Below are 55,192 nucleotides of genomic sequence, written 5' to 3' on the forward strand. Positions count from 1 at the left end.
CGCTGATCGCGATCGCCGATTCCGGCAAGCTGGTCGCCGCAGCCGAACGCGTGCATGTGAGCCAGTCCGCGCTGTCCCATCAGATCCGCGATATCGAGGCGCACTACGAGGTGTCGCTATTCGAGCGCACCCGCCAGGGCCTGCGTTTTACCGCGGCGGGGGAGCGGCTGCTCGTGCTCGGGCGTGAGATGATCGCCGCGCTGAGCGCGGCGGAGCGCGATCTGGTGCGACTGAAAGGCGACACGCGTGGCGAATTGCGCATCGTGCTCGAATGCCATACCTGTTTCGACTGGCTGATGCCGGTGATGGACGAGTTCCGCCGACGTTGGCCCGAAGTCGAGGTCGATCTCGTCGCGGGTTTTCATGCGGACCCGCTGCGTTTGTTGAGTGACGCCAAGGCTGACGTGGTGATCGGTTCGAAGCCGGCCAGGCGGCGCGGCCTGCACATCGCGCCGCTGTTTCGTTTCGAGATTCTGGTGGTGCTGGCCAACGAGCACAGGCTGCGCAACAAGCGCCGCGTGGTCGCGGACGATCTGCGCGACGAGACGCTGATCACCTATCCGGTGCCCGAGGCGCGCATCGATCTCATCCGCGAAGTGCTGGAGCCTGCCGGCATCAAGCCCGAGCGGCGCACGGCCGAGCTGACCATCGCGATCATGCAGCTGGTGGCAAGCCGCCGGGGCATCGCGGCGCTGCCGAACTGGGGCGTGAAGAACTACGTCGATCACGACTACGTGCAGGCCAAACGCGTCGGGCCGCAGGGACTGTGGAGCGAGTTGTGCGCGGTGGCCGCGAAAGGCTTCGCGAGCCGGCCTTACTTTGCCGATTTCGTCACGATCGTGCGCGATACCTGCGCGGCGCAACTGGACGGCATCGAGTTGCTGACGGCGGACGAGGCGCCCTGAGGCGCGCCGCAGCGGGCGCGCTACCACCGAGTTCCCGGCACACCTCAGTGTTCCATCGACGACAACGCCTCGACCGGCACCTTCTTCCCCGTCCCGATGCTGATCGGCGGCACGAACGTCAGCAGCGCAACCACGAAGATCGCGATCACGAAGATCGAGACAAAAGTCAGATGCAGCGACTGATGCAACACCAGCCGGATCATGTCGCTGTCGCCGAGACTCGCGGTCTGATTCTGCAGCAGGGCTTTCAACTGGTCCGACGTGACGACCGCCGCGCCCTTCGAATGACTGAGCCCGAAGTTGAGCACCGCGCCGAACAGCGTCGCGCCGAGCGTGCTGCCGAGATTGCGCGAGAAGAGATTCGACGCGGTGGCGCTGCCGCGTTCGTCGATGTTGACGATCTCCTGGATCAGCACCAGCGAACTGACGCTCGACGTGCCCATGCCGAAGCCCATGATCAGCGAGGCGAACGCGGCGAGCAGCGGCGACCCGCCGGGCGCCAGGAACAGCAGCAGCGCCGCGCCGAGCGGCACGAACGCGCTGCCGCCGAGCAGGATGCGCCGCAAGCCGACGCGGTGGAACGACTTCGCCGCGAGCGTCGCGCCGGTCGGCCAGCCGACCATCATCATCGTCAGCGCCAGTCCGGCCACCACCGGCGAACGATGCAGCACGCCCTGCACGTACATCGGCAGGAACGTGGTGGAGCCCATCAGGATCATGCCGGACAACAAGGTCGAGCCGTTGCACGCGGCAATCGGCCGGCGGCTCCATAGCGCGAACGAGATCATCGGTTCAGCCGCGCGGCGCTCCTGCAGCACGAAGAACAGCACACACAGCAGGAACGCGCCGGCCGCGAGCGATGCTCGCGCGGTCTCGTCGTTGCCGGCATAGGTCAGCGCCATCATCAACGCGGCGATCGCCGCCATGAACAGCGCCGCGCCGCCGAAATCGATCGACGGACGCGCGTGCCGCTCCGACTCGCGCAGGAACGCAATGAAGCCCGCGGCCGATGCGAGGCCGATCGGCACGTTCATCCAGAAGATCCATGCCCACGACAGGTTGTGAATGATGAAGCCGCCGACCATCGGCCCGATCACCGCCGAGATTGCCCACACGCTGGCTAGATAGCCCTGCACCTTGCCGCGTTCACGCGCCGGATAGAGGTCGGCGACGATGGTCAGCGTGACGGGCTGGATCGCGCCCGCGCCGACGCCCTGGATCAGGCGGAACACGATCATGGCCGGCATCGACCACGCGAAGCCGGCGAGCACCGAGCCGAGCAGGAAGATCGCGATGCCGGCGAGGATCACCGGCTTGCGTCCGTACAGATCGGCGAGCTTGCCGAACACCACCGTCATGGCGGTTTGCGTGAGCAGGAACGACGAAAAGACCCAGCTATACAGATGCAGATCGCCGAGTTGCGTGACGATCTGCGGCATGGCGGTGGAGACGATGGTGGCTTCGATGGCCACCATCGCCATGGACGCCATGACAGCGGCAATGACGGGCGCGCGCGATGATTGAGGGCTGCGGGACATGGAGGCGTTAGTATCAGGATGTTGGGCGCGTCTGACGGCCTATGAGGGAGGCAGGGCCGCGACGCATCAGCGCGGCCGCACGTGGCGGCCGATGTGCAGTATGCACCTAACGGAGAATGCGCGCTCGGCGCCGTCCGCCTCGGCCGCAAGGCTCGCGGCGGCATGGCACAGGGCTTGCGCTTTCACAGGTCTCTTTGGACACATGGAGGATCATTATGAGGATCGAATTCACCGGACGCCGTGAAGTGGTGGCTGCGGCACGCGTCGCCTTCGAGGCCAATGTGGATGGGGCGGACGTCTGGTGCAGCGTGTCGCTTGACGCGCTGAACGACCATTTCGGCAACGGCGGTCCATCGGCCCACGATCTGGTGGGCACCTTCGAGGCCAACCGCGCGCGGATTGAAAATGCTACCCGGAAGGTGCTCGAAAAAAACGGCGGACGGTCCGTGGAACTCGAGACCGGGGATTTCAACAAGCTATAAACCGAGGCCCGGACCGGTCTCGGACACTCAGCGGTGAAGGCCCGGCGCGTGCGCGCCGGGCCCGGAGTTGTCTGGATGTCCCGATGTTGTCCTGATGGTGCCTTTGCGCCTTTCGTCCGCTTTTCGTCCTGTTGTTCGCGCACAACTTCGGCTTGTCGCATGGACGCGCCACGACGCGCTCCCCGCATTCAAAAAACCGCGAAACCCCGCGCAAGCGCGCGGCGCATCACGATTGCTGCATCCCCATGACCGATTGTTCCTGATTCCATAAAGGACTGCTCCAGGCCCCACGCATTCGCTTTCGAGGTCCGCGTTTTTATACTCCGCGTCGCTGTTCAAAACCCCATTCCAGCTACGCAGGAGCTTTACGTGAAAAAGATTTCCGCCGCATTCGCGGCGTTTGCAGGGCTTGCCGCCGCCACAGCGGCACAGGCGCAGAGTTCGGTCACGCTATATGGCCTCATCGATGCCGGCGTGATGTACACCAACAACGTCAAAAAGGGCGGCTCGCAGGGCGCGCTGGTGCAGGCGACGAGCGGCAACATCAACGGCAGCCGCTTCGGCTTGCGCGGCGGCGAAGATCTCGGCGGCGGCCTGCAGGCGATCTTCGTGCTCGAAAACGGCTACAACGTGCAGAACGGCAAGCTCGGGCAGAACAACCGGCTGTTCGGCCGCCAGGCGTTCGCGGGACTGAGCAGCAAGCAGTTCGGCACGCTCACACTGGGCCGCCAGTACGATTCGCTGGTGGACTTCGTCGCGCCGCTGTCGGGCACCGCGGGCACCTTCGGCGATACGGGCTTCGCGCACCCGTTCGACAACGACAATCTGAATCACTCGGTGCGGATGAGCAACGCGCTCAAGTACACCAGCGCCAACTATGCGGGCCTGAAATTCGGCGGCCTGTACGCGTTCTCGAACAATACGGACTTCGCGGTCAATCGCGCGTACAGCGTGGGTGTGAGCTATGGCAACGGGCCCTTCAAGGCGGCCGCGGGCTATCTGCAGATCAACGGTTCCAACTCCATCACGAACACGGCTGGCGCGGTCGATGTCGCCGAGTCGGCGGCGAACGGCACCGGTGGCTTCCAGCTCGGCGCCGACGTGCAGCGCACCGCCGGCGCCGCGCTCAGCTATGGTTTCGGCCCGCTGACGGCCGGCTTCGTCTACACGCATAGCCAGTTCCAGAACAGCGCGTCGTTCGGCGCGACGCATGGCTCGATGCGCTTCGACAACTACGAAGTCAACGGCAAGTACGCGGTGACGCCCGCGTTGAGTCTCGGTGCGGCGTATACGTACACGAACGCGCACGTGAGCGGCACGTCGAGCTTCGGCTCCGATCCGAAATGGAATCAGGTGAATCTGCAGGCGGTCTACGCGCTGTCGCTGCGCACGGACGTTTACGCCGAGGCGATGTATCAGCATGTCAGCGGCAAGGGCTATACGGCGTTTATCAACACGGCGGGCGGCGCGTCGTCGACGGGCAATCAGGTGGTCGGCACCGTGGGTCTGCGCACGCGCTTCTGAGCATCGTCATCGAGGGGCCGTGCGCTGCCGATGTCGCTGCCGGCATGGACGTTGCGCAGCGCGCGGTCCGGCGATTTCTCCAGATCCCTCAACAATCCCTTCGACGCGCGGCCATTATTCTCCGGGGAAGCGGCGCCTATATTAAGTCCAGCGGTCGCGCAGAGCAACACTCGACGCCCCGCTGACCCTCAATTACTGGAGCTTGTTTTCATCATGAAGTCCCTGATCAAGACTGTTGTTGTCGTCGCTTCGCTGGCTGCTTCGGCCACGGTTTTCGCTCAATCGAATTCCCCCATCACGCGCGAGCAGGTGCGCGCGGAACTGGTTCAGCTCGCACGGGCCGGCTACCACGTCGGCGACGGCGACCAGGCCCATTACCCGGAAGCGATTCAGGCCGCGGAAGCCCGCATCGCCGCGCAGAACAACAGCGCCAGCGCTTATGGCGGCAGCGTTACGGGATCGTCGCAAAGCGGCCGCCCGGCGGTGTCCGCAGCCGACTGGAACGCGATGTACAGCCGTTGATGCGGGAGCTTGCACGCCACGAGGCGCGATGAGATGCGGGCAGGCGTGAAGCGGTTCGATGTGTCTGGTTGTGTTGCGCTTATGCGTGTTATGCGTGATTGGCGTGTGCGCTGGCGGGTTCGTGTGCATGCTCGCGTGTGATTCCGCGCATTAGCGCAACGCATTTAGATTCGAACCGCGCTGGAAAGGACTCTTCCAGCTTGACGCATAGATCCGCCGCGGCGACGCCGGTACAGTAGTCATGCCCGCACGGTTTCCGGTGTGCGAGCGAGAGAGTTGGCCCCGGCTGGCAACAGCCGGGGTTTTTTTTCGAGGCGAAGTTTCTCCCGATGGACTTGGCTGAATTCGTCGAGCGAGTCGATACAGACACGGCACGTCAACCCATTCGGCGTGCCGCGCGGCTACGGTATAGTCACTCCCACCGACGGCACGCATGCCCCGCATCAGGCGCGCATGCGCTGCGAACGTAGTCCTCGATTGTCTGGAGAACATCGTGCAGGAAATCATCGAAGGTTTCATCCGCTTTCAAACTGAAGTTTTTCCGCAGCAGATTTCGTTGTTCAAGCGTTTGTCGACGGCGCAAAGTCCGAGCACGCTTTTCGTGACCTGTTCGGATAGCCGCGTGGTCCCCGAACTGCTCACACAGGTGGAGCCGGGTGCGCTGTTCGTGATCCGCAACGCCGGCAACATCGTGCCTTCTTACGGCCCGGAGCCGGGCGGGGTCTCGGCCACCGTCGAGTACGCGGTGTCGGTGCTGGGCGTGCGCGATATCGTGATATGCGGTCACTCCAACTGCGGCGCGATGACGGCGATCTCGACCTGCATGAATCTCGAGCATCTGCCGGCGGTGGCAAGCTGGCTGCGTCACGCGGATGCGGCGAAGGCGATCAACGCGTCGCGCAGCTACCACTCGGACACCGAACGCCTCGACGCGCTGGTCAAGGACAACGTCATCGCGCAACTGAGCAATATTCGCACGCATCCTTCGGTGGCCGTGGGGCTCGTCAATAAAACGCTGCAACTGCATGGCTGGATCTTCGATATCGAAACCGGCGTGATGCTGGCACTCGACGGGCGCACCGGAAAGTTTTTGCCGCTCGCGGAGAACCCGGAAATTTATGCCGTCTAACGCGACGGTGCGCGACAGCGGGCACGAATAGACCGCTTCGGCGTTGCGGGGCGCCGCCTATACTGCGAGAGCATCTGAGGGCGAGCACGCCGCTTCACGGCGTGTCATCACGCTATCGACTTTGCTCGCGAGGTGGCTATGAATATCCTGGTGGTACTCACGTCGCACGATCAGCTCGGCGACACCGGCAAGAAGACGGGCTTCTGGCTCGAAGAGTTGGCCGCCCCTTACTACGTATTCAAAGACGCCGGCGTCGCGCTGACGCTCGCTTCGCCCAAAGGCGGCCGGCCGCCGCTGGACCCGAAGAGCGACGCCACCGACGCGACCCGGCGCTTCGGGAACGACCCGCAGGCGCAAGCCGCGCTCGCGAACACGGCGCGCCTCGCGACGCTCGCGGCGGCGGACTACGACGCACTGTTCTACCCCGGTGGCCACGGGCCGCTGTGGGACCTGGCCGACGATACGCATTCGATCGGCCTCATCGAAGCCTTCCACGCGTCCGGCAAACCGGTCGGCGCGGTCTGTCACGCGCCCGCCGCGCTGCGTCATGCGAAGACGCCGGATGGCGTGCCGCTCGTGCGCGACAAGCCGGTCACGGGGTTTTCGAATTCGGAAGAGGCGGCCGTCGGTCTCACTGAGGTCGTGCCGTTTCTCGTCGAAGAGATGTTGAAGAAAAACGGCGGCCGCTATTCGAAGGGGCCGGACTGGCAGTCGCATGTCGTTGTCGCCGGGACGCTGATTACCGGGCAGAATCCGGCCTCGTCGGAAGCGGCGGCGCGGGCATTGCTGACGAAGCTCGGCGTGACGTGAGGTGACGCAATGCCTCGGGGTTTGAGAGGTGGAGCAGGGGCGCTTTCGACGACTATGAACCGCCGCCCCCGTTGACGCGTAGTGGCGAGCGGCCCCGCCTCACTCGGCGAAGCAGCGAAACGCAAGACTGATACGTGGCCCGCACGCACCGGCGAGCTTCGGAATGCCGTGTTCGTGCGTGAATTGCGACGCGTAGCTCATCACCAGACAACTGCCCGGCTCCAGTTCGACATGAATGCTGCGGCCCCCGCCGGTCTTCGGCCGGATCGACATGCGACGGCTCGCGCCGAGCGAGACGATCGCGATCAGCTGTGCGGGCACTAGCCTCTCGGTCTTGTCGCCGTGAAGCGCGACGCTGTCGTTGCCGTCGCGATACAGGTTGAGCCCGACCCGATTGAACGGCGCGCCGACGAGCGCGCGCACGGCTTCGAATGCTTCGCCCAACGGTGCGGGGAGGTCGGCGGATTCGCGCGAGAAGGTGGCGAGCAAACGGGGAACGGCGACCTCGCGGTCGTACATCATGCGTTGCTGACTGAGCCAGCCGACGTTCCGAAACGCGTGCTCGAACCATTGCTGCGCGACACCGGCCGGGATCGACTCGGGCAGGTAGCGGATGCCGCCTTCTTTATCGCGCAGAAGGGATACGGGTTCGGGAGCGAAGAGGGCTGGCTGGGAGACCATGGTTGAGGCGGCGCTGGGGTGCGCATGGTTGAGCGCCGGGGCTGCTCACAGAATGGTTGCGGTCCGGTCATTATACTGTGTTTTTATACAGTACTTGCGGTTCTTCCCCACATGAAAGAACGCGGCGCATCCAAGCCGGATGCGCCGCGTCACTCGGCTAGCAGTCCAGACTCGACCGCCAGCCGCTTTCATAAACCATCCCTCAGCTCGAAGTCACCAGCGAATCGGACGGCACGATCCGCAGCACCCCCGGATTGTCAGCCGCCGGATTCGACCACAGCAGATGCATGCTGGCCGGCCCCGTGCCGTGCACATACTCGACCTTGATCGACGCGCGCTGCTTCGCGGCGAGCCAGACCTTGCCAACCACGGTCGATTGCGTCGCGCTCTTCTTGTCGATCACCTTCACGCCGTTGATCCACAGCCGCGCCACGTTGTCGCTGCCGATCGAGAACGTGTAGGTCCCGTCCTGGGTCGCCTGGATCGCGCCGGTCCAGCGCACGCCGTAGCCGGTCGCGTTGACGCCCGCGGATGCGTCAGGCGAATCGGTGCCGCGCTCGGTGTTCAGGTCGAAGTCGATCATCGGCGTGATCGAGGTTTTTTCACCGGCGCGCTGTTGAAAGTCGGATCGTTGTAGTAGCCGACCTGCAGCACCGGCAGTTTCACGTTGAAGCCGCCCGTCAGCGCCTGGGTCTCCGAGGTCTGCCACGGATGGCCGTCCGGATAGATCGTCCCCTGGAACGGAATCGCCGGTTCGACCGTGGCGGGCGCGTCCGGCACCTGGCCCCAGTGAAAGCGCGTGTTGGTGCGGCCGATCATCAGCTCCCACACGATGAAGCCCGTCGTCCCGCCGTAGTTCGCGACAATCCCCGGCATGGTTTGACCCGCCGTGCCCGTGAACCCGCGTTGCAGCGTCTCGGAGTTCAGCGCGCTGAGATTGCTGCCGTTCACCGGCCCGGTGTACGGGTTGCCATACGGATGGAACGCGTAGAAGTCCGAGAAGTACGTGCCTTCGTCCTCCTGCACTTGGGGCGCGTTGATCGGCTGCGTCGCGCCCGCGTTCAGGATCGCGATGCGCGCGTCGTTCATCAGCGCCGCGCGGGTGTTCTGCAACGAGCCGTTGCCGCTGCAGCCGGGCTCGTTCATCGTCTCCCAGAAGATGACGCGCGGGTCGTTGCGATGCGGCGCGACGAAGTCGGTGATGTAGCTCGCGAGACTCGCCTTGTACGTGACGGCCGCATTGGACGCGCTCGGCTGGAAATATGCCTGTTCGACCGGCGTTCCGGGCGACTGCACCCACCGGCTGTTATGCACGCCCCAGACCGGCGCGGGCTGCGGGCCGTATTGCGGCGTCGGATTCCAGCAGTCGTCGTAGAAGATCGGCGAGACCTTGATGCCGTGGCGCGCGGCGATCTTCAGCAGGTTCTCGAACTTGCTCAGGAATGCCACACGATCGTTGGCCCACACGAGGTAATGCAGGTACACGGCGATGGTGTTCATGCCGTAGGTTTGCGCGTACGTCAGCTCGCGATTGACGATCTCCGGGTCGTAGTTCTGCCAGAAGTCGATCGCGTTCACCGCGTTGGACGGTGTGTAGACCGCGCCGACCACCTTGGAGAAGTCGTAGCTCGGCGACGTCACGGTCGGATACGTATGGATCGTGATGTTGCTGAACGTCGCGCCGACGCCGAAGCGCCGCAGCCCGAAGCTGCCTGACTGGAACACGGCGGGCAGCGCGTTGGTCGCGTCGTTGACGCTGATCACGCGTTGCTGGTCGAGGTCGACGGTAATCGCGGTGCCGCTCGTCGTCACTTTCAGATGGTGCGTGCTGCCGCCGACGATCGTGCTGACCGGGTACGAGATGAAGTTCGTCCAGTTGTTGTTCTGGCGTCCCACCTGGACCGAATGCGTGCCCGTGTCCAGGCCGATGTAGTAGCCGGTGAGGCTGTCGGGGCCGCCGGCCGTCGGGTTCGTCGTGCGCACGATGAAGCCCGCGTTCGCCGCGCCGCTGCCGACCGGCGCGCTGACCGTCACGTCGGCTTCATACGAGGCGGTCGCGTAGGTGCTGGCGAGCGCGACGGTTTTGTCGCCCGCGCCGCTGCCGTTGGTCGGGGGCGCGGGAATCGTGATGGTCGAATTGTTGGCGCCGAGGCGCCAGCCATCGGTCGAGCCGGGCGCGAGGTAGTTCGTGAAGTCGCCGAACGAGAGGGTGGTCGTGGAAACCGCTTTGGGGGCCGCGGGCGGCGTGTAGGGCGGCAGGTTGAGGGTGGGATCGGCGATCACGAGCGGCGGGGTGGTCGTTTTCATTCCGAGCGGAATGGTCTTGGCGGCCTTGAATTCGCTTTGGACATTGGCCGCATCGGCTTGCGACGCGGCTAAGGCCGCGCCAGCCGCCGACGCCGAGGAATCGACTGCGTTGACCTGCTTGTTCGCCGCCGCGGACGCGTTCGGCGAACTATCGTTGCCACCACCGCAAGCGCCCAGCATGGCGAGTGTCGCCAGCACGAAGTAATTGCGCACCTTTTATCTCCTGAGGTCCCCGCTTCATTGATGGTCATAATTATTATTAAATTTGCATACAACCGAAGACCGTTGAATCGGGCTGTACCGGTGAGGAAATAGGTATGAATAATATTATTAGTTGAGCGGAGCTGTATCGGTAGATACCCGTAATTGTCGGATAAAGGCCAGCGGTGGGCTTTGCGGGCGTGCTTTTCGTGGTGCGCCCGGACGGCTCGCATTCGAGTTGGCTCGGTCCTGCGCTACTGATTTCGAGCGCGTTGTTCGGCGGACTGTCGCTCATTCAGATCAAGCGCATTCGCGCCACCGACGATTCGGGCACCACCGTGCTGTATTTCACGGCGATCGGCACGCTGGTCACGGGGGCTTCGCTGTTCTTTGCGTGGCGCACGCCATCGTTCAACGCGTTTGCGGTGATGGCGCTGCTCGGCGCATTCGCGACGGCCGGCCAGTTGCTGATGACGATGGCGTTCCGCCAGGCCGACGCCGATACGCTCGCGCCGTACAACTCCAGGAGCATCGTGTGGGCCGCGCTGTTCGGCTACCTGTTTTGGGGCGAGACGATTGGCGCGATGTCGCTGTTCGGCGTGGTGCTGATCGTCGGCAGTTCGATTGCCGTCGCAGTGCGCAGGAAGGCCGGAAGAGGGTCCGGTCGTATAGGTCCGCCTATTGTGTGGCCCGCTCTGGTCGGCTCGCGCAGCGCAGGAGGATTGCGTTTGTTTCGGAGTTCCAACGATCAATCGTCGGAAGATAAAATCTTCCCATTTTTGAGCGGCTGGCTCTTTCGGACACATGGCCGCCAGAATCCGACGATTCGCCGTTTGCGGAGCATAAACATGGATTCAGGTGCATCCAGTTCGCGCACACTTTCGTCCGTGAGTTGACCGGCCGGAAATCGCGGTCGCCATGGCGGCATCCAGCGTATCGATCGCCACCAACCCTCTGATGAATCCGGGTGCGTCTGCTCCACGCAGACGCGCGCGTCCACGCTGGGAAGGGGGACAGGTCATGTATAGCGAACCCAGGAAGATGATCTTCACAGGTCTGGTTGTCGGCGCGCTTGCGGTTGGCGGCTATGCGTATGTGTCGCAGTCGGAAGACGATTCCTTGTCGACCGACGAACTCGGCCTGACGCATGGCGGCGACTCGACGAGTTCGTCGCGCGGCGACATCATCAGCGGAAGGATCGCGCGCGGCCCGGTCCTGGCTGGCCGCGATTCGGCCGCGAGCGTGGCCGCCCGTGTACAGGCGGCGCGCAATAGTCTGCTGCGCGACGATGTTGCCGCCGCACGGGCGCAACTCAATGCGGTACGGCCGGCGCACAAGCGCGAAGAGCAGGTGATCGACCTGCAAAAGCACATCCAGGCGCAGGCGGATCGGGACCAGCGCGCGTTGGCGGCGGCGCGGGTCAGTGAGGCGCCGCGAGTGTCGCCGTCTTCGTCCGCGCCTGTGAAAAGCGGCCATGCACATGGTAGCCGCAGTGCGGCGCACGAGCGTTCGAATCACGCATCGAGGTATGCAAGGAGCGGGCGCCCGGCGGAACCGGTGAACATGCTCGCTCGCCATGATGGCGTGTCGAGCGGGAGTTTATCGGTTGCGGACGTGCCGGCTGTCGCAGCTCAGCCTGTCTATGCGCGACCGGCAATGAAGGCCGGAGAAAGTGTGGTCAATGCGGCGAGTGCTTTCAATGCGTCCGATGCCCTCAACGCGCCCAACACGTCACAGCCGATGCCGCAAACGACACAAACTGCGCCATCCAATCCGCCCGCCGAACTGACCGCGCAAACCGCTTTGTCGCCGCGCGTCGTGCAACCCGCGCCATCCACCGACCCACTCCCGAAATTGGACAGCGGTCCGAAAACGCGCTCACAGGTCCGCGCGGAGATCGCCCGCGCGCGTGAGGACGGCAGCCTTCCGGCGTTCGGCAATCCTGATCCCGCCGGGCCGGCCGGCGCACCACGCGTGATGGGGGCGGCGCGTCCTTGATCGATGCGGCGGCTTCGCATTGAGCTGGGCGCAGGCAACTTGTGCAATGCCGCGAGCCCTTCGCGGGCGGCAGCCGAAGCGTCCGGGGCGATCGCGTCAGTCGCGACGAACGACGCGCCGCTCAAATCTTCCAATCCAACGCGTTTAGCGCAGCGACGCAGCGAGCCGTGCGAAAGTCGGTTCGTCGGTGCGATCGAAAGCCAGCGGCGTGACCGACACGCGGCCCGAGGCCACCACGGCCGTTTCGCTATCGGGGTCGTTCGCGCGCGCGCCGCGCTGAAAGCGCAGCCAGTGATAAGCCATGCCGCGCGGATCGACCTGCGGCAGCACGTCGATGTCTTCGACAAGTCCCACACCTTGCCGGGTCGGCGTGAGAGGACCGGCGGCCGCCGCATCGACATCGGGGAAATTGATGTTCAGGCAGGTCGGCGCCGCGTGCTCGATGGCGAGTAACTGGCGAATCACGCCTGGCGCGAGCGTGCGCGCGGTGTCCCAGCGCACGTTGTTGCGCGCGCTGAAAGTCTGGCTCAGCGCGAACGACGGCAGCCCGAGCAGCAGACCCGTCATCGCCGCGCCGACCGTGCCCGAAAACATCGTCTCGACGCCGAGGTTGCCGCCGCGATTGATGCCGGAAAGGATCAGCGTGGGCGGCGCGTCACGCATCAGATGGCGCACGCCCATCACGACGCAATCGCCGGGCGTGCCTGTCACGCCGAAGCGCCGGTCGCCCTGGCGGCTCACGCGCAACGGCGAGTGCAGGCTGATCGAATGCGACGTGCCGCTCTGATCGTGCTCGGGCGCGACCACCCAGACTTCGTGCGCGAGTTCGGCGGCGACGGCTTCGAGCACGGCGAGGCCGGGCGCGTCGATCCCGTCGTCGTTCGTCAACAGCACTCGCGGCACTTTGGATTCGTAGGTGGACATCGCGACAAGCTCCTCTCGTTGGGTAAGCCGATGGAAGGCTCATTATCCGGCTATCGGCGAGAGCGTGTCATGAGCGGCGTAATCGGCGCAATGAGCGCACATTCCTTCCGAATTTCTACTGGCGGGATAAGCTTTTATTGACTGCTTTTAAAATTGGAAAAAGCTATTTGCTATTAACGCAATAATCGTTGGATTACTTCGCCAACCTTTCATTTCTTTACTATCTGCTAAATGGAATGGATGATTCCACTATTTCCTGTAAGGGAGTTTAGGTTGGAGGTGTGCTCCCTGTTTGCGCAACTCGCGGAAATCGCCGTTAAGTAAGCCATATTCGGTGTCCACGTCAATAAAATGCTCCGAATGAAGCCTTTCTCGTTTTTTGAGCAACGCGCCCGCGAAATAGAAATAATCGGAAATAAAAAATCCGCCTAGGTGGCAAAAACACAACGCCCTAATCAACTAAAAAACAGTCTTCGAATTTGTCCGCTATTCTCCGCCGCTCGATGGCATTCGCCATTCGAATCAGGAGCTCAATCAATGAATAAATTCGTACTCTCGAGCCTCTCGCTCGCTCTCATCGGCGCCGCGGGTGCCGCTCACGCACAAAGCTCGGTCACGCTGTACGGCCTGATCGACACCGGTCTGACCTACACGAACAACGCCGGCGGCCACAGCAACTTCCAGCAGGCCAGCGGGATACTGAACGGCAACCGCTGGGGCCTGCGCGGCTCGGAAGATCTGGGCAACGGCCTGAAGGCGATCTTCGTGCTGGAGAACGGTTTCAATCTGTCGACCGGCAAGCTCGGTCAGAACAGCCGCATGTTCGGCCGCCAGTCGTTCGTCGGTCTGTCGAGCAATCAGTACGGCGCACTGACGCTGGGTCGCCAGTACGACAGCGTGGTCGACTATCTCGGCCCGCTCGCGCTGAACGGCACGCAATACGGCGGCACGCTCGCCTCGCACCCGTACGACAACGACAACCTGAACAACTCGGTGCGTATCAACAACGCGGTCAAGTATCAGAGCGTCAATTACGGCGGCTTCAAGCTCGGCGCGCTGTACGGCTTTTCGAATGCGGCAGGCGCCTTTGCCGACAGCCGCGCGTATAGCGTCGGCGCGTCGTACACGTTCGGCGGCCTGAACGTGGCGGCCGGTTATCTGCAACTGAACGGCGGCGGTTCGACCACCAACTCGGGCGGCGCGGTGGCCGCCGGCGACTCCACGTTCACGGCGGCGCGTCAGCGCACCTATGGCGCGGGCGCCAGCTACGCGTTCGGCGCGGCGAACGTCGGCCTGCTGTTCACGCAGACGCAACTGACTGACGCGAGCGCGATCGGCTCGACGGCCTCGGGCACGACGAGCGGCCTGACGCTCAACGGCGGCAGCGCCCGTTTCACGAACTATGAACTGAACGGGCGTTACGCAATCACCCCGGCGTTGACCGTATCGGGCGCTTACACGTTCACCGACGCGCGTCTGAACGGCGCGAGCCCGAAGTACAACCAGGTCACGTTGCAGACGGACTACGCGTTGTCCAAGCGGACCGATGTGTATGCTGAAGCGGCGTATCAGCATGTCGGCAGCACGGGCAACTCGGGTATCACGGCCGATATCCTCGGCGTGAGCGCTTCGTCGACCGATACGCAGGTGGTCGGCACGGTCGGTATCCGTCACCGCTTCTAAGCGGCCGCTCTGGCGGCACGCTGCAGAAAAGCCCGCGTTTGGCGGGCTTTTCTGCTTGGGCCGCTTTTTTTCTCCGCGCGCAGTAACATGCAGGCTGCTTCGTGCGCAAACGCCGACCAGCCTGCACGCGGCTTTCATCCGCGAATGACTGGATCGGCCGCGCACGCAATCCATCACCTCGTGCCGGATGAGCCGCCATGCAGATAGAACCGTTTGAGATCGCGATTCCCGACCCCGCCATCGACGATCTGCGCCGCCGTATTCGCGCGACGCGCTGGGCGCCGCTCACGCCGTCGCCCGCATGGCAGCAGGGTGCGGACGGCGCGTGGCTGCGCGAACTGGCCGCCTACTGGGCGGATCATTTCGACTGGCGTGCAGCCGAGCGCAAGCTCAATCAGCAGCAGCAATTCATTGTCGACCTCGACGGTCAGCGCGTGCACTTCGTGCATCGGCGCGGCGAAGGTATTGCGCCCTATCCCCTGGTGATCACACATGGCTGGCCCGGCTCGTTCTTCGAGTTCCATGCGCTGCTCGACCAGCTCTGTGACCCGGCCGCGTTCGGTGCCGATTCCGCCGACGCGTTCGATGTCGTCGCTCCATCTTTGCCTGGCTTCGCGTTTTCACCGGCGCCCGCGCGGCCAGGCACGTCCGCGTTTCAGGTGGCGGACCTGTGGGTGTCGCTGTTGCGCGGTCTCGGCTACGAACGCTTCGGTGCCCAGGGCGGCGATCTGGGCGCGGGCGTGTCGATCGCGCTCGCCGCGCGGCATCCGCACGCCGTCGCTGGCATTCATCTCAACTTCCTGCCCGGTACGTATGAGCCCACGATCGGCGCGGTCCAACAGCCGCTCACATCGGCAGAGGAGAAATTCCTGCGCGACAGGAACGACTGGGTCGCACGCGAAGGCGGCTACGCGCACATGCACAGCACCAAGCCGCAGACCGCCGCCGCTTCGCTCAATGATTCGCCGGTGGGGCTCGCGGCCTGGATCGGAGAAAAGTTTCGTGCGTGGAGCGACTGCGACGGCGACATCGAGCGGGTCTTCTCGAAAGACGAACTGCTCACCAACATTTCTCTCTACTGGTACACGCAGAGCATCGGGTCGTCGATGCAGATGTATTGGGAAAACCGCCTGCAGCCGATGCGTTTCGCGGACGGCCAGCGTGTCGCGCCACCGGTCGGCTTCGCACATTTTCCGAAGGAGCTGAGTCATCCGCCGCGCAGTTGGCTCGAAAGAACCTTCGACGTGACGCAATGGACCGACATGCCGAGCGGCGGGCATTTCGCGGCGATGGAGAAGCCAGACTTGCTCGCGGCCGAGATACGCCGGTTCTTCAGGCCACTACGGCAACACGCACAGAACGAGGGCTAGCCGCGCATCGCGTTCACGGCCCGCGTTGTCGATGCATCCACGCCGCGTCGCAATCAGGAATCGATGCACGACAGCCGCCCGCAAGCCGCGCGTATCCGCACCCGAATGCGCGAGCGGCGGCCCCGCGTTCGCGGCGCCGGCCAATATGTATTCGGTCTGGTTACGATTGCGCGGGAGTGACAGCGCCAACCACGTTGGCGCGTTTGGAACTGTTTGCATGAGCGGCCCGGATTTTTTTGCCACATGCCACGAGCAATTCATCGCGGCACAATAGAAGCTGCAATCGTCCCATACGATCGCGCGACACAGTTGCTTCATCCCTGCAAGCTTTCGACGCGAGGCTCACAGCATGACTGCATCCATCACGCTGGTTCTGTTCGATATGGAAGGTGTCCTCTCGCACTACGACCGCGCGGCACGCGTCGATCGTCTGGCGGCGGTCACGGGCCGCACGGCGGAGGCGGTGCGTCATGCGATCTGGGGTTCGGGCCTCGAAGCGCGCGCCGACGCAGGCCTGATCGGCGATGACGAATATCTGCGCGAACTCGGTGCGCTGCTCAGCTATCCCATCAGCCGCGACGACTGGCTCGCGGCGCGTCTTGCATCGATCACGCCCAATGAGTCGGCGCTCGCGCTCGCCGGTCAAGTCGCCGAGCGTCCCCGTATCGCGATACTGACGAACAATTGCCGCTTGCTGACCGATCACATCGACTATCTGAATCCGCCTGTGGCTCGCCTGTTCGGCTCGAACGTTTATTCGTCGGCCGCGTTCGGCGCGGCGAAGCCCGCGGCGCAGACTTATCTTCGCTGTCTCGAACAACTCGGCGCGCCCCCGGCCGAAACGCTTTTCATCGACGATACCGGGAGCAATGTGAGCGGCGCGATCGATGCGGGCCTTCAAGGGTACAAGTTCGTCAGCACGGCAGGTCTGCTAGATGAGTTCCAGCGTCGCGGACTGCTGTAGCCGATCAGTCGCGATGCGCCGTCGCATCAGCATCAGCATCGGCATTCGCAACCGCTCTCGCACGCGCGCCCAGCCATATAGCCTCACAAAAACTTGACGCCGCCCGTCAAGCGCCTATAGTTCACCATATGGTGAAGTCTCCAGTCAGTCAACTCGATCGCACGTTTTCCGCTCTCGTGGACCCCACGCGGCGCGCGATACTCGCGCGTCTCGCGAGTGAGCCCGGCCTTTCCGTGACGGAAATCGCGCGTCCACTGCCGCTCAAGCTGCCGGCGGTCATGAAGCATCTCGACGTGCTGAGCGACGCCGGTCTGATCGCCCGCACCAAGAGCGGCCGAACGGTGTCGGTCGAACTCGTTGCCGGTCCGATGGAAGAGGCGATGACGTGGCTCAGGCGCTATGAGCGTTTCTGGTCCGCGAGCCTCGACCGGCTTGCCGATTTTGTCGAAGGGGAACAGGAATGATCAAAGAGAAGCCCAGCCTGAGCATTGTGCGGCGCCTCAAGGCGCCGCCGTCAAGGGTCTACGCGGCGTGGACGCGTCCCGAGTTGATGGCGCGCTGGTGGGGCCCCGACGCGGGGCCGGTGCTGAGCGCGGAGGCCGATCCGCGCGTGGGGGGGCACTTTCGCGTGGTGTTCCAGACGCTCGACGGCGAAACGCACGACTGCCGCGGCGAGTACCGCGAGGTCGAGGTGGATCGCAAGCTCGTCTTTACGTGGGAGTGGGTCACGATGCCTGAACGGCGCTCTCTCGTGACGATCCGCCTGCGGGCGACCGAAGAGGGCACCGAGATGAATTTCACGCACTCGCAGTTCTTCGACGACGCCGCGCGGGATGGTCATCAGGCCGGCTGGAGCGGGGCGTTCGAGAAGCTGGACGGTTTGATGGCCGAACTGGCGGGCGCGCAGGAGTGAAGCACGTTCCGATCATATCAACGCATACCGAGGCCGAACATGAAGCTGTACTATGCTGAAACGCTGGCGCCCCGAAAGGCTTGCGCGGTGGCGGGTTATTTAGGGTTGCCAATCGACTATATGTTCGTCGATCTGCGCAAGGGCGAGCAGACGAGGCCCGAGTACCTCGCGATCAATCCGAACGGCAAGCTGCCAAGCCTCGTCGACGGTGACAGAAATCTCTGGGAAGCCGATGCGATCATCTGCCATCTTGCGCAGCGCGCGGAATCCGCTCTCTGGCCACGAAGCGCGCCGCAGCAGATCGACGTGGTGCGCTGGATGAGCTGGAACAGCCAGCATTTTTATCGGCATGCCGGATCGCTCTACTTCGAGTATCTGATCAAGCCGTGGGTCGGAATGGGAGAGCCTGATCCGTCGAAGGTCGCCGAAGCGCAGGGCTTTTTCCGCAAGCATGCGGGCGTTCTCGACCAGCACCTGAAGGGGCGCAAGTGGCTGCTCGGCGACGACCTGTCGGTCGCGGACTTTTCAGTCGCGGTGGCGCTGCCCTATGCGAAGAGCGCGGCGATGCCGCTCGACGAATTCCCGCAAGTGCAGCGCTGGCACGATCAGTTGAACGCGTTCGAAGCCTGGCGCAATCCGTTTCCGGCGCGGCCTGCGCAAACTGCGGCGCACGCGTGAAGGTCAGGTCATGTGCTGCGCGATCGTCGCCGTGACGATGACGCTGCTGGCCGGTTGGCGAAGCGTGTCGGGCACACTCGGTGGGCCCGCGGGACGGATGCGGCGGATCGCAATCGTGGTCCTCGCGATCGGCGCCGCCGCCGGTTCTGCGATGGCTGCGGATCAGTTTGCGGCGGTGGGTGAAGGAGCGCCGTCGCTGGTCACGCGGCTGGCCGGTGTGCCGGTCTGTGGGCATTTCATCAGGTAGTGGTTTTTTTCGGGGCGTAGCGTTCGGCGATGTAAGCGCGATGTGTGCATTGCGCACGGTGCACGCGCGTTGCCGGATTGCCGTATCGTACGAGATCACGAGTTTGTTCGCTGATCGAGGGTCGGGGTATGGCACTAGCGTCGAAAGCCGATGGACCGCGCGCCGGCAGACGCCGCTTTTTGCGCACGGCGAGCGGCGCCGCGATCGGCGTGCCGGTTTCGCTTGCGTTGACGCGGGTCACAGCGGCGCAAACGCAAGCTCAAGGTGCAGCGCAAACCCGGGAGCAAACTCAATCCGCCACGGCGGCGCCGCGCATCGCGCGACGCGTCATCCCCTCGACCGGTGAACGCTTGCCGGTGGTCGGCTGCGGCACCTGGCGCACCTTCGATGTCGGCGACGATCCCGCCGCCCGCGCACAACTCGCCGACGTGCTGCGCATCCTGTTCGAAGCGGGCGGTTCGGTGATCGATTCGTCGCCGATGTATGGATCGTCGGAAGCCGTCGCCGGAGCGTTGCTCACGCGGCTCGACGCGCATGCAACAGCCTTCGTCGCCACCAAGGTGTGGACCGAAGGACGTGACGCGGGCATCGCGCAGATGGAAGAATCGCTGCGCCGCTTCCAGCAACCGCGCATCGATCTGATGCAGGTGCACAACCTGCTCGACTGGCGCACGCAACTCGCCACGCTGCGCGACTGGAAGTCGCGCGGCCGGATTCGCTATATCGGCATCACGCATTACACGTCTAGCGCATTTGATGAAGTTGCGTCCGTGATGCGTCGCGAAAAGCCCGACTTCGTGCAGATCAACTACGCCGCCGATGACCGGCCGCCGAAGAGCGCATCCTGCCGCTCGCCGCGGAGTTGGGGATTGGCGTGGTGGTCAATCAACCGTTCGGCGGCGGCGGTTTGCTGGCACGCGTCGGCAAGTCGCCGTTGCCCGGGTGGGCGGCGGAAATCGGCTGCACGAGCTGGGCGCAGATCCTGCTGAAGTTCGTGCTCGCGCATCCGGCGGTGACGGTCGTGATTCCCGGCACGGGCCGGCCGCAATACATGGCCGACAACGTGCGGGCCGGTTCGGGCCCGCTCCCCGATCAGGCGATGCGCGCGCGGATCGTCGCGGCGGTGAATGCTTAGCGAATTGTCCGGCGCTGTGAAAGGTGAGAAAGCAGGCGTTGATCCGGATGACGCGCGCTTGGAAGGGGCTGTCGCAAGACGGCAACGAAACCGGTCAAGGCAAGGGTAGCGGGACGAGGCAGCCAGCACACGCCAGATATGATGGAATCAGGCTCAATCGCGCGTGCTCGTCCAGGTGCAGACGCTGACCCATAACAGGTCTATCCGGTTACACACTTCGGCTGAAAGGCGTTCGGCCAGTGTGGCCAGCCAGAGAGCGGTGGGCCGCCCGCAGTAGCCTGGAGAGGCGCGCGAGCAGACCCTACATGCGATCTTTATGGTTCGCAATCTGCGGCGTGCGGCTCTGCCGTAATCCGCCTGACCTTTACGGGCTTCGGCGCGAGATGGCCAATCGTATGGCGTTTATTCCGCCAAGCAGCCAGTCAAACCAGAAAATAGTGCGCTGAGTGTGTGCAGCCCCCCATAACAACAGGTTACGTTCGGCTATCTTAACGGTGCAAAAATCGCTGGGTTTGATGCTGCATTATCTCTACGCCAAGGCTACCATTCTTAGACTTCGCCACTAACACAGCCGCGATGGATAAACGATGAAATCGAATTCATTACTTGCCGGATTAAGCTTTTCCTCTGGACAACGAATGATGGCAACGCCGTCGACTCAAGCCATTGCGCAATTTGAAGTTGTGACCGACGTGGAGACTTTTGTATCGCTTCAGCAAGAATGGGATGAACTCTGGCGTGCCGCCAAAGGCACCCCGTTTCAGCTATTCCGTTATTGCCTTCATGCGCTTCGCGAGGTTGCCATTCCGACGGGGGCGACGCTGCATTGCATCATCGGAAGGAAGGATGGCCGAATGGTGTTTGGGTGGCCCCTGATCCGAAATCGCGAATGCTTGTGGACGACCCTACGACCCTTGGCGCCGGACACATCGGAACCCTATTTGCTGGTGGCAAATGGCGAGGACCCAGAGTCTCTGGTTTCCGCGGCCTGGCGCGTGTTGCTCTCCTCGTGCGGCAGCGATGTGATCAGCCTTCCCATGGTGCGCACGGATTCGGCCCTTTACCGGGTTGGGCTAGGAGCAAAACGGCTATCGCGTGGCGAGCGGCGCGTAGTTCGGGTGGTGCCGTTGCTGCGTTGCAAAACATGGGCGGAATTTCGCGGCGGGTTGGCGGATTCGGTCAGAAAAGAACAGGATTATCTCCAGCGTCGTCTGGTCAAAGCCGGCAAAGTTTCTATGTTTATCTCCGATCTGGCCGATCCGGTCAGCGCGACCTACGTGCGTACAATGCTCGAATGGAAGCGTCAGTGGGCGGAACGAGTGGGAGTAGAAGGAGATTTCTTTAAAGAGCCCTATCAGAATTTCCTCCGGAAAATATCCACCGATCCGTCCTTCAAACGGGCGCTTCATCTGTTCATTCTCTCCCTGGACGGAAAAGCAATCGCCGTGAATCTCGTAGCTATTTCCGAGCGTTCCGTCATCGGCATGCAGGCCGCATTTGACCCAGCACATGCGAAATATTCACCCGGCTCTTTACTCCTTGAACACGTAATGAAATGGGCGTTCGAGAACCAGCGGGACTTCGACCTCGGGCCGGGCGATAGCAAATACAAGTCGAACTGGGCCGGCGGATCCGGCTATACCTGCACCGATTTGCGGATTGCAGTCAGCCTCTGGGGCCAGACAGATCTCGCCGCACGCGCGTTGCAACGGCAGTGCGAAAAACTTCGCCTTCGAATTGCCGCTGGGCCCGTGGGACACCTCTGGAAAACTCGCCTGGGTAGCAAACCGACGAGCCCCAAGCCGCCTGTGCGCGAGGACAGTAAATGCCCCCCAGCGAAGGACCGCTGACGCCTTCGGGCGCGGATTCACGTTCTTGCAGTTCGCCGAGGGCTTCAGAAACCGAGGCCTACGCCGGCGCCCACACCGCCGCCGAAGCTGCCTCCGCCGACGCCGATCCCTATGGCGGTTCGCGGCGCATAGTACCCGGGCTCGTTGCCGTAGCCATAATTGTATGGCGGAGCGACGACGCAGCCCGACAGAGCGGCCACTAGAGCCAACGTGCCGAGTCTGATCATGACGTTCTCCCCTTCATGAGCGAACAGCAATATTCGGTCCCGGGGGCGGGTCCAACATCGGCTTGGTGAAACAGCGGCGCATCAGTCCGTCGTCAGAGATCGGTGGTCGAAAGTGTTATTCGTTTCCCAGTGGCCGGCAACGATTTCTGCTCAACAGCCTGCGAGAGCCGGCGCTTACCAGGCTAGAAGGCAAGCTTCAAATGTTTCGGGGGGTCTCGTTTGCCGCGCCGAGTGTTTCACAAACCGGCTTACAAAATTCCCTGTGCCTCCTTGGCCAGCCGCTCGCGGCTCCCGCTGTCCACCAGCTTGACCAGCGCTTGACGCCCGTCCGTGCGGGCGGCGTCCTCAACCTGGAAGGTTCTCTCACTGAAGGCGATCAGCTTGAATCCGCTGCCCCTTGCGCGCGGGATGGTGATGCCCCAGTGCCAGCCTCCGGCTTGTTCGAAGACATGCAAAACCGGGGCGGGTGGCGCATTAGCCTGAGACGTCGTCATCGTGCATTCCCCCTCATAGTGCGATTACGGGCGCACGATTGCAGACGCCCTTGTTTTAGTCTACAGCTTTTTGCTGCGCTGCAATATATCGACCGTGGTAAAAATGTCAAATCATGCAGCGTCGCAATTTTGAAAAAGATTCGCCCGTTGTGGACTTGTGCGAACATGAATTGACGAGCTTTTGATCTGACATGATTGACGGGGGCCGCATGGCTAGCCATTCGCTTATCTGGGCAGCAGTGCCGCACAATAGTGACGGCGTCGTCTTCCAGGTTCGTATTGTCCACGGACTTCAACGTTTTCACCTAGCACGCGGCGTGCTCGAGGATGTGTTCGCTCTTGACCCAGCAGCTTCGGACGCGAGGCAACTCGACCACTTCTATCTGTATCTGAATCTCATCCTCGCTCAAGCCCTCACGAAACGGTCGATCGCCGGTTTAGACACGGTTCCGCTTCGGGCAACCGATTTCACTTCGACGAGCAACGAGCAACGCGGGTCAAGTCGGCATGCAATCGCGCGAAGTGCGGCCTAAGCGACGGCGTTGAAGAGGGCATCAGTCGTTTTCATGCGACGCATAGGCAGCGCGTGGCGCGAGCCGAACGATTACCTTCCCGGCTTTCGGCCGACCCGTCCCGCGACGAATCCATGAAAGTGAAGATCACCAATCGCGCTCGCCCAGGCATTGACCCAGCAGGTCGCGCGAGCCTTTTCAGCGGCCGAATCTGCGCGCATAAGACGGCCCGTCGCGACACGCAGGCGAGCAAACGCGTATTCCCTGTGCGCACATCCCCGATGCGAAACGAGCATGTCTTCACGCATCGCTGACAAGTAAAAGAAGCGAAAGAAACGTAGCCGGCAGAACGCGGTGGGCGCCCGACAATGCCAATGATAGTCGAGCAGCAGAGTCCGTCCAGGTGGGACTTTCGCGAAGGGCAACGATTGGGCGGCCGGTATCGATCGGTTCAGCAGACAGCTTACGGGCGGCTCGGGCGAACGGCCAATGAAGTGAGCGACTTAATCATTCACGAAAAAAAGCGACGCTTCCACTATCGGCATCCGCACGGGCCGCCTATCCTGCCTCTTGGGCACGTGCGTTTGATTGCGTGCTTCTATACTCGGCCAGCGGAAATCACGAACCGTCAATGTGTCGGATGAGGTGATCTCGACGCGCCTTTTTCTGATGACCGCTCGATGGCAATGCAACAGGAGGAAGACATGGCGAAGGTATTGGTTTTGTACTACTCGATGTACGGACATATCGAGACGATGGCGAACGCGGTGGCCGAGGGCGCTCGCGCCGTGCCCGGCACCGAGGTGACGCTCAAGCGGGTGCCTGAAACGATCCCCGACGAGCAGGCAAAGGCCTCCGGTGTGAAGCTGAACCAGCCAGCGGAAGTCGCCAAACCGGATGAACTCGCGGAGTATGACGCGATCATCTTCGGAACGCCGACGCGATTCGGCAACATGGCGGGCCAGATGCGCACCTTTCTCGACCAGACCGGCGGTCTATGGATGAAAGGTGCTCTCGTCGGCAAGATCGGCAGTGTCTTTGCGTCGACAGGCACGCAACATGGCGGCCAGGAAACCACCATCACCTCGTTCCATTCCACGCTCCTGCACCAGGGCATGGTGATCGTCGGCGTGCCGTACGCGTGCAGCGGGCTCGTCAATATGAACGAAATCACGGGCGGCACGCCTTATGGCGCAACCACTCTGGCGGGCACGGACGGCAGCCGGCAACCCTCTGCCAACGAACTCGATATTGCCCGGTATCAAGGCAAACACGTCGCCGAACTGGCGTCGCGGCTTTTCCGTTAAGCACCGCGTCTTCTGGACGACGATGCCACGCGCGTCAGCGCGACGAGAGGAGCACGCGTGGCCTCGAAGGTATCGCACGTGATTTCCGTGATCACGCACAAAGTGAGAATGAGCTTGCGATAGTTGTCACTCGAACCATGCACCTCGTCCACTCGCGATTGAGGGTTTTCCTTAGCCTCAGGCACGGCAACATGCTGATGGTTGGCCGTCGGCGGACATGCTAGGATTTCCTTCAAACAACTCCGGAAACTGCTATGCCGTTCATCTGCGAAAACGTTGAATGTCGTGCCGTGCTGGCTCGCGGGCAGGTTAAAACTAATCACGAGAACGAGGGGTGGTGCTTCTACTGCCCGGACTGCAAAACCAGGAACGAGTTGAAAGATGTCGGCGCACCTGGCAGTCCTGCCGAGTTGGTTCAACCAGAAAGATCCGGCCTTCCACACAAGGTAATAGCGACTGCTCGACCATTGGAGGACGGCAGGTACGCAGCGCAATTGTGCGTTCAAAGGGCACTCGGAATGAAAGGAACCTACGCGGTCGAAGAGCGCTGGGAACAGCTCGGTGTATTCCTCGACGCGCAAGAGGCCGTAGCGCATGCGAAGTCTATGGCAACAGACTTGCTGGAGCGAAAGGCCTAGTCTCGGGTGGCGCGCTGGATTGCGCCATATGTATCGATGCGCGGATCTTTACGGCAGGCCCACGACCGTAGATAGATCCGCGCGACCGCGCGGCGCGCATGCAGTGCAGAAAGCGATTGAGTTTTCGGCGCGCTGAATAAGCCGTATAAACCGATACTGGATCGCTCTGAAAACTCCACCACACACGGTGTGACTGGCTTGAATCCAACCAACCTCAACTCACGAAGCACCACTGGCAGCGAGCCTGACAAATAGTCTGGCTGCTTCATTGCCATGGGACAGAGCACGCAGTGCGAGGGAGAGCGCTAGTTGTGCGTCGTGGGAGACCGCGCTGCGATCCTGGTCGAAGAGCTTGACGGCGTGACGCATATGCTGCGCCGCCTGCGTATGAAGCTCCACGGCCGCCGCATGATGTTTTGCCACGTCCGCGGCACTGACGCTTGAGCCGGTCGATGGAGACGTTATCGGCGGCGTATTGGCGCTGTGCGCGCCAGCGTCGTGTGCCTCATCGATCGCATGCAAGGTATGGCCATGGGCCATCATCGCCTGATGCGCGGCGTGGGCAAGGTCTCGACCGTCCTCGAAATGCCGCGACGCTTCGCGGTGATGTCGCGCGGCCTGCTCGTGGTGTGACGCCGCGGCTTCGAGATGACCTTTCTTGCTGTGCTTTGTGTTCATGCCGGCTCCTGTACAACTTCAGGACTGACTCCGATGACGACCGTTTCGAACACACGGTGGCGGGTCGCAAACTACTAGAGCCTAATCTACACGTACTTGCACCTTCTGTGGCATTTGCGGCTCGCGGAAAATCGGCATCACGTCCAGTCTGTTTTTCGAACCGGGTTCTGGTGGTGACCGGTCGGATGCGCGTCAACCCAAAGAGGGCGTCAGGCACCGGGGGCTGTGTGTCTGAGCCGGGCGAGCCAGTCCAATTGCACGTGGTCCTCGTCCGGGCACGAGCACCTGTCCCCGACCTTCGGTGGTTGCACGTCGTGATACTGCCTGACACCCTGGCGTGCGTCACGCAACGGTTTTGACACCCCGAGAAATCGCTCAAGCACGGCTGGCTCAAAGCCAGGTGCCACCCTGACGTTCACTCGGCTCTTCCTTGAGGGCGTCGAAATCGTGAATCCACTCCAGGTGATTAAGCAGGCGGTCGCGCGCGCCGAGGCGGGCGTTGCGCGCCTGCGCGGCCGGCCCGCTGGGCAGATGCAGCACGTCCGCCGTGGCTATCGACGCGTACTGCACCTTGCGCGGGCGGCCCCGGCGCAGGCGCTCGTAGGCTTCCTGCGCCTCGCGCCAATTGCCTGGCCCCGCCTTCGCCAACTGCGCGGCCAGCACCACGGCATCCTCGATCGACTGGGTGACCCGCTGTTCGTGCGCGGGCCGGGCGGTGTGGTTCCCACGCCGTTTGCGCTGCGTCTGGCGGAACCGGATGAAGGGTCGGCGGTGCCTTGTGCATGGATGACTGTTCACATGGCAACCCGGGCGTTGACGATTGGTTCTGATCCGCGGCTGACGCGTTGTTCGCGGGCGAATCGATCCGCAGCAATCTTCGGCGGGCAGCCTTAACGAGGGGGCATTCCACTGGATTTAGCGATCGGCGGGTTACGCCTTGAAAAGCCGACTGCCAGCATCTAAGGTTCATCCCATCCCAGGATTCCGAGGAGACGGTCATGGCAAGAATCGAAGCGAAGCTGGCGGAAATGGGCTTGACGTTGCCGTCGGCGCTACAGATGCCTGCAAACGTCAACATGTCATTGCCATTTGCATGGGTGCGCGTGAGCGGCTCGCGAGTTTTTGTCTCGGGACACGTGCCGCTCAACGTCGACGGGACGATTGCACAACCGGTCGGTCAAGTCGGCGCGGACGTTTCGCCGGATGAAGGCTACGCAGCAGCACGTCTTGTGGCGCTTGCACAGTTGGCAAGTCTTCAGAAGGCGCTCGGGGACCTGGATCGCATTACAGCCTGGGTACGCGTCTTTGCAATGGTCAACATAGCGCCCGGTTTCGATCAGATGCCACGGATCGCAAATGGCTTCTCGGACCTGATCCTTGAACTTTTCGGGCCGGACATTGGAATGCATGCCCGGTCGGCGGTCGGCGTCGCACTCCCTCTAAACGTGCCCGTCGAATGCGAAGCGGAGGTTGAGATTGACGGACGGCATTTGTAATTAGGAGTGCGGCAGAACGTCGCGTTGATCGCTTCGAAGGATGATTTCCGCATCGTCGCCTACGTGAAGCGAGCGGGTAGCGAGCCCCGGCGTACGACGTCTTGACTGCAAAACGCGCCGCGATCAATCGCAAAGCAGCCCCTCCATCGGAATCGCCGGCGTTCGTCCCGCGATCAGGTCGGCCGTGATTCGAGCCGATCCGTGTGACATGGTCCAGCCGATATGACCGTGACCGGTGTTCAGATAAAGATTGCGATATTTCTTGCGCCCAAAAAACGGCAAGTTCGTCGGCGTCATGGGCCGGAGTCCGGCCCACATTTCGGCGCGATCGTAGTTGGCGCCGGCAGGGTAGAGTTCCTGCGTCACGCTCTTCATAAACACAAAATCAGAAGGCTTGTGGCTCGTGTCGTAGCCGGCAAACTCCGCCGTCGCGGTGACCCGGATCCGGTCGCCGAAGCGCGAGATCGCGACCAGGTTGTGCTCGTCGACCGCTGCAACGGTGGGCGGCGAGGGCCGGTCATCGATCGGAATCGTGAGGGAGTATCCCTTGATCGGATAGATCGGAAGATCGATGCCGATCTGCCGGCCAAGAACCGGACTGTAGGGGCCAAGGGCGAGCACATACGCGTCGCCTTTTACAAGGCCTCGGCTCGTCTTGATACCCACCACGTCCTGCCCGGCGGTCTCGAAGCCGTCGATGGTGGTGTCCGTCAGAAGCGTACCGCCGCGCGCGACAATCTTTTCCGCAAGGGCGCGGGTGAACTTCGCAGAATCTCCGGTCTCATCGGTCGGGCAGTGAATGGCGCCCGCGATCCGGTCTTTTGCCGAAGCCAGCGACGGCTCGAGTGCGACGACCTGATCGCGGCTGAGAACCCGGATGACTTGCCCATCGGATTCCAGCAGCTTCATGTGTTCGACTCCGCGGTCCAGTGCTTCCTGAGTCCGGTGGAAATACAGGATTCCGCGGTCATTTCGATCGTATTCTATGGCGTCCTCAGCGATCACCTCCTGGAGCACGCGTTGCGAGTAGGCGGCAAGCCGATGCTTGAGCAGGGTATTGCGGCGTGCCTTCTCCGCTGTGCATTCCATCAGGAAGCGCCACGACCAGCTGTAAAGCCTGGGATCCGCCGAGAACCTGAAACGCAATGCCTGATCCTTCAGCACCAGCGATTTGAGCAGAATCATCGGCGCTTTGGGCGAGGACCAGACAAAGGAATGCCCGGGCGCGATCATGCCCGCGTTACCCCAGCTGGTTTCCGCAGCGACTAAAGGCCGCCGCTCGACGATCACGACCTCATGGCCATCCTTCTGTAACTGGTACGCGGTTGTCACACCGACCACCCCGCCACCGAGCACGATAACTTTCATGATGTCCTCAGATGCAAGGGGGCGGCCATTCACGGCAGCGCGGTGTCGCTCCGGCTTGCGTGCTGCGCCAACCCATCGGGCAGTTCCGCCGACGTGAAGCGGACAGACAGCCGATGAGCTTCGCGCGGCGCACGCTCGAAGGACTCGTGCAACTGCGCCGGGCGGACGGCCGCGCGTGCTGCTCCCGGCGCGGTGCTATCACGGCGGCCCGCATCAGACTCACTTCCATTGCGGCTGATTCAGCACCATTCCGTGCTGCCCCTTATAGGCAGCCACAGCCGGCGGCGTCCACCCGTCCAGCATCTGCGGCGCGAGTTGCCAGACCTCGATGCCGAGCGGCCGGCACACTTCCAGCGGATCGCGCGCGTCGGGTCCCCACATCGGCACGGACAGATCGCCGCCCGGACAGGTCGACAGCGCGCACAGCAAATCGATCTCCGCGAAGAATTCGAGGTAATCGCCTTGCTTTGCCGGGCACGCCTTCATGAAGTATTTGTCGTCGAGATTCAGGCCGGTGCACTGGAACACGTTGAGCACGTCGTGGACGTCGTACTCGGTCAATCCATACGGGGCGATGGCGCGCGTCAGGTTGGAGTGGCAGTGGAAATGAAAATCCTCACCGGTCAGCATGCGGTTCACGTAGGGGTCGCAGCGCGTGCCGAGCAGATCGTGGACGCGGCCGCCGTGCTCGTCGACGCCGTAGCCTGCGAGACTGTCATCCGTGATGGTCACCATCGGACGCAGGAACGGCAGCGTCGACCACAGACGGTCGAACGTGCTCACGTGCGCCTGCTGCAACTGGCGCGTGCGCGATGCCCACATACGCTCGCGCGGGTCGTGCCGGTTCCACAGGTTCAGGTCGGCAACCTGCGGGCCTTCGATCGTGACGATGCGAAACACGTGGCCGGCCGGCACGGTCCACGCCTGCCCCGAGCGGATCGGCACGACGATCGATTCGACCAGCGTGCGGGTGTCGTGCTGTGAGGCGATGCGCTGATAGAACGCCTGGTCGACGTCGAGCGCCGAGCCTTTGGTGGACTGATAGGCAGCGGGGTAGTTCAGCATGATGGACGCTCCGTCGAACTCAGGCCGGCGCCGCGCCGCGATCAGGCGGCGTCGTCATCGCACCGGGGCGGCGCAGCATCTTGTCCACCTCGCCGGCGTGCAGTTCTTCGACGTGAATCATCTGGCGCGCGTATTCTTCCAGCGCGACTGCACGATCTTCCACCAGCGCGAGGAGGTTCCGATACAGGTCGAGCGCGACTCGCTCGGCTTCGAGCGATTCACGCAGAATGGAGGCGATGTCGAAGACGTGCGAGTCGAGCAGCGGACCGATCGCCAGAGACGGGTAAGCACCCAGGGTGGTGATCCATTCGCCGGCCTGCTGGGCGTGCACGAGCGATTCGTCGGCCTGTTGCCGCAGCCACGCCACAATGGGGATGCGGCCGAATCCAAATACCAGGAATGAATAATGAGTATAGCGAACGACCCCAGCCAGCTCCGACTCCAGAATCCGGTTGAGGACTTCAACCACCTTTTCCTTCTCGATCTCTGCCATGTTTGCCTCCATTGCGTGTGACCGGTTTTACCGATGTTATGTGCCCGACTAACGGCTCAGTTAGCAGATTACTCCGCCGCGATAGCACTGCCGCCCAGATAGGCAGCGCGGACCCGGCTATCCTGAGCCAGCTCGCGGGCGGAACCCGTGAGCGCAATGCGCCCGCTTTCCAGCACGTACGCCCGATGAGCGATTCGCAGCGCCTGGCGGGCGTTCTGTTCGACGAGGAGAATCGAGGTGCCTTCGCGGCAGATGTCGGCGATCATGCCGAAGATCGCGCGGACGAGCTTCGGCGCGAGTCCCATCGAGGGTTCGTCCAGCACCACGATACGCGGACGCAGCATCAGGGCGCGGGCAATCGCCAGCATCTGCTGTTCGCCGCCGCTGAGCGTTCCGGCCAGCTGGCTGCGCCGCTCGCCGAGCCGGGGGAAAGTCGCATAGAGCTGATCCCTTCGCTGCTGCAATGCCGCACTGTCACGCCGGATCAGATAGCCGCCGAGGTGCAGATTCTCCTCCACCGTCAGCGCGCCGAAAATGCGCCGCCCCTCTGGCACATGACCCAGACCCAGCGCCACGATCTGGTGGGCGCGCAGTCCCGTCAGGCGCTGGCCATCCATCGCGATGTCGCCCGCGCGCGGCCGGATCAGTCCGGAAATCGCCCGCAGCGTGGTGGTTTTTCCCGCGCCGTTGCTGCCGAGCAACGCGACGATCTCGCCCTGTGCGACGTCCAGCGAGATGCCGTGCAGCACTTCGACATTCCCGTAGCTCACACGCAGATCGCGGATTTCTAGGAGTCCCACAGCGATTTCTCCCCGGCAGTATCGTCGCTCGCCTCGTCCTTTTCGGCTGTGCCGAGATAGGCATCGATTACCCGCGGGTCAGCCCGGATCGCGGCAGGTTGGCCCTCGGCGATGATCACGCCGTGATCCATCACGATGATCCGGTCCGACACGCCCATCACCAGCATCATGTCGTGCTCGATCAGCAGCACCGTCACGCCATGATCGCGGATGCGCCGGATCAGTTCCATCAGCGCGCGCTTCTCGGTCGGGTTCATGCCCGCTGCCGGCTCGTCGAGCAGAAGCAGGCGAGGGCTGCTGGCGAGCGCACGGGCGATTTCCAGCCTGCGCTGGTCGCCGTAGGGCAGATCGGCGGCGCGCTCGCCCGCGCGGCCCGGCAGACCGACGAAGGCGAGCCAGCGCAGGCCCTCGGTCGAATGATCCGCCGCCTCGGCCCGGGCGGACGGCAATGCCAGAAGCTCGGCTGCAAGCGGTGTCCGCAGCCGATGGTCCATGCCGGTCAGCACGTTTTCGAAGGCCGTCATGTGGCCGAACAGGCGGATGCCCTGGAAGGTGCGCGCCATGCCTTGATGGACGATGCGATGAGGCGCTCCGCCGGCAAGCCGTTCCCCGCACCAGACGATCTGGCCGCCAGTCGGACGGATCACGCCGGTCAGACAGTTGAACACGGTGGTCTTGCCGGCGCCGTTCGGACCGATCAAGCTCACGATCTCGCCGCTCTTCACCATGAAGCTGACACCGCCCACCGCCAGCACGCCACCGAAGCGGCGCTGCATGGCGCGCACTTCCAGCAGGGTTTCGTCGGTGACGGCGTGACTCGGCACGGGGGCCCGATCGGCGTCGGCGCCCTTGCGCGGCGGCGCGACGCGGCGCAACGGCGCGGGCCACAACCCCTGCGGTCTCAGCAGCATCAGGATCACGAGCCCGATCGCGAAAGCGAAGATGCGCCAGAGGTTGAGAAAACGCAGCATCTCCGGCAGGCCGGCGACGATGACCGCGCCGAGGATCACACCAGGAATGCTGCCCCGGCCGCCGAGCACGACGACGATCAGGATCGTGACGGACTGCACATAGGTGAAGCCGGTCGGATCGATGGTGCCGAAGCGGGCGGCGAACAGGCTGCCGCCCAGCCCGCCGATCAGCGCGCCCATCACATAGGCGAGCAGCTTGACGCGCAGCGTCGGCACGCCGACGGCCTCGGCGGCTGCCTCGTCCTCGCGGATGCTGGTCCACGCGCGGCCGAGGCGCGACCGGCCGAGCCGGATGGCGAACACGAGCACCAGCACGAGGAACGCCATGCCCAGTTCGTAGAGCGCAAGCGGCGAACTGATCTCGAAACCGAACAGGCTGGGGCTCGCGATGCCGAAGATGCCGTTCGGGCCGCCCGTGATGTCGAGATTGGTGGCGACGATGCGCGTGATTTCGCCGAATCCCAGCGTGACGATCGCCAGATAGTCGCTGCGCAGGCGCAGGGTGGGGTAGCCGATGACGATGCCCGATACCCCGGCGAACGCGAGACTGAACGGCAGCGTTTCCCAGAACGAGAAGTGCAGCAGGGTTTCCAGCAGCGCCGTGGTGTACGCGCCGATCGCGAAGAAGGCCGCGTAGCCCAGATCGAGCAGTCCGGCATAGCCGACCACGATGTTCAGCCCGAGACCCAGGATCGAATAAGTGACGATGGTCAGGCCGACATCGACGACATAGTTGCTGGCGACGGCGGGCAGCGCCACGGCGGCGGCCAGCAGCACGCCGCCGACAGGCTTGGCCCAACGCGCGGAAGCCCGAGTGGCGCTCATGGATTACATTCTCTCGACGACGCGTTCGCCGAACAGCCCGGTCGGCTTGATCACGAGCACGCCGATCAGCACGCCGAAGACGAACACGTCGGTCCATTGCGACGACACATAGCCCGCGCCGAAAGCTTCGAGCAGGCCGATCAGGACGCCGCCCGCCATCGCACCCGGAATGTTGCCGATGCCGCCGAGCACGGCGGCGGTGAACGCGCGCAGGCCGAGCACGAAGCCCATGAAGAAATTGATCTGCGTGTAGTAAAGCCCTTCCATGACGCCCGCGACGGCGGCCAGCACCGAACCGAGCAGAAAGGTGAGCTGGATCAGGCGTTCGACGTCGATGCCCATCAGACGCGCGGCGTCCTGATCGATTGCCAGCGCGCGCATCGCGGTGCCGAGGAAAGTGTGGTGAACGAAGAAATACAGTGCCAGCATCAGGGCGAGGCTTGCCACGATGATGCCGATCTGCGCGAAGGTGATCTGCACGCCCTGCAGTTGGAATCCCGCCTGGCTCAGCACATGCGGATAGGTGCGAAAGCCTGCGCCGTAGATCAGCAGCACCCCATTTTGCAGCGCCAGCGAGACGCCCAGTGCCGTGATCAGAATCGACAGCCGCGGCGCGCGCAGCAGCGGCTGATACGCGAGCCGCTCGATCAGCAGGCCGAGCGCGCCTGTGACCGTCATCGCGGCCACGAGGGCGATCAGCAGGGCCAGGGCGAGCGGCAGATGGGCGGACGCAAGGACCATCAGACCGGTCCAGCCGATGAACGCGCCGACCATGAACAGGTCGCCGTGCGCGAAGTTGATCAGCCGGATGATCCCGTAGACCATCGTGTAGCCGAGGGCGACGAGCGCGTAGAACGAGCCGGTCGTCAGCCCTTCGACGACGAACTGGAAGAAGTCGCTCATGACGGGGCGGGTCGCGCAATGGCGCCTACTTCATCGCCGCCCAATGTCCGCTCGCATCCTGCCTCTGGTAGGGCTCGAAGTTGTCGTTGTGCACGATGATGGTGATGTACACCGCTTTGCTGCGGTCCCCCTTCGGATTGAAGGCGATCGTTCCGGTCGCGCCCGGGTAGTTCGAGATCTTGTGCAGAGCCGCCGTGATCGCGGCAGGCTGGGCCGATTTCGCGTCCGCGATGGCTTTCGCCGTGACCCCGACGGCGTCGTATTCATAGACCGAGTACGGTCCCGGCCCTTGCCCGTAAGCCTTCGTATAGTCATCGACGTAGGCGTGCGCGCCGCTCAGGAACTGCGCGAGCGGTGCCGTCGTGATGATCATGCCGTCGGCGGCGGGACCGGCCGTCTTCATCAGGGTGGGGTCATTGGTGGCGTCGCCGCCCATGAAGGTCATTTTCAGACCCAGTTGCCGCGCCTCCTTGACCATCAGGCCGGCTTCGGAGAAATAGCCCGTGTAGTAGATCACGTCGGGCTTCAGTGAGGCGACCCGCGTCAGTGTCGGTGAATAGTCCATCTGACCGGGCGTGATCGAATTGGCGTACACGACATCGACACCGTTCTTCTTCAAGGCTTCCACGGTGTTCTTGGCGAGTCCTTTGGAATAGGTCGTGTTGTCGTCGATCACCGCCACGTGCTTCGCGTGCAGGACATCTTTCATGAAGTTTGCCGCGAAGGGGCCCTGCTGGTCGTCACGGCCGATCGTGCGGAACACGTTGTCGTACCCCATCTCGGTCAGTTGCGGATTGGTCGACGCATCCAGCACGTAGGGAATCCCGGCGCGATGAAAGGTTGTCGATTCCGGCAGTGCCGCGCTGGAGCAGTAGCCGCCCGCCACCGCGACAACACCCGCATCGACGAGTTTCTGCGCCGCCTGCACCGCGGTCTGCGCATCACAGGCGTCGTCCTCGGGCACCAGTTCGATCTGCTTGCCGAGCACGCCTCCGGCCGCGTTGATTCTGGCGGCGGCGAGCTTCGCGCCATTGACGATGTCCGTGCCGGCATTCGCACTGCTGCCTGACAGCGGGACGGGCACGCCGATCTTGATGGTGGCACCCTGGCTTAGCGCCGAACCGGGAGCCATGCCGGCAAGCAGGGCCAGGGCGGCCGCCATGGCCGGGAGCAGCGTTTGCCGCAAGCCCCGCTCTGCACCGGGCCAGCCATTCTTCTGAGCAATCATGTTAGTGACTCCTTATTGTGAAAGGGATCGGACGATCCGCCACACGGATATACCGGTGACATCAGAAAACGAACGGAAATGGGCGATTGCACGTGATTCATACCCGCCAGGTCAGCAGCGTGACGACTGGTTTCACCGGAGCGCTGGCACGAAAGCGCCTCTTTCATGATAGGAGGCGGCGTGCGTTGGGACGGTATAGGGTATTTGCGTATAAACCACTACGCAAAGGCGCCGGCAATCCTCTACCTTTAAAAAGGCAGTGACGGCAGGCAAGCGCAAACCCGAACGCGACATGACAGGATGACACTGAAATGAGTGCGATTGCACAGCAGGATGACGCGTACACGAGGCTCGATTTCACGCTGGACGAGGGCATCTGCCGGCGTGCCGCGATCGGCCTCCTGGTGCTCGCCACCGATCATACGATTGAGCACGAGTGGCGAGGCTTGCTGACGCAGGACGGCGTGGCGTTCTACGAAAGCCGTGTGTACAACTCGGCGGATATCACGCCTGAACGGCTCGCGGAAATGGAGGACCGGATTGCACCGGCGGTCGCGCTGATCCGTCCGGCCGAGCGTATCGATGTGGTGGCGTTTGGCTGCACGTCCGCGTCGATGGTGATTGGGGAGGACAAGGTGTTCGCGCGGATTCGCGAAGCGCGTCCGGATGCCGCGAGCACCACGCCGATCACCGCGGCGCTGGCGGCGCTTGGCGCACTAGGCGTCCAGCGTACGGCCCTGCTTACGCCCTATGTGCGTTCGATCAACGATTACATGCGCGACTATATCGAGTCACGTGGCCACGCCATTACGCGCATGGCGTCGTTCGAGCATGCGAACGACAACGAAGTGGCGCGGATCGATGCGGCGTCGTTGCGAACCGGCGTTGAGCGGCTTGCGCGCAATCGTGACGTGGATGCGATTTTCGTGTCGTGCACGAGCTTGCGCATTGCCGGGTTGATTCCGGAGCTCGAGGCGGCGATCGGCAAGCCGGTGATATCCAGCAACTACGCGATGGCCTGGCACGCGCTGCGGCTCGCCGGCGTGGCGGATTGCGAACCTCATCTTGGGCGGCTGTTTGCGCTGTGACGCGCGCCATCGATGCCCTTTGAATCTCCCCTGGTCACTTGTGATCATTGGAACGCCCGGCACCGAGTGCCTCCAGCAACGGCCGCAGAGCATCCAGTTCCGCGCCGAAGCCGCTCCAGTCGCCCGCCTTCAGCCGTTCGATCGCGCGGTCATAGTGGGCAAGTGCCTCGCGTGCCCGCGCGTCCGGCGCGTTCGTTGTGCCTCGTGATGGCGATGCCGCTTGCGCGCTCTCCTTGAAAAGCGCCGCCAGGGCTTCACCCAGGGTGTCCTCCATCACCACACGGTCGCCATACGCGGCAATCACCCGCTTCAACTCCGGCAACTGGCCGGACGCCGCGCGCAAATAGAGCGGAGAAACGTAGAGGATCGAGTTCTCGATCGGCACGACCACCAGATGACCGCGAATGACGCGTGAGCCCATCTGGTTCCACAGCGAGATCTGCTGCGAGATCTCGGTGTTTTGCTGAATCCGCGCTTCGATCTGAAACGGCCCGAAGACCAGCCTGTCCTTGGGAAACGTATAGACGATGAGCCTGCCGTACCCGGACGGATCGCAACGCGCCGCCAGCCACGCAATCATGTTCTCCCGCTGGCTCGGCACCATCGGCAGCATGAGGATAAACTCGGCGCGCGGGTCGCCGGGGAGTCGCATGATCGTGTAGTACGGCGGCATCGTGCTGGCGCCGCTCCCGCCATCCATTCCGGCCAGCTCACGGGGAAATTCCCACAGGTCCTCGCGGTTGTAGAAGACCTCCGGCGCAACCATATGATAGGCGCGGTAGAGCTGCGCCTGGATCAGGAACAGATCTTCGGGGTAGCGGACATGCTGCCGAAGCGCCGCTGGCATCGCGTCCAAAGGCTTGAACAAACCCGGGAAGCTGCGCTCGTAGGTGCGCAGGAGCGGATCGGCGGGATCGCTGACGTAGAAATCGACCGTGCCGTTGTATGCGTCGACCACGACCTTGACCGCGTTGCGGATGTAATTGGCGCCGTCGCCGAAACCCGGCCGCGAGTAAGGAAACCACTGGCTGACGGTGTAAGCGTCCTGAATCCAGTACAGGTGCCCGTTGCTTGCGACGACATAGGGGTCATGGTCGAGACTCAGGAACGGAGCGATCATACGCACGCGGTCCTGAATGTTGCGGTGAAGCAGGATCCGGCTCTGGTCGGTGATATAGCCGCTCAGCAGGATGTTGGGATCGCCGAGCTGCCAGGCGAAGAGACTGCGTCGCGCCACACTGCCGACGTTGACGCCGTCGCGCCCGTTATACCTCGTGTAGGCATTGTTCGCCCCTTGCGGATAGTCGAATTCAGCGACATTGCCGTTCACGATGACGTAGTCCTGCTGGCCTTCACTGAAATAGAGACGTGGTTGGCGAATGGCCGGCCCGCCGTTGGAGACAGGCGGAATATCCCGCAGATAGAAAAAGGGTAGGCCTTCGGTGGACTTCTCGGTGACCGGCGACATCACGGCGCCGATGCCGTGAGTGAAGATGAGGTGCAGGTTCACCCAGGTTTGGGCATTGGGCGGCAGCATCGCCGGTTCCAGTTCACGCGCCGACAGCATGACCTGCCGGTATCCGGCGTCGAGCTGATAGCGGTCGATGTCCACCGCGAGAAATTTGTAGTAAGTCCTGATCTCCTGCAACTGTGCGTAGGTATCCATCAGCGGTTGCACATCCCATAGCCGGATGTTGTCGATGGTCGCCCGATTGGCCTGCAGCGAGTCGAGCGTCAGTCCCTGCTCGACCTCGAACGGTTTAACCTCGATCTTTGCGAGACCGTAAGCCTGTCGCGTCAACGCGATGGTGTGTTCGATATAGGGTGTTTCCAGTCCCAGCTCGCTCGGTTTGACATAGAAGCGTTCAAACAGCGACGGATAGATCACGCCGAACACGAACGCACTGCCGAATACGAGCAGCGCGAGCACGGCAGGCAGCCGGTAGCTGCGCCGGCGCATGTTGATCCAAAGGGCGACGGATGACGCCGCGGCAAGGCCGACCAGCATCCACTGGACCGGCAACCCGACGTGGACATCGGTATAGCTCGCGCCGACCACGACGCCGTTGTCGCCATAGAGCAGCAGAAAGCGGTCGAGCCACCACGACCACGCCATCACCGCAAAGAACAGACCGAGCAGGGCCGAAGCATGAGTGATGGCGGCGGGCGAGAGCGTGCGGGGTGGCCGCTCCAGCGCGATATCACCGCGCAATCCGTAGACGGCGCCTGCCGCGATCGCGCTACAGAAGATCAGCCGCAGCAGCCAGTTTTTGAGCGCGATATACGCGGGGAGCGAGAAGAGATAAAAGCCGATGTCCTTGCCGAAGATCGGATCGCGCTCGCCAACAGGCACCTGATTAACGTAGCGAAGCGCGATGTCCCAACTGGAGAATTCGCTGGACGCGAGAAGCAGCCCAAAGACGATCGCGGCGCCGGCAATACTGGAGCGCCAGGGAATGCGCGGCGCGACCAGTTCGACCAGATCGCCGGTGACTTCCGTCGCACCCGATGGACCGGCTGCGTCCGCTCGCGAGATGACGACGCCCCTCGCGTAACGATGCGCCAGCATCCCCGACAGCCCTGTCGCGCACGCCGAGAGAGCGAACACGGCGGCAAACAGCAGCGCTCTCGCGTCGAGGATGGTCCAGAAAACGCCGGCATAGCCGATCGAAGAGAACCACAGCCAGTCGACCAGGATGCGGGTGATGCGTCCGACGACAATCAGCCCGGCGATGACGGCCATCGCCGTGATTGCATAACGTCTCGGGCTCACGCCGGACTTCACTTCCGACCGCATAGTCCCTCCTGTGCGGGCCGTCGCCCATGCCCTGCTGCGAGCGGATCAATCGCGCACGGCCGATCCGCCGGGAGCGCGGCTGAACGGCCTGTCAGCGCAGCCCGGATCGTGCGCGCCTCGCCAGCCCATGACCTGTGCGATGCGAGTTCGGATGAAGCGGATTCGGACCGGTTGAATGATTGTAGTTCGGTGTGGCTATTGACATCGGCACCGCGCGTAAGCGGCCACTCGTGCAGAGCAGGTTGCAACGGACCTCGCATGACCGCTAAGTCCGACGAGCGGCCGGCGGCTATGCATAAGCAAACGGCCGTCGTATGGAGAAGATGCCGTACTGCGTGAGATCATCAGTCCGACCTTCAACAATGATGTGTACGTGGATGTGGGCGCCTACCATCCTGTCAAGTTCTCGAATACCTACGCGTTGTACAGGCGAGGGTGGCGCGGCATCAATATCGATATGGACCCGATGAAAATCGAGGCATTCAAGCTTGCGCGGTCTGACGATACCAACGTGTGCGCAGCGATTTCTAACCAGGAGGCAACGCGGCAAGCCTACAGTTTTTCCGCTTACGGACTAACTTCGACCATAGAACCGGGAGAAGTTGCGAGACGCACCGAAACCCCCGTCTCCGTGAGGAACGTCGAAACGACGACACTCGATGACGTGCTGGCGAATAGCTGTTACTCAGCTTGCGAGATCGATCTGCTTTCAATCGACGCGGAAGGTCACGACTATCAGGTGCTGCGGTCAATCGATACCAACAACTACAAGCCAAAGATTGTCATCGTGGTATCGACATTGATGTTGATAAACGACATCGTGAAGTCGGCAATATATCGTTATCTTGTGGATCACGACTATCGGCTGGTAGGCTGGACCCATTTATCACTGATCTTCCGGTTGGACAAATCCGAGATCTTCCGCTTCCAGTTATAGTTCGCAGCGAAAATGGATGTCTGCGGTACGGCAAGAAAAAGGTCGTCCCGTGGTTCATGCCAGCCAGCTTCCCTCTTCCCGGCCCGCTTTTTCTCTGTCTTCCACCGCTCAACAACAGCCGAGGGGCGGGCGCGACGCATCGGTTGCTGCCCGACGCGCGCAGGTGCATGAAACCGGCCGCGTGCTATCTTTAACGGATTCGACACCTTCCCCTCGGGAGTGCTCGTGGACGTCGCCGTGTGGCTGCACAGCCTCGGAATGGAGCGGTATGAACCGGTGTTTCGCGAGAACGCCATCGGCGCCGACGTGCTGCGCAATCTCACCGCGGACGATCTGAAAGAACTGGGTATTGCGTCTATTGGTCATCGCCGCAAACTGCTCGATGCGTTGGCTGACCTGCGGGCGCGAACCGAGGCCCCGCATGTGGCCGTGAGCTTGGGCGAGGCGAAAGGAGAGCGACGCCAGGTCGTGGTCCTCTTCGCCGATCTATGTGGCTTCACGCAGATGAGTCGTGCAGTCGACGCAGAAGAAGTACTCGCCGTGCTCGATCGCTACTTCGAGCAGGCCGACCGCATCATCGAGCAGCACGGCGGGCACGTCGACAAGCATGTCGGCGACTGAACCCCGGGTACTTGTTGTCGAGGATATTCACTGGTCGGACGCATCGACGCTTCGGGACCTCGCCGGACTGTCCGCAACGATGGCGGGGTGTCCGGCCGTGCTTGTGATGACAGCGCGAACGCACGGCAATTCGAGTGAAGAGCCGTGGCGCGTGGCGACCGGCGCCTCGTATTCGCTGATCGATCTGGGTCCGCTGGGCGCCAGCGACGCGCATGCGATGGCCAAATCGTTTCCCGGGGCGCAGGCGGATCTGGCGGGACGCTGCATTGCACGGGCGGCGGGTAATCCGCTGTTTCTCGAGCAGTTGCTGAACGATGCGCAGGACAGTGAAGGGACTGGCGTACCGGGGTCGGTGCGAAGCCTCGTACAGGCGCGGCTGGATCGACTTGATCCCGCCGATAAGACAGCGCTGCAAGCTGCTTCGGTGCTCGGCCAGTTGTTTGAGAAGGAGGCGGTCGATTTTCTCGTCGATGGCGCTGGCGCCGATGCTGATGCCGGCGTTGCGTTGGAACCACTGGTGATCGGTCTGCTGTTGCGACGTCAAGGCACCGGATTCATCTTCCATCACGCACTGATTCGCGACGCCATCTATGACGGGCTACTGAAAAGCCGGCGCCGCGATTTGCATCGTCGCGCCGCACAGTGGTACGGCGAGCGCGACCTCGTCCTGCGGGCCGAACATCTCGATCGCGCGGGAGAACCCATGGCAGCGCTCTCCTATTGCGAGGCAGCGCGCTCGCTGGCGTCGGGGTACCGCTATGAATCCGCTCTCCGGCTTGTTGAACGGGGGCTCGATCTCGCGGATCGACGTAACGACCGCGCCGCACTCGAGTGTTTGCGTGGCAACGTCCTGCATGACCTGGGTGACATGAAGTCGGCACTCCATGCATTCGAAACCGCCCTCGAATTTGCGACGACTGACGCGGAGCGTTGCCGTGCATGGATCGGGCGGGCCACTGTAAAGCGGATCGTCGATGACCTCGACGGTGCATGGGCCGATCTCGACTGCGCGGCTGAAGCCGCCCAGGGCCTTTTGCGCGAAGAGGCGCGCATTCATTTTCTGCGCGGCAATCTGTGTTTTCCCCGCGGCGATAGCGACGGCTGCGTTCGTGAACACGGGCGCAGCCTTGCCCTCGCGCGCGAAGCGCGTGATCCCGAACAGGAGGCGGCCGCACTTGGCGGCCTTGGCGATGGAGAATACATGCGCGGTCGGATGATCAGCGCACACAAGGCCTTCAGCCGCTGCATCGAACTCTGTCAATGCCATGGCTTCGGACGGATCGAGGTCGCAAACCTTGCGATGCGCGCCATTACCACGTGGTTTACCGGCGAAGCTGCGAGCGCACTCGATGCCGCGCTTGCCAGCGTCGCCGCAGCGAAGAAGGTGGGTCATCTCCGGGCGCTCGCCGTGTCACATCACGCTGCATGGCACTCCCTGCACGATCGCGCGGAGTGGGATAGCGCGTGGGAACACGTCGCTCCTGCACTACAGTGCGCGCGCGAGCTGAAATCAAGGCGCTTCGGAGCTGAAGCGCTCGGGTTTCGCGCGGAATTGCATCGTGTCGCCGGCCGTCAGCGCGAAGCACTCGCCGATATCGAAGCCGCGCTGTCGATCAGTCGTGAGACCGGCATGAACTACCTGGGCGCGGCTTATCTCGGCGTGCTCGCGCGCACGACGGCGGACCCCGTTGTCTTCGCACAGGCGCTCGCGGAAGGCGAAGCTTTGCTCGCGGCGGGAGCGGTGAGCCACAACCACTTTCTCTTTCGACGCGATGCGATAGATGCATGCATCGACCGCAAACGCTGGGAGGCGGCCGCGCATCATGCTGCGGCCCTTGAAGATTACGCACGCCGCGAGCCGTCGCCCTTTTCTGGATTTTTCGTGGCGCGCGCACGGGCGCTTGTCTCGTATGGAAACGGCAATCGCGATCGGGCATCGCTGAAAGAACTGCAGCGGCTAAGGCGAAAGGGCAGCAGCTTGGGTTTCTTTTACGCGCTCCCGGCCATCGACGCTGCCCTGTCGGGCGAGGCGGATCGAGGCGGATAAGCTACCGCTAACGTGACCATCGTTACTCGCCGCGGGAAGCCCGGTTCCGGCCGCTGCAGCACGCCCTGCCACACTTTCTGGTGCTCTTACTTAAGCAATACTGAGAGACGTGTGCCGTGTACGGCGCTTTATCAAGCAGTCGTCGGAACGCGTGAGAGCGCATGGACAAGTTACGTTTCCTCGCCGATCATAGCGAGATTGGTATGCCACAGACCCAGCGATGACCGACGATCTTACGAGATGGCTGGTACACATCGGCCTCGGTGAGTACGCTGCGAAGTTCGCCTCCGAAGGGATCGACTGGGACGTGCTCGGCGATCTTTCCGATGACGAGTTGAAGGAACTCGGCCTGACGCTTGGCGACCGCAAGCGGCTCGCGAAAGGTCTTGCGGCGCGCACGGGAGTGCACCGTCGACCGCCCGAACGCGCGGAGGAACGAAGACAGCCGCCTTCGTCAGCCAGGTTCGCGACCGCCGACGCCGAAAGACGGCAGCTCACGGTGATGTTCGTTGATCTGATCGATTCGACAGGACTTGCTGAGCGATTCGATCCCGAAGACATGAGAGGCGTGTTGGGACTCTACCATCAAGCCTGCGCCAGCGCGATCGAAGCTCACGAAGGTCACATTGCGCTTTACCTCGGCGACGGGCTGCTCGTCTATTTCGGTTACCCGGATGCACACGAAGACGATGCCGTGCGCGCGGTGCTTTCCGCGCTTGCCGTCGTTTCGGCGCTGCGCGAGGCCAACAATCGCATTGAATTTGAACACGGTGTGCGTTTGCAGGTGCGAATCGGAATTGAGACGGGGCTGGTCGTCGTTGGGGCAATCGGCGCTGGATCCACGCTGGATCGCCAGGCGATTGTCGGAGAGGCGCCGATCGTCGCGGCAAGGCTGCAGTCGCTTGCGCCGCCCGACGCAATTGTCGTCGGCCCGGCGACGCAACACCTGATCGAAGGATCGTTCCTGCTCGAAGACCTCGGTCGGCAAGAACTGAAAGGCGTCTCCGGTCCGGTCAAGGTCCAGCGCGTGCTCGCGCAGGCGGATGCGGTCGACCGCTTCGAAGTGAGAACGGCCCGCGGCATGACGCCGCTCATCGGAAGGGCCGCGGAACTCGAGATGATCCGACAGCACTGGAAGCAGAGCGTCGATGGCGAAATGCGCGGCATGTTGCTGATCGGCGAGCCGGGCATCGGAAAGTCCCGCCTGCTCCGGGCATTCGCCGATAGCCTCGGTGGAGACTCCCATACGATCGTGTCGCTCCACTGCTCCCCGTACTATCGCAACAGCCCATTCTGGCCGGTACTGCGCTGGCTACGTCGCGACTGGAGCCTCGGACCCGACGCGCCCAGCGCTTTGGATCTCGAACCGCTGCGGGCGGCAATCGCACGACTCGGCGTCGATGCCGACGAAGCGGTTCTCGTGCTCACAACCTTGCTGGGCATTCCAGCGGCCGCGCGCCCTCCTGCGATCGACTCTTCATCGCCTTCATTCAAGCGGCGGACACTCGACGTGCTCGTCGCGATCGTCGAAAGATCGGCGCGCGTCCAGCCGGTGCTCGTCATTGTGGAGGACGCGCACTGGATCGATCCGTCGTCGCAGGAGTTCGTCCGGCTCTTGCTCGAGCGACTGGCGTCCACTCCGCTACTTGTGCTGCTCACCGCGCGCCCCGAGTTCGAACCGGGATGGGCCTACCCACATCTCGTACAAGTTAATCTGGACCGCCTGTCGCGCTGCGATTCCATCGCGATGATCGAACGGCTGACCGATGGAAAGAGGCTACCGGGTCTTGTACTCGATCAGATCCTCTCCAAAACCGACGGTGTGCCGCTTTTTGTCGAGGAGCTAACGAAGACGGTTCTGCAGGGCGATCTGTTGCAGGATGCAGGCGTCAGCTACGAACTAAAGGGAACGCCGCAGGCAATGGCGATTCCGGATACGCTGCAGGGCTCGCTGTTGTCGCGGCTCGACCGGCTGGAGCCAATCGTCAAGGAAACTGCCCAGATCGCGGCCACTGTGGGACGGGAGTTCGGCAGGAAGCTGCTTGGCCTGATTGCGTTGAAGCCTGAGAATGAACTGCAGAAAACGCTCGACCGCCTGGTCGCAGCGGAAATCATCGTTCCGGCCTCCCGGGCACCGGCGGAGGAAGACGCATATCTGTTCCGGCATGCGTTGATCCAGGAGATCGCATACCAATCGCTGTTGCTCGCACGCCGCCGCCAATACCATGCACAGATCGCGATTGCTCTGGAGGAGCACTATCCCGAAGTTGCCGAGCGACAACCGGAACTGATCGCTCAGAACTTCGCTGCGGCCAGCCAGCCAGAACGTGCGATCGGCTACTGGCAGCGCGCCGGCGAACGAGCGCTTTCGGGCGCCGCCTACGATGAGGCTATCGCGCACGCGCAGCGTGGGCTCGAACTGCTCAACCGATGCGCTTACGGGGACCACGATCGAGCCACCCATCTGCTGTCCTTGCTACTCACGAGAGGCGGCGCGGAACAAAGGTTGGCGCGGCGCGAGGCAATTGCGACATTCAGGCAGGCTGCTCACATTGCCCGCGAACACAAGCTCACATCCTTTCTTGTGCAGGCGGCGTTGGGATTCGATACCGCGGAGACGTTCCTCGAAGGCTCCGGCGACGCATCGCTTTCATTACTCGAGGAAGCGCTCGCCTTGGTCGGCAAGGAGGAGTCGGTAGAGCGTTGCCGCCTGTTGAGTCGACTTGTCCGCACCGTTCACATGACGGGTGCGCGCAAACCGACGGGCGAACTCGTTGTGGAGGCGGTCGACCTCGCCAGACGCCTGAACGACCTGCCGAGCCTGTTCGACGCATTGGTTTGCGAGCTGATGCATATCGGAGCCCGGCCGTTGCCTGCAGGAAAGTTTGCAGAGCGCGAAGGCGTGTTGCAGGAGTTGAGCCGGATTGCAGAGGATCTTGACGATGCGCACACCATCGGCCATGCATGCGCCCGATGTCTCGCCGGCTATCTGGAGATCGGCGACGTGGAACGCTTCGAGAGCGCACTTGAAAGGTATCGGCAGATCGCGACCAGCGGGCAGCACTTCGTCGACAAGTGGTGCGTGACGGGAGCGCAGGCGATGCGGGCCATACTTGTCGGAGACTTCTCCGCGGCGGAGCGCAAGGCGCGCGAATCACTCCAGATGGCGCAGACGGTCGACGCGACCCTCGCAACGGGCGTCTACGGCATGCAGATGTTCACGATACGCCGCGAGCAAGGCCGGCTCGCAGAGGTAGCGCCGCTCTTCAAGCGCTTCGTCGATGAGCATCCCGGAAGCTCCGCATGGCAGCCCGGGCTCATGTTGATCTGTAGCGATCTCGGTTTCGAAGCACAAGCCCGCGACAATCTCGATCGCCTCGTGAAATCGGAATCCGGCATCCCCGTAGACAGCAAGCGGCTCGTGACGTTGACGTATCTCGCGGAAGTCGCTGCGCGCCTGCGGGACGTCGCGCGCGCCGAACAGGTGTACACCCTGCTTCTGCCGTTTCGGGACCAGGTTGTCACCATGCCTGTTTTTACGCTGTGCTGCGGGTCGGCGGCGCGTTATCTCGGCATGCTCGCCCATGCTCTGGGCGATTGGTCCGCTGCCGAGGAGCATTTCGAATATGGGCTGTGCATGGACGAGCGCTTGCGCGCGTGGCCCTGGCTTGCGCATGGCAGGCATGAATACGCACTTATGCTGGCAGCGCGTAACGGAATCGACGATAGAGAACGAGCACGGCATCTTCTCGCCGATGCCATTGCTGCAGCGAAAGAACTAAAAATGTTTGCACTCGTCGAGCGCATTGCCGGCGCTCAGGCCAGCGCAGCGCTCAGACTTTAACGCGCCCGATCGCAGGATTCGAAGCGCGCCGAAGGCCCTATCAATGAGGAGAAGCTCATGCCACGTTTTATGATTGAACGAAATTTCGCGGAACAGCTCGAGGTCACCAGTGAAAGCGCGGACGCTGTCAGGCGGATCAATGACGAAGAAGGCGTCGAGTGGCTTTTTTCGTTCCTCAGTGCGGACAAGAAAAAGACATATTGCCTATATGAGGCACCCAACGCCGAAGCAATCCGCGCCGCCGCACGCCGGGCGAACCTGCCGGCCGATGTGATCATCGAGGTGAGCGACTTGCGGCCGGAAATGTTCCATTAGAGGACTGCATGCGACGAGCGCGCGGAGCCCAGTCCAGCCCAGTCCAGCCGGTTGGCGTGTCGACTCCGGAGCAGGTTACGAAAATCGCGCTTCCAACACGGCGAATGGCTGGGTCGGCATCGAGATAGGCCGCAGGTCGCCGCCGACGGGCCGCTTTTGCTATCACGGCGGTCGGGGCGCGATAGGGTGAACCCGGTGGAGGTGCGACATGGAACAAGACGAATTCAGCGCCTTTGAGCGTCAGGGCTGGGAAACAGTCGCACAGCGGTATCACTCATATTTTGGCGAACTAACGACGCAGTCCAATGATGCGTTGCTCGATGCGCTTGAAATACATGCCGGCGTCCAGTTCCTTGATGTTGCGTCAGGACCCGGCTATCTCGCGGCAGCGGCGGCGCGTCGTGGCGCCGATGTGGTCGGCGTCGATTTCGCGGACGCGATGGTCCAGCAAGCGAGACGCATCTTTCCCGACCTCGCATTCCGTTCCGGGAGTGCCGAAGATCTTCCTTTTCCGGATACGAGTTTTGACGCGGTTGGTATCAGCTTCGGAATGCTGCATTTCGCTCGTCCCGAGGCCGCGCTCGCCGAAGCGTTTCGGGTGCTGCGCCCGGGCGGCAGAATCTCGTTTACGGTTTGGGCGCCGCCGGACCAGGCTGTTGGATTCGGGATGGTGCTCAACGCTATTGAGAAGCACGGTCGCATGGATGTTCAACTGCCTCCTGGGCCTCCGTTCTTCCGTTTCAGCGACTCACACGAATCGGAGCGTGCGCTGCTCGATGCGGGCTTCGTCGAGCCGCGCATTAAGGAAGTCAGTCAAACGTTGCGTATCCGCGCGCCCGAAACGCCTTTCGACGTCCTGATGCGCGGTGGGGTGCGCGTCGCGGCGATCCTGAAGGCGCAGTCCCCGGAAGTGCTGGCTTCGATCCAGAAAGCTGTGTCAGGCGATGCAGCATCGTATACGAACAACGGTGAGGTGCAGGTCCCGATGCCGTGTGTACTCGCGTCTGCGAGAAAGCCCTGAATAATCGTCGGCAGCAACCACCGAGGCGAACAGGAAGCGCGGCCGGTTACGTCAGACCCCGGCGGCGTGGGGCGGAAGGCCGCTTCGGAGCGCGATAGTGACAGTCGACGAGAGTACCTCGCACTGAGCAGTCGTCGTCCGACTAAGTACGGCCCAACAGCCGACGCTCATTTCCCGCGCAAAGCCATCATCCGAACGACTGGTCCAGGTTGGCGGATTCAACCGGTGGATGCAATAGTTTGCTGGAATCGTTCGGCGGGCGTTTCGTAGTCCAGTGTCTTTCGCGGACGCTCATTCAATCGTCTTGCCACAGCGTTAAGTTTGGCCTGTGAATACACTGACAGGTCGGTGCCCTTCGGGAAATACTGTCTTAACAGTCCATTCGTATTTTCGTTCGAGCCGCGCTGCCACGGATGCTGGGGGTCGCAGAAGTAGACCTGGATATCAGTGGCACGGTGAAGCGTTTGTGCCCGGCCATCTCTGTTCCCCGATCCCATGTTAGCGATTTATACAGTTCCTGCGGCAACTTGCTGGCATGTTTGATGAGTGCATTGACGACCGTCTCGCTGTCCTTGGCTATCTTAACCAGCATGACGTAACGTGTCTGGCGCTCGACGAGGGTACGCAAACACGCCAGACCCGTGTGTGTCTGTTCGCGTCCTTGATCACGATGACTGTCTTGTCTTCGCCATTTTCCGTTGAATGATGAGCATCAACGGAAGGCAGCAACGATAGGGCCGCCTTTTGGGCGGCCTTATCGTCTACCTGGGGAGCGCACAGTACGGTTCGAACGCCCCTCGCAACTCAGGAGACATCCCGTCAGGTCGACGAGTTGCCTTCAACGGTCGTCGCCGTCGCGACCTGCGGACGCGGGCCGAGCCGGGCTGACGGCTATGGCGGCACCAGTAAGTACCCAAGCCCGCTGGCTGGGCGCGAACCGCGGTGCCAGGAAGCCGTCATTGATTTCGCGCGTCACGGCAAAGCGACGAAACGAAGTCGCCGGTAAGAACAGACGGGAATTGTCCGGGAACCCATCGCTGGCAGTATCCACGTCTCCCTCGCGTGCCGATATTACGCCGTTGCCATTGGTATCGACCCGTTTGACTTCGGCCACATAGGCGTCGTACAAGCGCTGCGGGAATGGCGTGCCCTTTTCGAACGATGCCACTCGCACATAGGTGTCCAGATAGATTTCGTGGGCCAGCCCGCTCGGGATGAAGCGCTGGCGGTATTCCCGCTGGTTATCGGCCTCCGCGTCGAATCGGTCGGGGTCGCGCGGACCTGCACCACCCAGCGGAGCCGCATTGTTCGGATCGTCACCATAGTCGATCGGACTGTTCTTCACGCCCGCCGGTCCAGAGCCGGGAATCAGTGACGAGAGCGCGCCAACTTTGCCGGCTTCAAAGGTACCGGGGATACCGCCGGAAAAAGGCAATTCGTAGAGTGGATGGATCCAGTTGGTCGTGTAGTTGAATTCCCAGTAGCCGTGACAATCAGACTGCTGCATGCAGTTAAGCGCCCCCATGCTTAGCTGGATCGGCACGATATTGGTCTGGCGGTCGGGGAAGTGGTCGGAAGCGTCGGGCAAATGCGGTTCCCTGCCATCCATTGTGAATAGCCGGCCCGGCAGGTTGTTGTGTTTGCCCATCGCCTGCAAGGCGGCCGCGTCCGCAGCTGTCATTGTGCCGAACTGGGCGTGCCCGTCGGGTCGGGGTCGTGCGACATCCGGCACGTGTAAATCGTGGATCATCCAGCCCTCGTACCAGCCGCTTTCGTTGTTAATCACAAACAGATCTGACAGGTCGGTAAAAACATCGATGAAGGCGCGAACATTGTTGGGATCAGTGGGCAGCCCAGGCTTCGGTTCGACCACGAGGCGCACCGCACCGATGGTTGGCAAGCCGCAGTCGGCGCCAGTTGCCGTCAGCATCGCCTGGTCGTTGATGCCCGGGAATCGTGCCGTGAACGGATTGGGTTCGAATCCTGTTGTGGACAGCAGGTAATACTGGAACAGCTGGCTCGGTTTGTCGGCCTCGGCAAAGGCCTGAATGGGCAAATAGGAATGGGGCCGCTCGGCCATCCTTTCGAGGAGATCCTGCAGCGAATCCGGCAGGTGCGCGATGTCGCCGCGCTGACGCACCAGCGCGCCGTCAGCGGCAGCGTTCGGATTCGGATGGCAAGGTGGCGGCGGCTGTTCCGCGCATGCCTGGCCTGCGGCCAACGCGGCGATGAAGGCGGCAGCGGACAGGCTGGCAGCACGAGAAACCAGTGGTCTGAAGCTGCGGGGCTCGAATAGCGATTTCATGACTCCTCCTGAGGTTGACCCGCTTCGACGGACAGATCTGCAGCTAGGTAATGATGTGTGGCTTAGCCTCCTTTGAAAGTTGAGTCGCAGGGTGTCGAGGGGCGGGCAGCGGGTGGCCCCTCACAGAGCATGACGCTGCCTCGCGGAGGGCAACCCGCGATGCGATGTAGCTGGGTGAAATCGGCAAATCGGATGCCGTGAAACTCGTGTCGAGTAAACGGATAGGAGGATGAGATATTCCGGCCGCGGCTAAAGAATGCGTCGCGCAGATTGCGTCGCGATGGGCGACCAGAGATTCACAAGTTGGCTAGAAGACCGCGTCGTTATCGCATGCGGATTGTTCAGCTACGCACGGGGTGGGTTTCATAAAGCAAGTTTATGAAGCAAGCGGGTATGACACGCTCCCTGTACTTGCCACAACATCCGGCTGTATTCGCGCATGACCTTAAGGAAAGCTGACGAAGTCGCCGTTCGTCGTCGCAGCAGCAAAGTTGCGTCAAGTTTCAGGCGTAACAGCGTCGCCGCAGTTTAATCGCGCCACGTCGCCCTCGGCCGGAAGGCCGATTGCTTCCCATGGCGCGTTCGCGCGCGCCGTGAGATCCGGACCTGCTTGCCGCGCGATTCATTTTTGTCGCACCGGAAGAGCGGACGGTCGACACGGGTTGTTACGGCGGCGCACGCTGACGTTGGTTTTGAAGACGGCGAGTTTTTTGCAGCGCTGGTACGCAGGTATGAGCAAGCGCCGATACCGTCGGCTGTCCTGCCGCGCGACGAGTGCGATGCCTTTTCGAGCGACTCGACATGTCGGACATGCGTAGCGAATGATCTTTCCGTTCGGCTGAACACAGTCTCACACGGTGAACATAACCAGTGCCGTTTAATTCCGTCTTGAGTCCGCTGATTAGGCTGCATGCACATTCGAAAGTGCGTAACGGACAGTTCGATGCTGGATCGCATTGCCGCATAATCAGTGATCCTTATGTTAAGCGTTTGGCCTGCGCCAAGTAAAAAATAGACAATACCCTGCCGATTATTCGCCCCCTCGAAGAGGCCACAAACGGCCTTGTCTTAGCTCGACTCAGCATCTATCTTTAACTATCCGATTAATCTCTTTGCTCGTCCGTCAGACCGCCGCACAGAAAGGCAGCGCTTTTCGACGGCGGCAGGAGCGAGGCATCGCATCGATCGCACCGGAAGCGGCGACCGCATTTCCCGTACCACTTTGCTCGCTGGCCCGCCCCGGATGAGCTTCGCGTCTAATCAATGGCACGTGGAACCTCCCTTCCTTGGAGGACCCGAAGACCGCGGGTGCCTGGGGCCGTCCGACCGCGTCACCGACAAAAGGAGATATCAAATGCGCAAATCGCTTGTGGCTGCTTTGCTCGGTTTGGGCGTAACGTCACTCTCATACGGGGGCGATGGCGACCGCTCCGGCAGCCGGGAACATGGCGAACATGGAGAGCATCGCGTCCTGAAGGTCTTCGACGCTCGAGGAAAGACGGTCGGGCCACTGGTCTCGGTCTCGAACCCTCCCCGGACGGCCGGCGTCGTTCTCGACATTAACGGAGCCACCATTCTCGTACCGATTCAGCGGGCGTCCAACAGCGGTGGTCAGATTTTTGCCTCCCAGTATGAATGGGCAGGCGACTTCAACCCTGCTAAATATCCAACTTCGGACTGCAGTGGGGTACCTGTTATTGATGATCTGTTCGCAAAATTGAGACCCGCCTCAGTCATTAAACAGGGTGCGGACGCGGCGGTGTACGTGGCAGCCGACACCTACTCAACGAACATCACCGTGAAGTCGTCATTGGTTGACGGCCATTGCCTCTCATCTTCTCCCTTTCCCTTGAATGTACCAGGCTGGCAGGCGGAAAGCACCTACTCGCTCACGCAGAACTATCCGGAGCCGCTGACAATTCATTATTGATCGCCGTTGATAAAATTTGTGTCGGCAAGACTGCAAGTTCCCCGGGGCCGTCTGATCGCGTCGCCGATATAGGAGATGTGAAATGCTCAAATCGATTGTGGCTGGTTTGCTCGCTTTAAGTGTAACGTCACTGTCATACGGTCACGATGGCAGCCGCGCCGATGGCCGGGAAACGGGCGAACGAGGTGACCATCCCGCCCTGAAGGTCTTCGACGCTCAAGGAAAGAGTGTCGGGCCACTGCTCGCCGAGGGCTCGGCGGCGGGCGTCGTTCTCGATGTTAACGGAGCCACCATTCTTGTACCGATTCGACGGGTGTCCGACAGCGGTAGCCAGATTACTGCGTCCCAATATAAGTGGTCGGGTAAATTCTCCGATGACATCAGTTTTTATTCGAGTACTGACTGCAGTGGGCCCCCGTTAATCATTGGCGATATAACGGAGACATTGAGGCCCTCAGTAGTCGTTAGACAGGGTGTTGACGCAACGGTGTACATTGCGCCCGACACCTATTCAACGAATATTACTGCCCTGACGTATCGGGCAGGGTCCCCGGCCCAATGCTACCCGAGGGTGGCCCCCTCGGTCAGTGAAAAAGGTTGGTCTCCCGAAAGCGCCTACTCACTCACGCAGAATTACCCTGAGCCGCTGACAATTCATGATTGAGCGCTCCTTCATAAAGCGCCTTGTGTCAGCTTACTCCGCACCTATCGTTAACCATCTGGCACAGTCACTCTCTCGACTCGTACATCGGGCTGGCGCGCCGGAAGGGAGCACTACTCGACGGCGGCAAGGAGCGCGGACCTTAGGGCCGCCTGACCCCGTCACCGCCAAGGGAGATTTCAAATGCGCAAATCGCTTGTGGCTGTTTTGCTCGCTTCGGGTATAACGTCACTGTCGTACGGAGGTGATGGCAACCGCTCCGCCGGCCGGGAAGCCGGCAAACAAGGGGAACATCGCGTCCTGAAGGTCTTCGACGCAACAGGAAAGAATGTCGGGCCAGTGGTCACACTCGGTTTTTTCCCGGGCGTCGTTCTGCATGTTAGCGGAGCGACCATTCTTGTACCGATTTCGCGGCCGTTTGACAGCGGGGGCCAGTATCCTGCATCCCAGTATCAATGGGGGTGGTTGGCATCTTCCCTTGGATATGCGACTACGGACTGCAGTGGCCCCCCGGTCGTTCCTGCGGGCGGCGATGCATCGGACATATTAAGGCCTTCGATAGTCGTGAGACAGGGTGCCGACGCGACGGCGTACGTGGCGCCCGATACCCACACAACGGATTTCACTCTTCGGTCGTACGCAGCATACGGCAAGTGCGCGCCTGACACCAGTCGTCCCGACCGACTCCACATGGTAAAAGGCTGGTATGCCGAAAGCACCTACTCGCTCACGCAGAACTACCCGGAGCCGCTGACAATTCACTATTGAGCGCCCCATTGTTTCGTCCGAGCGGGCCAGCCGGGGCGCTCCCGTTGGTCCCCATCAAGATGTCGCGCGGAGCACTTCCTGATAGCGCGAGGTTCTCGTGAAGAACGCATAATCATGCGAATCGCGAACGCACAACTGACACGGCCGTCGGGAATGCCCGGGTTTGCTGCGCGGGTAGTCAACCGCGCGAATGTCTGTTGTACATTGGAAGCGGCATTTGTCGTCTCGATGAGACGACGGGCCGAAGTGGGTCGATATGACCCAATCACTTTCGCACCGAGCCGCCCTTCGTTCGTCTCGGCGGTACGTGGCTGGTTGCGCGGCCAGTGGCGCGTTTGCTGTTGATACAATTTGGGCTGCCGCTGGCGGCAGTGCTGCTGATCGGTGTCTCGTAGTACAGCTTGCCGGCGCGGCGCAATCAGGCGGTAACCGCTAGAATTTGCGGTTTTAGCCCGGAATACTCCAATGTCTTTTGCCTCGCTTGGCCTGATCGATCCCTTGCTGCGTAATGTGCGGGACCTCAATTATCAGACACCTACGCCAGTGCAGGCCAAGGCGATTCCTGCTGTGCTCAGTGGCAAGGACGTCATGGCTGCGGCACAAACCGGCACTGGAAAAACGGCGGGTTTTGCGCTGCCGCTGTTGCAACGGCTGGTGCAACACGGCCCGGCGGTGTCCAGCAACCGCGCGCGTGTTCTGGTGCTGGTGCCCACGCGTGAACTGGCCGAACAAGTGCTGCAAAGCTTTATCGCTTACGGTAAAGGCCTCGATTTACGATTTCTGGCCGCCTACGGCGGTGTGAGTATCAACCCGCAGATGATGAAGTTGCGCAAAGGCGTGGACGTGCTCGTTGCCACGCCGGGCCGTTTGCTAGATCTCAATCGCCAGAACGCACTGCAGTTTGATCAAGTACAAACGCTGGTGCTGGATGAAGCCGACCGCATGCTGGATCTGGGCTTTGCGCGCGAACTCGACGCCGTCTTTGCTGCGTTGCCCGCTCAGCGCCAGACCCTGCTGTTCTCTGCCACGTTTACTGATGATATCCGCGCCATGGCGGCGGGCATTCTGCGCGGCCCGGTCGATATCAGCGTCAGCCCGCCCAATGCCACGGCCAGCAAGATCGAGCAGTGGGTGGTGCCGGTGGATAAAAGGAACAAGCCTGACCTCTTCATGCACCTTGTGGCTGAGAACAACTGGGAGCACGCGCTGGTGTTCGTCAAAACCCGCAATGGCGTGGATTACCTGGCGGCCATGCTGGATGAAGCGGGCTATGCGGTCGACACCATCCACGGCGACAAACCGCAACCCGCGCGCCTGCGTGCGCTGGAGCGCTTCAAGACGGGCGAAGTAAATATGCTGGTAGCCACCGATGTGGCTGCGCGCGGGCTGGATATCGACGACCTGCCGCTGGTGGTCAACGTTGATCTGCCGATCGTGGCGCAAGACTATGTGCACCGCATTGGCCGTACCGGCCGCGCGGGCGCCAGCGGCGTGGCGGTGTCCCTTGTGTGCGCCGACGAAGCGCCGCAACTGGCCGCGATTGAAGCGCTGATCCGGCAAACGCTGCCCCGTGAAGAGGAGCCGGGTTTTGAAGCCGAACACCGCGTGCCGCAAACCAGCGCGACGGGCCAGATCATCAAGAAACCCAAAAAGCCCAAGAAGCCCAAAGTGCCGCAAGCTGCGCCGGGCGCCATGCAGGTGCTCGGCAAAAAGCCGCGCCCGCAAACTGGCGAAAGCAAACGAAAGCCTGCGGCGCAGCGCGCTGTGGCCGCGGGTAAAGGCACAAGCTTGTCCAGCGGTAACCCATTCAGCGTGCAAAAGCCACGCAGCAAACCCGCCAGCAAGCCAACTGCGGATTCAGGTAAGCCGGCTGGCAAACTCGCTGGTGGCCGCGGCAAACGCCAACCCTGATCGGTGGGGATGAGTAACGCCAGGCCTGGAACAGGGTGGCGGTTTGCGGGCAGTTGGCAGGCAGCGGGAAAGTCCGGCTCC

At 62.3% G+C, this 55,192-nt stretch carries 45 protein-coding genes and 3 pseudogenes (1 of these 48 running past the window's edge); 30 read left to right on the top strand and 18 right to left on the bottom strand.

Going from position 1 to position 55,192, the window contains the following annotated elements; all coding sequences use genetic code 11:
• Positions 1–905: the 3' portion of a LysR family transcriptional regulator gene (locus tag PQR02_RS17490; protein WP_408233263.1), read on the top strand. It extends 25 nt beyond the left edge of the window; the window shows 905 of its 930 coding nt (coding positions 26–930); the start codon falls outside the window, past its left edge; its stop codon occupies positions 903–905.
• 44 nt (positions 906–949) lie between these two features.
• Here PQR02_RS17490 and PQR02_RS17495 read toward each other — a convergent pair whose 3' ends face one another.
• On the bottom strand, positions 950–2,443 hold the full coding sequence (locus tag PQR02_RS17495) for an MDR family MFS transporter (RefSeq protein ID WP_408233266.1): 1,494 nt from the start codon (positions 2,441–2,443) through the stop codon (positions 950–952).
• 215 nt (positions 2,444–2,658) lie between these two features.
• Between PQR02_RS17495 and PQR02_RS17500 the strand changes: the two genes are divergently transcribed.
• The 5 genes from PQR02_RS17500 (at position 2,659) to PQR02_RS17520 (ending at position 6,910) form a co-directional block, all read left to right on the top strand.
• Positions 2,659–2,925 carry a DUF1488 family protein gene (locus PQR02_RS17500; protein WP_408233269.1) on the top strand — a complete coding sequence of 89 codons (267 nt, stop codon included), beginning with the start codon at positions 2,659–2,661 and terminating at the stop codon, positions 2,923–2,925.
• 369 nt (positions 2,926–3,294) lie between these two features.
• On the top strand, positions 3,295–4,449 hold the full coding sequence (locus PQR02_RS17505; RefSeq protein ID WP_408233272.1) for a porin: 1,155 nt from the start codon (positions 3,295–3,297) through the stop codon (positions 4,447–4,449).
• Between the two features lie 213 nt (positions 4,450–4,662).
• Positions 4,663–4,971 carry a DUF4148 domain-containing protein gene (locus tag PQR02_RS17510; protein ID WP_408233395.1) on the top strand — a complete coding sequence of 103 codons (309 nt, stop codon included), beginning with the start codon at positions 4,663–4,665 and terminating at the stop codon, positions 4,969–4,971.
• Positions 4,972–5,464: 493 nt separating this feature from the next.
• Complete coding sequence (locus PQR02_RS17515; protein WP_408233398.1) at positions 5,465–6,100, top strand: carbonic anhydrase; 636 nt, start codon at positions 5,465–5,467, stop codon at positions 6,098–6,100.
• Positions 6,101–6,238: 138 nt separating this feature from the next.
• Entirely contained in the window at positions 6,239–6,910 is a 672-nt protein-coding gene (locus PQR02_RS17520) for a type 1 glutamine amidotransferase domain-containing protein (protein ID WP_408233275.1), read from the top strand.
• A 99-nt stretch (positions 6,911–7,009) separates the two neighbouring features.
• On the opposite strand, the gene PQR02_RS17525 is transcribed toward PQR02_RS17520, so the two are convergent.
• The 3 genes from PQR02_RS17525 to PQR02_RS17535 all read right to left on the bottom strand — a co-directional run bounded on the left by PQR02_RS17525 (position 7,010) and on the right by PQR02_RS17535 (position 10,111).
• Positions 7,010–7,591, bottom strand: coding sequence for an alpha-ketoglutarate-dependent dioxygenase AlkB family protein (locus PQR02_RS17525; RefSeq protein ID WP_408233278.1), 582 nt, complete (start codon positions 7,589–7,591; stop codon positions 7,010–7,012).
• A gap of 202 nt (positions 7,592–7,793) precedes the next feature.
• On the bottom strand, positions 7,794–8,174 hold the full coding sequence (locus PQR02_RS17530) for a PA14 domain-containing protein (RefSeq protein ID WP_408233281.1): 381 nt from the start codon (positions 8,172–8,174) through the stop codon (positions 7,794–7,796).
• The gene (locus PQR02_RS17535; protein ID WP_408233284.1) at positions 8,171–10,111 is read right to left on the bottom strand and encodes a glycoside hydrolase family protein; all 1,941 of its coding nucleotides are present in this window, start codon (positions 10,109–10,111) and stop codon (positions 8,171–8,173) included. The genes PQR02_RS17530 and PQR02_RS17535 overlap by 4 nt, the downstream gene beginning before the upstream one ends.
• A 197-nt stretch (positions 10,112–10,308) precedes the next feature.
• Here PQR02_RS17535 and PQR02_RS17540 point away from each other — a divergent pair, with 197 nt between their 5' ends.
• Together PQR02_RS17540 and PQR02_RS17545 are read left to right on the top strand one after the other, a co-directional pair.
• Positions 10,309–10,995, top strand: coding sequence for a DMT family transporter (locus PQR02_RS17540; RefSeq protein WP_408233287.1), 687 nt, complete (start codon positions 10,309–10,311; stop codon positions 10,993–10,995).
• Between the two features lie 124 nt (positions 10,996–11,119).
• Positions 11,120–12,097 (top strand): hypothetical protein, encoded by a 978-nt coding sequence (locus PQR02_RS17545; RefSeq protein WP_408233290.1) that lies wholly within the window; start codon positions 11,120–11,122, stop codon positions 12,095–12,097.
• Positions 12,098–12,241: 144 nt separating this feature from the next.
• Here PQR02_RS17545 and surE read toward each other — a convergent pair whose 3' ends face one another.
• Positions 12,242–13,021 carry a 5'/3'-nucleotidase SurE gene (gene surE / locus PQR02_RS17550; RefSeq protein ID WP_408233293.1) on the bottom strand — a complete coding sequence of 260 codons (780 nt, stop codon included), beginning with the start codon at positions 13,019–13,021 and terminating at the stop codon, positions 12,242–12,244.
• Positions 13,022–13,558: 537 nt separating this feature from the next.
• Here surE and PQR02_RS17555 point away from each other — a divergent pair.
• From PQR02_RS17555 to PQR02_RS17595, 9 genes and pseudogenes are all read left to right on the top strand, one after another.
• Positions 13,559–14,704, top strand: coding sequence for a porin (locus PQR02_RS17555; protein ID WP_408233296.1), 1,146 nt, complete (start codon positions 13,559–13,561; stop codon positions 14,702–14,704).
• A gap of 197 nt (positions 14,705–14,901) precedes the next feature.
• Positions 14,902–16,074 (top strand): epoxide hydrolase family protein, encoded by a 1,173-nt coding sequence (locus PQR02_RS17560; RefSeq protein ID WP_408233299.1) that lies wholly within the window; start codon positions 14,902–14,904, stop codon positions 16,072–16,074.
• 349 nt (positions 16,075–16,423) lie between these two features.
• Positions 16,424–17,038 carry an HAD family hydrolase gene (locus tag PQR02_RS17565; protein ID WP_408233302.1) on the top strand — a complete coding sequence of 205 codons (615 nt, stop codon included), beginning with the start codon at positions 16,424–16,426 and terminating at the stop codon, positions 17,036–17,038.
• Between the two features lie 128 nt (positions 17,039–17,166).
• Positions 17,167–17,502, top strand: a complete 336-nt coding sequence (locus PQR02_RS17570; RefSeq protein WP_408233305.1) for an ArsR/SmtB family transcription factor — start codon at positions 17,167–17,169, stop codon at positions 17,500–17,502.
• Positions 17,499–17,951, top strand: a complete 453-nt coding sequence (locus PQR02_RS17575; protein WP_408233308.1) for an SRPBCC family protein — start codon at positions 17,499–17,501, stop codon at positions 17,949–17,951. Before PQR02_RS17570 ends, PQR02_RS17575 begins: the two co-directional genes overlap by 4 nt.
• A 39-nt stretch (positions 17,952–17,990) precedes the next feature.
• Entirely contained in the window at positions 17,991–18,629 is a 639-nt protein-coding gene (locus PQR02_RS17580) for a glutathione S-transferase family protein (protein WP_408233311.1), read from the top strand.
• A 10-nt stretch (positions 18,630–18,639) separates the two neighbouring features.
• Positions 18,640–18,876 carry a hypothetical protein gene (locus tag PQR02_RS17585; RefSeq protein ID WP_408233314.1) on the top strand — a complete coding sequence of 79 codons (237 nt, stop codon included), beginning with the start codon at positions 18,640–18,642 and terminating at the stop codon, positions 18,874–18,876.
• A gap of 128 nt (positions 18,877–19,004) precedes the next feature.
• Positions 19,005–20,011 (top strand): annotated as a pseudogene (locus PQR02_RS17590) (aldo/keto reductase).
• 587 nt (positions 20,012–20,598) lie between these two features.
• Positions 20,599–21,861, top strand: coding sequence for a GNAT family N-acetyltransferase (locus PQR02_RS17595; protein WP_408233317.1), 1,263 nt, complete (start codon positions 20,599–20,601; stop codon positions 21,859–21,861).
• 475 nt (positions 21,862–22,336) lie between these two features.
• Here the strand turns inward: PQR02_RS17595 and PQR02_RS17600 are convergent, their stop codons facing one another.
• Complete coding sequence (locus PQR02_RS17600) at positions 22,337–22,582, bottom strand: hypothetical protein (RefSeq protein WP_408233320.1); 246 nt, start codon at positions 22,580–22,582, stop codon at positions 22,337–22,339.
• A 1,216-nt stretch (positions 22,583–23,798) separates the two neighbouring features.
• Between PQR02_RS17600 and wrbA the strand changes: the two genes are divergently transcribed.
• Positions 23,799–24,401 (top strand): NAD(P)H:quinone oxidoreductase, encoded by a 603-nt coding sequence (gene wrbA / locus PQR02_RS17605; RefSeq protein WP_408233323.1) that lies wholly within the window; start codon positions 23,799–23,801, stop codon positions 24,399–24,401.
• Between the two features lie 254 nt (positions 24,402–24,655).
• Positions 24,656–25,039 (top strand): hypothetical protein, encoded by a 384-nt coding sequence (locus PQR02_RS17610; RefSeq protein WP_408233326.1) that lies wholly within the window; start codon positions 24,656–24,658, stop codon positions 25,037–25,039.
• A 219-nt stretch (positions 25,040–25,258) separates the two neighbouring features.
• Here the strand turns inward: PQR02_RS17610 and PQR02_RS17615 are convergent, their stop codons facing one another.
• Positions 25,259–25,717, bottom strand: a complete 459-nt coding sequence (locus PQR02_RS17615; RefSeq protein WP_408233329.1) for a hypothetical protein — start codon at positions 25,715–25,717, stop codon at positions 25,259–25,261.
• A gap of 390 nt (positions 25,718–26,107) precedes the next feature.
• Positions 26,108–26,491, bottom strand: a pseudogene (locus PQR02_RS17620) (FAD-dependent oxidoreductase); the annotation flags it as partial.
• A gap of 224 nt (positions 26,492–26,715) precedes the next feature.
• Between PQR02_RS17620 and PQR02_RS17625 the strand changes: the two are divergent.
• Positions 26,716–27,213 (top strand): RidA family protein, encoded by a 498-nt coding sequence (locus PQR02_RS17625; protein WP_408233332.1) that lies wholly within the window; start codon positions 26,716–26,718, stop codon positions 27,211–27,213.
• Between the two features lie 123 nt (positions 27,214–27,336).
• On the opposite strand, the gene PQR02_RS17630 is transcribed toward PQR02_RS17625, so the two are convergent.
• The 7 genes from PQR02_RS17630 to PQR02_RS17660 form a co-directional block, all read right to left on the bottom strand.
• Positions 27,337–28,581 carry a D-amino acid dehydrogenase gene (locus PQR02_RS17630; protein WP_408233335.1) on the bottom strand — a complete coding sequence of 415 codons (1,245 nt, stop codon included), beginning with the start codon at positions 28,579–28,581 and terminating at the stop codon, positions 27,337–27,339.
• Between the two features lie 219 nt (positions 28,582–28,800).
• Entirely contained in the window at positions 28,801–29,646 is an 846-nt protein-coding gene (locus PQR02_RS17635; protein WP_408233337.1) for a DUF1989 domain-containing protein, read from the bottom strand.
• 19 nt (positions 29,647–29,665) lie between these two features.
• Entirely contained in the window at positions 29,666–30,139 is a 474-nt protein-coding gene (locus tag PQR02_RS17640; RefSeq protein ID WP_408233339.1) for a ferritin-like domain-containing protein, read from the bottom strand.
• Positions 30,140–30,207: 68 nt separating this feature from the next.
• A complete protein-coding gene (locus PQR02_RS17645; RefSeq protein ID WP_408233341.1) occupies positions 30,208–30,939 on the bottom strand; it encodes an ABC transporter ATP-binding protein in 732 nt (243 codons plus the stop codon).
• The gene (locus PQR02_RS17650) at positions 30,927–32,687 is read right to left on the bottom strand and encodes a branched-chain amino acid ABC transporter ATP-binding protein/permease (RefSeq protein WP_408233344.1); all 1,761 of its coding nucleotides are present in this window, start codon (positions 32,685–32,687) and stop codon (positions 30,927–30,929) included. Before PQR02_RS17650 ends, PQR02_RS17645 begins: the two co-directional genes overlap by 13 nt.
• A 51-nt stretch (positions 32,688–32,738) precedes the next feature.
• Positions 32,739–33,638, bottom strand: coding sequence for a branched-chain amino acid ABC transporter permease (locus PQR02_RS17655; RefSeq protein ID WP_408233347.1), 900 nt, complete (start codon positions 33,636–33,638; stop codon positions 32,739–32,741).
• A gap of 25 nt (positions 33,639–33,663) precedes the next feature.
• On the bottom strand, positions 33,664–34,866 hold the full coding sequence (locus PQR02_RS17660) for a branched-chain amino acid ABC transporter substrate-binding protein (protein WP_408233350.1): 1,203 nt from the start codon (positions 34,864–34,866) through the stop codon (positions 33,664–33,666).
• Positions 34,867–35,177: 311 nt separating this feature from the next.
• Between PQR02_RS17660 and PQR02_RS17665 the strand changes: the two genes are divergently transcribed.
• Positions 35,178–35,954 carry a maleate cis-trans isomerase family protein gene (locus tag PQR02_RS17665; protein WP_408233353.1) on the top strand — a complete coding sequence of 259 codons (777 nt, stop codon included), beginning with the start codon at positions 35,178–35,180 and terminating at the stop codon, positions 35,952–35,954.
• Between the two features lie 34 nt (positions 35,955–35,988).
• Here PQR02_RS17665 and PQR02_RS17670 read toward each other — a convergent pair whose 3' ends face one another.
• Complete coding sequence (locus PQR02_RS17670; RefSeq protein ID WP_408233356.1) at positions 35,989–38,751, bottom strand: UPF0182 family membrane protein; 2,763 nt, start codon at positions 38,749–38,751, stop codon at positions 35,989–35,991.
• 373 nt (positions 38,752–39,124) lie between these two features.
• Between PQR02_RS17670 and PQR02_RS17675 the strand changes: the two genes are divergently transcribed.
• From PQR02_RS17675 to PQR02_RS17700, 6 genes are all read left to right on the top strand, one after another.
• On the top strand, positions 39,125–39,688 hold the full coding sequence (locus PQR02_RS17675; RefSeq protein ID WP_408233359.1) for an FkbM family methyltransferase: 564 nt from the start codon (positions 39,125–39,127) through the stop codon (positions 39,686–39,688).
• Positions 39,689–39,913: 225 nt separating this feature from the next.
• Complete coding sequence (locus PQR02_RS17680) at positions 39,914–40,309, top strand: adenylate/guanylate cyclase domain-containing protein (protein WP_408233362.1); 396 nt, start codon at positions 39,914–39,916, stop codon at positions 40,307–40,309.
• On the top strand, positions 40,296–42,356 hold the full coding sequence (locus tag PQR02_RS17685) for an ATP-binding protein (RefSeq protein WP_408233365.1): 2,061 nt from the start codon (positions 40,296–40,298) through the stop codon (positions 42,354–42,356). The genes PQR02_RS17680 and PQR02_RS17685 overlap by 14 nt, the downstream gene beginning before the upstream one ends.
• A 220-nt stretch (positions 42,357–42,576) precedes the next feature.
• The gene (locus PQR02_RS17690; protein ID WP_408233368.1) at positions 42,577–46,200 is read left to right on the top strand and encodes an AAA family ATPase; all 3,624 of its coding nucleotides are present in this window, start codon (positions 42,577–42,579) and stop codon (positions 46,198–46,200) included.
• 57 nt (positions 46,201–46,257) lie between these two features.
• Positions 46,258–46,515, top strand: a complete 258-nt coding sequence (locus tag PQR02_RS17695; RefSeq protein WP_408233371.1) for a nickel-binding protein — start codon at positions 46,258–46,260, stop codon at positions 46,513–46,515.
• A 208-nt stretch (positions 46,516–46,723) separates the two neighbouring features.
• A complete protein-coding gene (locus PQR02_RS17700; RefSeq protein WP_408233374.1) occupies positions 46,724–47,536 on the top strand; it encodes a class I SAM-dependent methyltransferase in 813 nt (270 codons plus the stop codon).
• A gap of 218 nt (positions 47,537–47,754) precedes the next feature.
• Here PQR02_RS17700 and PQR02_RS17705 read toward each other — a convergent pair.
• Both PQR02_RS17705 and PQR02_RS17710 read right to left on the bottom strand, forming a co-directional pair.
• Positions 47,755–48,164 (bottom strand): annotated as a pseudogene (locus tag PQR02_RS17705) (IS30 family transposase); the annotation flags it as partial.
• 210 nt (positions 48,165–48,374) lie between these two features.
• Positions 48,375–49,841 carry a hypothetical protein gene (locus PQR02_RS17710; protein ID WP_408233377.1) on the bottom strand — a complete coding sequence of 489 codons (1,467 nt, stop codon included), beginning with the start codon at positions 49,839–49,841 and terminating at the stop codon, positions 48,375–48,377.
• A 1,354-nt stretch (positions 49,842–51,195) separates the two neighbouring features.
• On the opposite strand from PQR02_RS17710, the gene PQR02_RS17715 reads away from it, so the two are divergent.
• The 3 genes from PQR02_RS17715 (at position 51,196) to PQR02_RS17725 (ending at position 55,111) form a co-directional block, all read left to right on the top strand.
• On the top strand, positions 51,196–51,771 hold the full coding sequence (locus tag PQR02_RS17715; RefSeq protein WP_408233380.1) for a hypothetical protein: 576 nt from the start codon (positions 51,196–51,198) through the stop codon (positions 51,769–51,771).
• Between the two features lie 82 nt (positions 51,772–51,853).
• On the top strand, positions 51,854–52,435 hold the full coding sequence (locus PQR02_RS17720) for a hypothetical protein (protein WP_408233383.1): 582 nt from the start codon (positions 51,854–51,856) through the stop codon (positions 52,433–52,435).
• A gap of 1,230 nt (positions 52,436–53,665) precedes the next feature.
• On the top strand, positions 53,666–55,111 hold the full coding sequence (locus PQR02_RS17725; protein ID WP_408233386.1) for a DEAD/DEAH box helicase: 1,446 nt from the start codon (positions 53,666–53,668) through the stop codon (positions 55,109–55,111).
• The last annotated feature ends 81 nt before the right edge of the window (positions 55,112–55,192 follow it).

The organism is Paraburkholderia sediminicola, assembly GCF_046026895.1.
GTDB classification, from domain to species: domain Bacteria; phylum Pseudomonadota; class Gammaproteobacteria; order Burkholderiales; family Burkholderiaceae; genus Paraburkholderia; species Paraburkholderia sediminicola_C.

Coding starts and splice junctions, on each gene's coding strand:
- PQR02_RS17525 (WP_408233278.1), bottom strand. CDS start 7,591: ATGGTCTCCCAGCCAGCCCTCTTCGCTCCCGAACCCGTATCCCTTCTG.
- PQR02_RS17610 (WP_408233326.1), top strand. CDS start 24,656: ATGCCGTTCATCTGCGAAAACGTTGAATGTCGTGCCGTGCTGGCTCGC.
- PQR02_RS17665 (WP_408233353.1), top strand. CDS start 35,178: ATGAGTGCGATTGCACAGCAGGATGACGCGTACACGAGGCTCGATTTC.
- PQR02_RS17495 (WP_408233266.1), bottom strand. CDS start 2,443: ATGTCCCGCAGCCCTCAATCATCGCGCGCGCCCGTCATTGCCGCTGTC.
- PQR02_RS17625 (WP_408233332.1), top strand. CDS start 26,716: ATGGCAAGAATCGAAGCGAAGCTGGCGGAAATGGGCTTGACGTTGCCG.
- PQR02_RS17720 (WP_408233383.1), top strand. CDS start 51,854: ATGCTCAAATCGATTGTGGCTGGTTTGCTCGCTTTAAGTGTAACGTCA.
- PQR02_RS17520 (WP_408233275.1), top strand. CDS start 6,239: ATGAATATCCTGGTGGTACTCACGTCGCACGATCAGCTCGGCGACACC.
- PQR02_RS17530 (WP_408233281.1), bottom strand. CDS start 8,174: ATGATCGACTTCGACCTGAACACCGAGCGCGGCACCGATTCGCCTGAC.
- PQR02_RS17585 (WP_408233314.1), top strand. CDS start 18,640: ATGTGCTGCGCGATCGTCGCCGTGACGATGACGCTGCTGGCCGGTTGG.
- PQR02_RS17635 (WP_408233337.1), bottom strand. CDS start 29,646: ATGCTGAACTACCCCGCTGCCTATCAGTCCACCAAAGGCTCGGCGCTC.
- PQR02_RS17690 (WP_408233368.1), top strand. CDS start 42,577: ATGACCGACGATCTTACGAGATGGCTGGTACACATCGGCCTCGGTGAG.
- PQR02_RS17715 (WP_408233380.1), top strand. CDS start 51,196: ATGCGCAAATCGCTTGTGGCTGCTTTGCTCGGTTTGGGCGTAACGTCA.
- PQR02_RS17500 (WP_408233269.1), top strand. CDS start 2,659: ATGAGGATCGAATTCACCGGACGCCGTGAAGTGGTGGCTGCGGCACGC.
- PQR02_RS17630 (WP_408233335.1), bottom strand. CDS start 28,581: ATGAAAGTTATCGTGCTCGGTGGCGGGGTGGTCGGTGTGACAACCGCG.
- PQR02_RS17685 (WP_408233365.1), top strand. CDS start 40,296: ATGTCGGCGACTGAACCCCGGGTACTTGTTGTCGAGGATATTCACTGG.
- PQR02_RS17700 (WP_408233374.1), top strand. CDS start 46,724: ATGGAACAAGACGAATTCAGCGCCTTTGAGCGTCAGGGCTGGGAAACA.
- PQR02_RS17640 (WP_408233339.1), bottom strand. CDS start 30,139: ATGGCAGAGATCGAGAAGGAAAAGGTGGTTGAAGTCCTCAACCGGATT.
- PQR02_RS17695 (WP_408233371.1), top strand. CDS start 46,258: ATGCCACGTTTTATGATTGAACGAAATTTCGCGGAACAGCTCGAGGTC.
- PQR02_RS17660 (WP_408233350.1), bottom strand. CDS start 34,866: ATGATTGCTCAGAAGAATGGCTGGCCCGGTGCAGAGCGGGGCTTGCGG.
- PQR02_RS17725 (WP_408233386.1), top strand. CDS start 53,666: ATGTCTTTTGCCTCGCTTGGCCTGATCGATCCCTTGCTGCGTAATGTG.
- PQR02_RS17510 (WP_408233395.1), top strand. CDS start 4,663: ATGAAGTCCCTGATCAAGACTGTTGTTGTCGTCGCTTCGCTGGCTGCT.
- PQR02_RS17655 (WP_408233347.1), bottom strand. CDS start 33,638: ATGAGCGACTTCTTCCAGTTCGTCGTCGAAGGGCTGACGACCGGCTCG.
- PQR02_RS17670 (WP_408233356.1), bottom strand. CDS start 38,751: ATGCGGTCGGAAGTGAAGTCCGGCGTGAGCCCGAGACGTTATGCAATC.
- PQR02_RS17545 (WP_408233290.1), top strand. CDS start 11,120: ATGTATAGCGAACCCAGGAAGATGATCTTCACAGGTCTGGTTGTCGGC.
- surE (WP_408233293.1), bottom strand. CDS start 13,021: ATGTCCACCTACGAATCCAAAGTGCCGCGAGTGCTGTTGACGAACGAC.
- PQR02_RS17595 (WP_408233317.1), top strand. CDS start 20,599: ATGAAATCGAATTCATTACTTGCCGGATTAAGCTTTTCCTCTGGACAA.
- PQR02_RS17570 (WP_408233305.1), top strand. CDS start 17,167: ATGGTGAAGTCTCCAGTCAGTCAACTCGATCGCACGTTTTCCGCTCTC.
- wrbA (WP_408233323.1), top strand. CDS start 23,799: ATGGCGAAGGTATTGGTTTTGTACTACTCGATGTACGGACATATCGAG.
- PQR02_RS17560 (WP_408233299.1), top strand. CDS start 14,902: ATGCAGATAGAACCGTTTGAGATCGCGATTCCCGACCCCGCCATCGAC.
- PQR02_RS17580 (WP_408233311.1), top strand. CDS start 17,991: ATGAAGCTGTACTATGCTGAAACGCTGGCGCCCCGAAAGGCTTGCGCG.
- PQR02_RS17555 (WP_408233296.1), top strand. CDS start 13,559: ATGAATAAATTCGTACTCTCGAGCCTCTCGCTCGCTCTCATCGGCGCC.
- PQR02_RS17710 (WP_408233377.1), bottom strand. CDS start 49,841: ATGAAATCGCTATTCGAGCCCCGCAGCTTCAGACCACTGGTTTCTCGT.
- PQR02_RS17615 (WP_408233329.1), bottom strand. CDS start 25,717: ATGAACACAAAGCACAGCAAGAAAGGTCATCTCGAAGCCGCGGCGTCA.
- PQR02_RS17600 (WP_408233320.1), bottom strand. CDS start 22,582: ATGACGACGTCTCAGGCTAATGCGCCACCCGCCCCGGTTTTGCATGTC.
- PQR02_RS17565 (WP_408233302.1), top strand. CDS start 16,424: ATGACTGCATCCATCACGCTGGTTCTGTTCGATATGGAAGGTGTCCTC.
- PQR02_RS17575 (WP_408233308.1), top strand. CDS start 17,499: ATGATCAAAGAGAAGCCCAGCCTGAGCATTGTGCGGCGCCTCAAGGCG.